We start from the raw sequence: 57017 nt of genomic DNA, 5'->3' as shown, positions 1-57017 counted from the left end.
GGGCTTGCCGGGGCAGGATGGCATGCAGGCGCTGGGCGTGCTGCGCGACAATGGCTACAGCGGCGCCGTGCTGGTCGTCACGGCGCGCGATCAGGTGGGCGAGCGCATCGCCGGGCTCGACGCGGGCGCCGACGACTTCATCGTGAAACCGTTCGACCTCGACGAACTGGCCGCGCGCATGCGCAGCGCCTGCCGGCGCGCCGCGGGCCGCCTGCGCGAGCACCTCGTGCACGGCGACCTCGTGCTCGATATCGCGGACCGGCAGGTGACGCAAGGGGGATTGCCCGTGATGCTCACGATGAAGGAGTTTCGCATCCTGCAATTGCTGCTGGAACACGGTGGCCGGGTGCTGAGCCGGGAACAGCTGGAGAAAAACCTGTACAGCTGGGGCGATGAAGTGGAAAGCAATGCCGTGCAAGTGCATATCCACCACCTGCGCAAGAAGCTGGGGCGGGACTTGATACGCACCGTGCATGCGATCGGCTATTGCATTGATAAAGCGCAAGCGGCCTGATGAAAAAACGGGCTACCCTGAGGCAGCCCGTTGGCATCGATGATGCGGCTGGATTAGCGCATCAGAAATCGACGGTGGCCGACAGCCACAGACGGCGGCCGTCCAGGCTGTTCACATAGCGGTTGGCGTAGGTCAACGTCGGTGCGCGGTAAGGCTGGTAGTCGACGAAGTCCTTGTTGAGCAGGTTGTACACGGCCGCGTTCAGGGTGACGCGCTTGTTCAGCTGGTAGCTGCTGCCCAGGTGCAACATGGTGTAGCCCTTGTAGTCGCCCAGCGCGGCCTTGGCGGCGCGCGTGGAAGCGGAGGTGCCCGGATCGCGGAAGCGCTCGCTGCGGTACTCGGCGCGCAGCCAGCCGTTCCATTCGCGCGAGATATCCCAGCTCAGGCGTGCGTTGACGGCGTGCTTGGGCGTGTCGCTCAGGGGCTTGCCCGCGTTGCTGCCACTCTTCTGTTCGCTTTCCGTGTACGTGTAGTTGGCGCTGGCCGACAAGGTCTTGCCCAGCGGGAAGCGCGTATTCAGCTCGACGCCGCGCGTGACGGCCTCATCCACGTTGACCGACTGGCCAAACGCATCGACGTTGGGCCAGTTGCCGAAGCTGACGCAGCCGGGACGGTTTGGCGACGGACGGTAATCGCAGTTGACGAGGCCTGTGCCCGTCGTGATCTTGTCCTTGAATTGATTGTTGAACAGGGAGCCGCTGGCGGTCCAGCCGGCCAGGTTGTCGAAATACGCGCCGATTTCCGTCGTCGTGCTCGTTTCCGGCTTCAGGTTCGGGCTGCCGACGAGGGGAATCGTGCCCTGGCCGCCGAAACCGTTGATTCCTGGCGACAATTGTTCCACGCGCGGCGTCTTGTAGCCCTTGCTGACGCCGCCCTTGACGGTCCAGATCGGGTTGGCGTTCCACACGGCATACGCACGGGGGTTGGTCTGGCCGCCGAAGATGCTGTGATCGTCATAACGGGCGCCGAAGGTCAGCGCGACATTCTCCAGCACCTGCCATTCGTCTTCCACGAACAGGGCCTTTTGCGTGAATTCGAATTTCTTTGGCGCCACGCCATCCGTCATTTCCGCTTTCCACCATTGCGCGCCGACGGTGGCCATGTGTTTGCCCAACGGCAGGACCAATTTGGTGTCGAACACCTGGCTTTCCACTTCCAGGGTGCGCGCGCTGCCGGCGACGGCGCCTGGCGTGCCTGGCGGAATCGTGCGGCCCAGGGTTTCCGTCTTGTTCACCATGTAGCTGCTGTCCAGGGTGCCGAAGCCGAAGCGGCCCGTGTGCGACAGGGTCCACTGGTCGCGGTTGTATTTCTGCTCGGGACCGTAGCCGCCCTGCAAGCCCAAGGTGCCCAGTTGCTTCTTCGAATTGTCGTAGGTCTGGCGGCCCGCATCCGCGTCGAGGATGACGGTATGGAAACGGTTGGGCGTGAAGGCCAGGCGCGCGCCAAAGTTTTCGATGTCCGCGCGCACGGGGTTGGCGCCCATGCTCGGTACATTTTCCGCACCGGCCGCGTCGTTGTAGCGGATGTTGGCCGCATCGCGGCGCTGCTTGCTGCCGCGCAGGGATAGGCCCAGCAGGTCGGTGGCGATAGGGCCGCTCAGGTAGAAGCGGCCGCTTTTCACGTCGCCGAAATCGGACTCTTCCTGCAGGGTGTAGTCGGCCGAGATGGAACCCATCCACTGCTTGCCCACCTTGCGCGTGATGATGTTGATCACGCCGCCCATGGCGTCCGAGCCGTACAGGGTCGACATGGGGCCGCGGATGATCTCGATGCGTTCGATGGCGGCCAGCGGCGGCATGAAGCTCGTCTGCGTGCCGCCGAAGCCGTTCGGCGTGACGTTGCCGGCCGCGTTCTGGCGGCGTCCGTCGATCAGCACCAGGGTGTAGTCGCTGGGCATGCCGCGGATGCTGATGTTCATGCCACCCGTCTTGTCGCCCGCCGCGCCCACGTCGATGCCTTCCACGCTTTCCAGCGCCTGCGTCAGGTTGCCGAAGCGCTCCTTCGACAGTTCTTCACGCGTCAGCACGGTGATCGAGGCGGGCGCCTGCTTGATATCCTGCTCGAAACCGGAGGCGGAAACCACCACTTCCGGCATGCTGGCAGGCGTGCCCGTCTGGGCGTGAGCCGGCAGGCAGGACAGGGCGGCCAAGGCCAGGGCCAGGGTGGTGGGACGCGGCAGGCGCGCGCGGCGGGGGCTGTTGGACATGCAAACTCCTGAGGGTGAATGAATTATTGGTCTGTATTCTTGGGGTAATGGGAATCATGAAAGCAATAAGAATCATTTACAATTGCAGGCATGGCTTCCCAAAAAATATTTCGCTCCGGATCTTGCGCAGAAGTTCTTAAGAGATTCTTAACGGCTGGCGGCGGCGTGAAAAGCTGGTCGCTGCGGCGCACCCTGCTGGCCGTGCTGCTGGGCCTGACCCTGGCCCTGTGGGTGGGCAGCGCCGCCATCGTCTACGTGGAAGCGCGCCGCGAAAGCCAGGAATTGTTCGACCAGTCGCTGATCGAGACGGGCCATTTGCTGCTGTCGCTGGTGGAAAAGGATGCGCGCGAGCATGGCTTGACGGGGCCCATCGACCTGCCGCTGCGCGGCCATCCGAATCCCCACCAGTATTTGCTGTTCAAGGTGCGCGACGCGCAGCAGCGCGTCCTGTACCGCAACGACGCGGCGTCCGACATCGCCTTGTCGCGCAGCGCGCCGGACGGCCTGTCGTGGACCAGCATCGGCGGCCAGCGCTGGCGTCTGTTTTCGCTGTGGGACCCGCAGCGCAGCCTGCAACTGCTGGTGGCCGAACCGACCAGCCACCGCGACGACATCAGCCGCGGTTTCTTTTACCGCATCGCGCTGTTCGGCCTGCTGCTCGTGGCGCTGGCCACCATCGCCATCTGGTGGAGCATCCACCGCGTGTTTCGCGTGCTGCAGGCGTCCGCCGACGAAGTGTCGGCACGCACGCCCGACGAACTGACGGACGTGCATGTGCACGGCGCGCCCTCGGAGCTGCATCCGCTGCTGCTGGAAATCAACCGCCTGTTCGGCAGGGTGCGGCACAGCCGCGACAATGAACAGCGCTTCACGGCCGATGCGGCGCACGAGCTGCGCACGCCGCTGGCCGCCATCAAGACCAATCTGCAAGTGCTGCAGCGGGCCCGCAGCGCGGACGAACGCGAGGAATTCATCGCCGCCCTGGGCGCCAGCGTGGAGCGCGCCACGCGCCTCGTCAACCAGTTGCTGGCGCTGGCGCAGCTCGATCCGCAGTCGCAGGCAGAGACGGCGCTGGCGCCGGGCGACCTGGCGCACGTGCTGGCAGCGCAGGGGGCGCAGTGGCAGGCGCTGGTCGCGCCGTACCAGTTGTCGCTGGCGGTCAACGTGGCGCCGGCGCCCTGCGCGCTGCATGCGGACAGCCTGCAGGTATTGCTGCGTAACCTGGTCGACAATGCGCTGCGCTATACCCCGGCGCCGGGCGCCATCGAGATCCGCTGCGGCGTGGAGGCGGGGCGCAGCTACCTGCGCGTGGCCGATACGGGGCCGGGTATCGCCGAGCAATGGCACGCGCGCGTGTTCGAACGCTTCGTGCGCCTGGGCGGCAGCCAGGTTCCCGGCAGCGGGCTGGGCCTGTCCATCGTGCGCCGCATCGCCGAGCGGCATGGCGCGCAGATCATCCTCGGCGCCGGACTGCAGGGCCGGGGGCTGGCGGTGACGGTCGTGTTTCCCGCAACGTAGCGGGCGCGATCCGATAGCGATAAAACGCACAAGGCGTGTGCAGAATGCGGTATCTTTCTGTTATGCACAGCCCACACCAGCCCATTCTTTTCGATCCCCCCGCTTTATCGCTGGCCGCCGCGCGCGCGCTGCACCTGGCCGCGCAGGGCTTGCTGCAGGCGCGGCGCAAGAAAGCCGTGAAGGCCGACGTGCTGGCCGCCGTGCGGCAAATGGGCGTGCTGCAGATCGACACCATCCACGTGGTGGCGCGCAGCCCCTACCTGGTGCTGTGGAGCCGCCTGGGCGACTATCCGCAGCCTTGGCTGGAGCAGCTGCTGGCCGAGGGCGCGCTGTTCGAGTACTGGGCGCACGAGGCTTGCTTCGTGCCCATCGAAGACTATGGCCTGTACCGCCACCGCATGCTGGACCCGGCCGCCATGGGCTGGAAATACTCCGTCAAATGGATGGCGGAGCAGGGAGAGGCCGTCGCTTCGGTGCTGGAGCACATCCGCGCCAACGGCGCCGCGCGCTCGGCCGACTTCGAGCGCACGGATGGCCAGGCGGGCGGCTGGTGGAGCTGGAAGCCGGAAAAGCGCTCGCTCGAAGTGCTGTTTACGTCGGGCGTGCTGATGATCGCCAAGCGCCACAATTTCCAGCGCTATTACGACCTGGCCGAACGGGTGCTGCCGGGCTGGCACGACGGCTTGCTGCCGTCCGAGGAGCAGGTGCGCCGCCGGCTGCTGCTGGCCAGCGTGAAGGCGCTGGGGCTGGCGCGGGCCAGCTGGATCAGCGACTACTTCCGCACGAAGCAGTCGCGCGCCAGCCTGGCGCGCGATTTGCAGGCGCTGGTGGACGAGGGCGCGCTGCTGCGCTGCACGGTCGATGGCTGGAGTGATGCCGTGTACGTGCATGCCGAGCATGGGGACTTGTTGCGCGACGCGGCGGCCGGCAAGCTGGCGCCCACCCTGACGACGATACTCTCGCCGTTCGATCCCGTCGTCTGGGACCGGCGCCGTGCCCTGGAATTGTTCGGCTTTGACTACCGGCTCGAATGCTACACGCCGGCCGAAAAGCGCCGCTATGGCTATTTCACCTTGCCGATCTTGCGCCGCGGCGCGCTGGTGGGGCGCCTGGACGCCAAGGCGCACCGCGCGCAGGGGCGCTTCGAGATCAAGTCGCTGGCGCTGGAAGACGGCGTGCGCCTCAGTACCCGTCTGGCGCAGGACGTGGCCGGCGCCGTGCAGCGCCTGGCGCTCTGGCATGCCTGCCCGGATATTGATATTGCGCAGACGCAGCCGGCAACCTTCGGCGCGCTGCTGGCCCAGACCCTGCACGACGGCGGCGCAGCCGCAAGGCGGGCCGCATGATGCTGCCGCCGGCTCCTCCCCAGCTGCTCGACGCCGATGGCGTCCCCTGCTTTGGCCGCTACACGGGCCAATTGAACGCCTTCGACTGGGCCGCGCTGGCGCCACCCCACGCGCGCGGCGCCCTCTGGCGCCTGTTCCACCACAAGCGCTGGCATTACGTGGCCCTGTCCACACCCACGCTGTTCTGCGGCGTGGCCATCGTCGACCTGGGCTGGACCAGCACGGCCTTCGCGTATGCCTTCGACCGCCACAAGGGCAAGATCGTGGCCAGTTTTTCGCAGGATGGCGTGCCGGGCTTGAGCGCCACGGTGGCGCCGCATGCGGGCGCCAGCAGCCGTTTCCGCTTCCTCTCGCAAGTGATCTCCATCGAGGCCCAGCCCCAGCAGCGCTATCGATTGCTGCTCGATTGCGGCCATTTCGGCATCGACGCGGAATTCGGCCCGCCCGTGGCGCCCACCTTGCTGGCCGTGGGGCCCGTGGGCGAGGGCGGCAGCGTGCATGCGACGCAAAAGTCGGGCGGCTTGCCCTTGTGGGGCAGCGTGCGTTGCGGCGCCATGGGCTACAGCTTGGACGACGGCGTGGCCAGCTTCGATTATTCGAATGGCTTGCTGGCGCGCGAAACGGAATGGCGCTGGGCCTCGGCGCACAGCCTGGACCTGGGTTTCAACCTGCAGGCCGGCTATTTCGGCGCGCATGAAAACGCGCTGTGGCTCGATGGCCAGCTGTATCCGCTGGGCCGCGCGCACTTCGACTTCAATCCCGACAACCCGCTGGCGCCGTGGCATGTGTGGACGGACGACGATTTGCTGGACCTGCACTTCAAGCCGGAAGGCGCGCGCCGCGAGGATAAAAACCTGTGGATCGCCGCCAGCCGCTACATCCAGCCCATCGGCACTTTCAGCGGCTGGGTGCGCACCAGCGCGGACTCTCCCAAGCGCATCGTGGCGCAGCTGGCCGGGGTGACGGAAAGCCACCGCTCGCGCTGGTAGGGGCGCGCGGGTTTTTCGTGAAATGCAGCGCAAGATCAAATTTTTTTGGCAACGCATCCCTTACACTGGCGCGTAGTCGCTCCGGCAATCCCGCTTCGGCAATCCATGAGGCCAGAACATGAGTATCCGTAATCTCGACAAGCTGTTCAAGCCGGCCTCGGTGGCCCTGATCGGCGCCACGGCGCGCGAACGCAAGCTGGGCGCCATCGCCCTGTACAACCTGCTCGGTGGCGGCTACCAAGGAGACATTTGGCCCGTCAATCCCAAGTATGACGAGCTGATGGGCCTGAAATGCTACCGCAAGCTGGCGCAACTGCCGAAAGCGCCGGACCTGGCCATCATCTGCACGCCGCCCGCCACCATCACGGCCCTGATCCGCGAACTGGGCGCGCTGGGCACGCGCGCGGCCATCGTCATGACGTCCGGCCTCGACCCCGTGCGCGAGCAGTCGCTGCGCCTGGCCATGCTGAAGGCGGCCAAGCCGCATTTGCTGCGCATCCTCGGCCCCAACAGCATGGGGCTGCTGGTGCCGAAACTGGGCTTGAACGCCAGCTTCGCCCACGTGGGCGCAACCAGCGGCAAGATCGCCTTCGTGTCGCAATCGGGCGCGCTGGTGTCGGGCGTGCTCGACTGGGCCAACGCGCATGGCGTGGGCTTTTCCAAGTTCATTTCGCTGGGTGCCAGCTACGATGTCGATTTCGGCGACTTGCTCGACTACCTGGCCGGCGACATCGACACGGCCGCCATCCTGCTGTACATGGAAGATATCCAGGCGGCGCGCAAATTCATGTCGGCGGCGCGCGCGGCCGCGCGCAGCAAGCCCGTCATCGTCCTGAAAGCGGGGCGCGAGGCGGAAGGCGCGGCCATGGCGGCCTGGCATACGGGCGCGCTGGCCGGTTCCGACGCCGTGTACGACGCGGCCATCCGCCGCGCCGGCATGCTGCGCGTGTATTCGGCCGAAGAGCTCTTCGATGCCGTGGAAACCCTCACGCATATCCGTTCGCAGCGCGGCGAGCGCCTGGCGATCCTGTGCAACGGCGGCGGCCTGGGCGTGATGGCCACCGACGCCCTGGTGGGCAGCGGCGGCAAGCTGGCCGAACTCTCCCCCGATACCGTCATCGCGCTGGAAAAAGCCTTGCCACGGGGCTGGTCGCACGACAACCCCGTGGGCTTGCCCGGCGACGCGGCCGTGCAGCGCTATGCCGACGCCATCAAGCCGCTGCTCGACGAGCCGCAGGCGGACGCCTTGCTGCTGCTGCACGCGCCCACGGCCATGGTCTCGTCGATCGACATCGCCGAAGCCGTCACGCCGCTGATCAAGGCCACCTCGCGCACGGTGCTGTCGTGCCTGCTGGGTGGCACCACCGTGGCGCCCGCGCGCCAGGTCTTCAACCGGGCTGGCATTCCCACCTACGACACGCCGGAAAAGGCCGTGCATGGCTTCATGCAGATCGTGCAGTACCGGCGCAACCAGGAAACCCTGATGCAGGTGCCGGCGCAGCTGCCCATGTCGGCCACGCCGCGGCGCGCCAGGGTGCGCGAAATCGTCGCCGCCGCGCTGGCGGCCGGCCAGACGGTGCTCGGTGAATGCCGCTCGAAGGAAATCCTGGCCGCCTATGGCATTCCCGTCGCCACCACGCGCATGGCGGCCGACGTGGAAGAGGCGCTGGCCGTGGCGGCCGACATCGGCTATCCCGTCGCGTTGAAAATCCACTCGCCCGACATCGCGCACAAGTCCGACGTGGGCGGCGTGGCGCTCGACCTGGACACGCCCGACATCCTGCGCACGGCCGCCGCCGCCATGCTCAAGCGCGTGCGCCGCATGCGTCCCGACGCGCTGATCGACGGTTTTACCGTGCAGCAGATGGCGCGCCGGCCGCAATCGCATGAACTGATCGTCGGCGTGACGACGGACGCCGCCTTCGGTCCCGTGATATTGGTGGGGCAGGGCGGCATCGCCGTGGAAGTGACGGCCGATCACGCCATCGGCCTGCCGCCCCTGAACATGGTGCTGGCGCGCGACATGCTGGCGCGCACGCGCGTGTCGAAGCTGCTTGCCGGCTACCGCAACCAGCCGCCGGCCGACATCGACGCCATCTGCTACACCCTGATCCAGGTGGCCGAACTGGTGGCCGACATCGGCGAGCTGGCCGAACTCGACATCAACCCCCTGGTGGCCGATGCGGATGGCGTGATCGCCCTCGACGCGCGCATCCGCCTGCAGCCGGGCCAGAAGCGCGACCGCCTGGCCATCCGCCCGTATCCGCAGGAGCTGGAAGAGCAGGTGACGTGGATGGACCAATCCATTCTGCTGCGCCCCATCCGCCCCGAGGACGCGCCGCAGCACATGGACCTGTTCCACGCGCTGGACCCGGACGACGTGCGCCTGCGCTTCTTCACGTCCATGCGCGAGCTGCCCGTGTCGCAGCTGGCGCGCCTGACGCAGATCGATTACGACCGCGCCATGGCCTTCATCGCCACGCACACGGGCCCGGACGGCAAGCCGGAAACCCTCGGCGTGGTGCGCGCCGTGGCCGACCCGGACAATATCCACGCCGATTTCGCCATCGCCGTGCGCTCGGCGCTGAAAGGCAAGGGACTGGGACACATCCTGTTCGAGAAGCTGGTCGACTATTTCCGCAGCCGGGGCACGGAAGCGCTGGTGGGCGAGGCTATGGCGCGCAACAAGGGCATGCAGCGGCTGGTGAAAAGCTTTGGCGGAGAAGTCACGCCGTCGGAAGAGCCGGGCGTCGTCAACCTGCATATCGGCTTGCGCGCGCCGTAAAAGAAAGCGCGGCTGGCCAGCCGCGGGTTTGTGCAGGATCAAACCGGCCCCTGTCGGTAGTCTTTACACTTTCACTTCCAGGATGACATATCCAGCGCGTTTTCGGGAGTGAGTGCATGCTTACTGCAACATATATATTGGTTTCCCTGTCGGTGGAACAGGCCAGCATCCGCATGAGCTTGTTGGCTTTTCAGAAATACATGCAGGTGCAGCTGCGCCAGCAAAGCAGGCTCAGTTTGGCGCAACTGCAGTACACGGGCGACTGGCTGAACCGGCTGTACCAGGGGAGCTATTGGCGCAAGGTGGAGATGTACCTGATCCCCGCCATCCGCCAGGCTGCCCCCCATGTGGACGGCTTGCTGGACGAGTTGAACGGCTTGAACCACGCGGCGCTGGAAAGCATCAATGTCGTGCAGCAGCGCGCGGGTGCCGCCATCGACCATTCCGAATTACAGGCCGAGCAGCTATGCGCCGCCATCGACGCCTTTTGCGCGGCCTTGCTGCAGCGCCTGGAAAAGGAAGAGCGCGAACTGTTCGCGCTGGCGCGCAAGGTCATCGTCGGCGAAGCGTGGTTTGCCATCGCCTACCAGTTCCTCGCCCACGATGCGCGCGTGCAGGAAGCGCGCCGTGGCAAGGCGCAAGTACTGCCCTTTGTTTTGCCAGCGCCTTTGCCGGCGCCCTTGCCTGCAGCCGGCGGCGCTGAAACGCTGGCGGATGGTGCCGCGTCCGCGCCGCCCGCGCCGGTACAGCCGCTGCGTGCCCAGGCTTGAACGGGTAGCGAGCGCACACCCCGCCAGGCGGTGTTTGCCGGAGGCGTTTTCGCGAGGGCGGCTGGCACACCGTCATAGGGCAAAAATCCAGGGAAAAGATTCGGGAAAGATTCGGAAAAGATTCGCTTTATTCATTTGATAACTTGTTCAGTCCTGTCCGATGCAATACCCCGGGCTTTGTTATGATGGTGGTTTTGATCCACGCGAAACCCGTCATGTTCGAATTTCTCTTCAAGCGTTCTGCCAGCAAGACTGCCGTACCCGACCCTGTCGTGGCAGAACAGGCCGCCGCCTCGGCGCAGAGCGCATCGCGCCGCGCCGAACAGGTGGCGCGTGCCCATGCCGTGGCTGGCGACGAGGCTGCCGCCTTTGAATTCATCGTGTCCAGCGAATTTGCCGATGCCCGTCTGATCGCGGCCGAACACGTCCACGCCTTGCCCCTGCTGGAAAAAGTCCACCACGCCATGCGCAACACGGACCGCCGCGTGGCCAAGCTGATGCAGGGCCGCATCGACCTGATCCGTCATCAGGCTGCCGAGACGCAACGCGCCCAGGCCAGCATCGACACGGCCCAGCGCCTGTTGAACGATGAAAAGCTCAGCCCGAACCAGGTAGCCGAACTGGACCGCCAATGGCAAGTCATCAAGGCCACGCCGGAACTGGCGACCGCCTTTGCTGCCGCGCGCGCCGCGCTGGCCGCCCGCCTGGAAGCGCAAGTGGTGCTGCAGCGCGCCGTGATCGACGCCGTCGCCGCTGCACGCGCGCTGGCCAGCAATGGCCAGTCCGCCGGCGAGCTGGCGCAGGCGCTGGCTCGTCTGGATGCGGAACATGCGCAGCATGCGCAATCGCCCGAGCGCGCTTCCTTGCCTAAACACCTGGAAAGCGATTTCATCCAGGCGCGCGAGCAGGCGCAGTCCGCCCTGCAAGCCCTGCAGCAACACCAGGCCGTGTTCGACGCGCGCCAGGCCGCGCTGGCCGAATGGCAGGCGCAGGACGCCGCCACGCTCGACGTGGACACCTTGAAGCGCGCATGGCAAGCCCTGCCGCGTCTGCCCGAGTCGCCCTTGTCCGACAGCTTGCAGCAGCAATTTGCGGCCGTGCTGGCCAGCGCGCCGGCGCCGGTGCAGGCGGCAACGCCAGAGGCCGCACCAGCCCATGCGGACCCGGCGCCGCGCAAGCCGCGCGCGGAACACGCGCCCGTGTCGAAAGAAGCGACGGAACAGTTCTTCAAGGTGCTTGACGCCATGGAGGCGGCCCTGCAGGACGGCTTGCTGCACGTGGCTTCCGAGCATGACAAGACCTTGCGCGATAGCAAGCACGGCCGTTTGACGCCCGCGCAAGCGGACCGTCTGGCCCATGTGCGCGGAGAATTCAAGCGCCTGGCCGACTGGGCGCGCTGGGGCGGCAACGTGTCGCGCGAGGAATTGGTCAAGGCGGGCGAGGAATTGCCGGCGCAGGAACTCCCAATGGCCGAGCTGGCCAAGAAAGTGGGCAGCCTGCGCGAGCGCTGGAAGTCGCTCGATACCTTGTCCGGCCCGGCGCCGAAATCCCTGTGGGAACGTTTCGACGCCGCCTGCAGCCTCGCGTATGCGCCGGCGGCCCAGCATTTCAAGCAATTGGCCGAGGAGCGTCACGGCAACGCGGCCAAGGCCCAGGAATTGATCGCGGAAACGGCGGCCCTGGCGGCCGAAGAAAGTACCGACTGGAAACACGTCGCCTCCGCCTCGCAGCGCCTGCGCCAGGCCTGGACGCGCTTGGGCACCATCGACCGCAAGGAAAAGAAACGCCTGGATACGGAATTCGGCGCCGCGCTGGACGCCCTGTCGAAGCCGCTGGACACGCAGCGCCAGATCGAGACGGCGCGCCGCGAGCAATTGATCGTCGAAGTGGGCTTGCTCAAGCCATCGGAGCGCAACACGGTCGACATGCTGAAAGCCTTGCAGGATAAATGGCAGGAACTGGCGAAAGCCCTGCCGCTGGAGCGCCGCGCGGAACAGGCGCTGTGGCAGCGTTTCCGTGCCGCCTGCGACGATATCTTCGCCAAGCGCAAGGAAACGGCCCACGCGGCCGACCACGAGCGCCGCGAACACCTGCATGCGCGCGAAGCGCTGTGCGCCGCGCTGGAAACGGCCGTCGTGCCCGAGGGCGACGACAAGTCCCGCACGGCCTTCATCCATCACTTGCTGCGCGACACGCGCGCCGCCTGGAACGCCACGGGCCCCGTGCCGCGCGCCAGCGAAGCGAAGATCGAGCAGCGCTACCACGCGGCCGTCGCCGGCGTGCAGGCGCAAGCGGACGCCATCGCCGAACGGGCCGGCGCGGCCCAGGCCAACGCCTTGCGCGACAAGCTGCGCCTGGTGCAATCGCTGGAAGCTTCGCTGGCCGAGGGCGGTGCCGATGCCGACGCGCCTGCGTGGAGCGAGCGCTGGAGCGCCTTGCCGCCGCTCGATACGCAATACGAACGCAGCCTGCTGCAGCGCTTTGCCGCCGCCCAGGCCGCGCTGGGCGAGGGCGCTGCCGCCTACGTGCAGCAATTGCAGGCCAACGAGGCCCGCTTGCTCGAAGAGGTCTTGCGCCTGGAAATCGTCGCCGGTGTCGACAGCGGCGCCGAATTTGCCCGCGACCGCCTGAAAATGCAGGTGGAAGTGCTGCAATCGTCGCTGAAATCGGGCCAGAAGCCGCTCACGCAAGTGTCGCAGCTGATGCAGCTGTGCGCGATTGCCGCCGCCACCGATGCGCGCACGGCCAGCCGCATCGAAACCCTGCTGCGCCGTATCGGAGGGCATGCCAAATGAGTACCAGCGTCCGCGTCCAGCAAGCTGATTTTGACTTGAGTCAAGAAATCGCACAATTGCGTGCAGGCAACCCCAAGGTGGGCGCCGTCGTCGGCTTCGTCGGCACGGTGCGCGACATGAACGAGGGGCTGGACGTGGCCGCCATGGAGCTCGAGCATTATCCGGGCATGACGGAAAAGTCCATCGAAGCCATCGTCGAGCAGGCGCGCGTGCGCTGGCCCCTGTCCGGCGCACTGGTGATCCACCGCGTGGGCCCCTTGCTGCCGCAGGAACAGATCGTGCTGGTGGCGGTCTCGTCCGCCCACCGGGGCGAGGCGTTCGCCGCCTGCGAGTTCATCATCGACTACCTGAAGACGGAAGCGCCGTTCTGGAAGAAGGAAGATACGCCGGAAGGTGCGCGCTGGGTCGATGCGCGCGACAGCGACGAGACGGCGCTGGACAAATGGGCGACAAAAGCAAGCACCATTTGAATCGTATCTGCCGCGCACGCTAGCATTTGCCCAAATGCAGCGGTTTTCTGCTTTGTGTATGCTTGAAAAGTACTGCCTCACCCCAATTTGGTTAACAACTAATTAACCGGGAGCGCTTTTCATGCGACAAGACAAACTCACTACCAAATTACAGGAAGCCCTGGCCGATGCGCAAAGCTTGGCCGTGGGCAACGACAATCCCTATATCGAACCAGTCCACCTGCTGACGGCCCTGTTGAACCAGGACGACGGCGGCGCCCGTTCGCTCTTGCAGCGGGCCGGCGTCAACGTGGGCGGCCTGTCCAAGGCCCTGGGCGCGTCCATCGAACGCTTGCCGAAGGTGTCGGGCACGGGCGGCGACGTGCAGGTCAGCCGCGAATTCGTGGCTCTCTTGAACCTGGCCGACAAGGAATCGCAGAAGGCGGGCGACCAGTTCGTGTCCAGCGAAATGGTTTTGCTGGCGATGACGGACGACAAGTCCGACTGCGGCAAGCTGGCGCGCGAAAACGGCCTGACCCGCAAGGCGCTGGAAGCGGCCATCGAGGCTGTGCGCGGCGGCAACAAGGTCGATTCGCAAGAAGCCGAAGGCCAGCGCGAAGCCTTGAAAAAATACACGCTGGACCTGACGGAGCGGGCGCGCAAGGGCAAGCTCGACCCTGTGATCGGCCGCGACGATGAAATTCGCCGCACCATCCAGATCCTGCAGCGCCGCAGCAAGAACAACCCCGTGCTGATCGGCGAACCGGGCGTGGGCAAGACGGCCATCGTCGAAGGCCTGGCGCAGCGCATCGTCAACGGCGAAGTGCCGGAATCGCTGAAAGGCAAGCGCGTACTGTCGCTGGACATGGCGGCCTTGCTGGCCGGCGCGAAATTCCGCGGCGAATTCGAGGAGCGCCTGAAATCCGTGCTGAAGGAACTGGCCATGGATGAAGGGCAAACCATCGTCTTCATCGATGAAATGCACACCATGGTGGGCGCGGGCAAGGCCGAAGGCGCGATGGATGCCGGCAATATGCTGAAACCGGCGCTGGCGCGCGGCGAGCTGCATTGCGTGGGCGCGACCACCCTCGACGAGTACCGCAAGTACATCGAGAAGGATGCCGCGCTGGAACGCCGCTTCCAGAAAGTGCTCGTCGACGAACCGACCGTGGAAGCGACGATCGCCATCCTGCGCGGCTTGCAGGATAAATATGCGCTGCACCACAAGGTGGAAATCACGGACGCGGCCATCATTGCCGCCGCCGAGCTGTCGCACCGCTATATCACGGACCGTTTCCTGCCCGACAAGGCGATCGACCTGATCGATGAAGCGGCGGCGAAGATCAAGATCGAGATCGATTCCAAGCCGGAAGTGATGGACAAGCTGGAACGCCGTTTGATCCAGCTCAAGATCGAGCGCGAAGCTGTCAAGAAGGAAAAGGACGAAGCGTCGTTGCGCCGCCTGGCCTTGATCGAGGAAGAGATCGTCAAGCTGCAGCGCGAATACAATGACTTCGAGGAAATCCTGAAGGCGGAAAAAGCCGTGGTGCAGGGCAGCACGCACATCAAGGAAGAGATCGAGCACGTCAAGCTGCAGATGGAGCAGGCCACGCGCGAGAGCAACTGGCAGAAAGTGTCGGAATTGCAGTATGGCAAGTTGCCGCAGCTGGAAGCCCAGCTCAAGCAGGCTGACAGCGGCATCCCGAAACTCGACCCTGACCAGCCGAAACTGCTGCGCACGGAAGTGGGCGCCGAGGAAATCGCCGAAGTGGTGTCGCGCGCGACGGGCATACCCGTGTCGCGCATGATGCAGGGCGAACGCGACAAGCTGCTGCACATCGAAGAGAAGCTGCATGAGCGCGTCGTGGGCCAGGATGAAGCGATCACGGCCGTGGCTGACGCCATCCGCCGCTCGCGCGCCGGCCTCTCCGACCCGAACCGTCCATATGGTTCCTTCATGTTCCTGGGGCCGACGGGTGTCGGCAAGACCGAGCTGAGCAAGGCGCTGGCGACCTTCCTGTTCGATACGGAAGAATCGATGATCCGCATCGACATGAGCGAGTTCATGGAGAAGCATTCCGTGGCCCGTCTGATCGGCGCGCCGCCGGGCTACGTGGGCTACGACGAGGGCGGCTACCTGACGGAAGCCGTGCGCCGCAAGCCGTACAGCGTGATCCTGCTCGACGAAGTGGAAAAGGCGCATGCCGACGTCTTCAACGTGCTGCTGCAAGTGCTCGACGATGGACGCATGACGGATGGCCAGGGCCGCACGGTGGACTTCAAGAATACCGTCATCATCATGACCTCGAACCTGGGTTCGCATAAAATCCAGGCCATGGAAAGCGATGATCCCGGTGTCGTGAAGCTGGCAGTGATGGCCGAGGTACGTTCGCACTTCCGTCCCGAGTTCGTCAACCGTATCGACGAAATCGTCGTGTTCCACGGCCTCGACGAGAAAAACATCGGCGCGATCGCGAAGATCCAGCTGAAGATCCTCGAAGAACGCCTGGCGCGCATGGACATGGCGCTGAGCTTGACGGACGCGGCCTTGCAGCAAATCGCCGAGGCGGGCTACGACCCGGTGTATGGCGCCCGTCCGCTGAAGCGGGCGATCCAGCAGCAGATCGAAAATCCGCTGTCGAAGCTGATTCTGGAAGGCAAGTTTGGCCCGAAAGACGAAATCCGCATCGACGCCCAGAACGGCAACCTCGTATTTACGGGGGCGCAAGTGGGGCTGGACAAGGTGTAATGTTGCTTGGGGTCTGACCCCGGCAGTGAAAGCAGGGCGGTATCAGGCTAGACCTGATGCCGCCCTTCTTGTTATGATCGGCACTATTTTCTGACTAATTCCGGAGGCGGTACGATGGCACACACATGGCAAGCAGGGCGGCGCATTGGAGTGGGATTGGCCTTGGCGGCGGCCGTATTGGCCTTGCCTGGCCAAGCTCAGGCTCAGGAAGAAAAGGTCCTGAACATCTATAACTGGTCGGACTACATCGGCGACGATACGATCAAGAATTTTGAGAAGGAAACGGGCATCAAGGTACGCTACGACGTTTTCGACAATAACGAAATCCTCAATGCGAAACTGGTGGCGGGCAAGTCCGGCTACGACATCGTCGTGCCGACGGCCCAGTGGGCGCGCCTGCAGATCGATGCGGGCCTGTTGCGCAAGCTCGACAAGAGCAAGCTGACGAATCTGGGCAACTTGGACCAGAATCTGCAGGCCAAGCTGTCGAAGATCGACCCGAACAACGATTACCTGGTCGACTGGCTGTGGGGCTACACGACGGTGGGCATCAACGTCAACAAGGTCAAGGCCGCGCTGGGCGGCATGCCCATGCCTGACAACGCCTGGGACCTGATCTTCGACCCGAAATACGCGGCGAAGCTGAAATCGTGCGGCGTGTCCTTCCTCGACTCGCCGTCGGAAGTGCTGCCGGCCGCCCTGCAATACCTGGGCAAGCCCGCGTACTCGAAAGCGGCCGCCGATTACCAGGAAGCGGGCAAGGTGCTGCAGGCGATCCGTCCCTACGTGACCCTGTTCAGCTCATCCGGCTACATCAACGACATGGCCAACGGTTCCGTCTGCGTCGCGCTGGGCTGGTCGGGCGACATCAATATCGCGCGCCAGCGCGCCATCGATGCGAAAAACGGCAATGTGATCCAGGTGCTGGTGCCGAAGACGGCCGCCCTGATGTTCGACACCATGGCCATCCCCGCCGACGCGCCCCATCCGAGCAACGCGCACCTGTTCATCAACTACATTTTGCGCCCGCAAGTGCATGCCAGCCTGAGCAACAAGGTGTTCTACGCGAATCCGAATCCGGCCAGCATCAAATATGTGCGCAAGGACATCGGTGAAAACAAGGCCATCTTCCTGTCGGACGCCGACAAGCAGCGCATGGCCGCACCGGAAGCGACCACGGCCGATATCCGCCGCTTGATGACGCGTATCTATACGAAGTTCAAGACGGGAGTGTAAAGTACTAGCGCACTACAAAACTGTAGCGAGCGGAAGGGAGTTGTGATCGAGAAGCGGAACTGTGCTGTGCACGGGGCCGCCGAGGCAGTGAGCATCGCAGATTGCAAATCGCGACGCGCAGTAAGTTTTGTGGGGAGATACAAGGATGGCGCGAGGGACGGGCCTGTAGGCCGTCGCTGGCGCCATGCGATATTGCCGAGGCGAACACTACTCGTGGTAGCGATCCATCAGCTTGTGGTGACTGCCGCGCATTTCTTCGATCAGTTCAAAGGCGACGAAGCCGATGATGGCGGCGAAGATGGCGATGAAGAGAAAAACGACGAAGGTTAACATGGTCTTTCAGCCGCCGTTGGACGGCTGTCCGCTGGGTTGCTCAATGTGCCAGAGCAGCGCTCCAACACGTAGTTGATGCAATTAAACTCTAGCAGATCGGCAGCGCTTTACAAGGCCGCCGAGTTGTAATTCCTGCTAGTATTTGTCCCAGCGCACTTTTTGCGCATTTTCTCTATTTCACCACCCTTATTTCACCACCAAGTCATGCGCCATCACGGCCTTCAGATACACACTGATGGGGGCGCCTGGTGCGCGCTGCGAGAACCTGTCCATCCTTGCGCTGGCCTTGCGCAGTTCCCTGCTCGAGCACCGTTATTTCACCACCAGATCATGCGCCATCACGGCTTTCAGATAAACACTGATCGGGTCGCCTGGTTCGCGCTGGGAGAACCACCACGCGCTGGCCTTGCGCAGTTCCCATTCCTGCTCTTCTCCCGTCAATAGCAGGGCGGCGGCCTGGCCCAGGGTGGGCTGGTGGCCGACGATGAGCACGGTTTCCTTGCCGGCGGGCCAGTTGGCCGCTTTCAGGATATCCTCCGCCTCGGCGCCGGGCGCCAGTTCCGGCATCAGCTTGAACTTGCGCCCCAGCGCTTCAGCCGTTTGCAGGGTGCGCAGGGCGGGGCTGACGAGGATGCGGCAATTTTCCGGTAGTTGCGAGGCCAGCCATTCCCCCATGCGGCGCGCCTGTTTCTGGCCTTTGACGGTCAGGGCGCGTTCGAGGTCGGGGACGCCCGGCTCGGCTTCTGCGTGTCGCCACAAGATGAGATCCATGCTGTGCTCCTCTGTGTAGAATTGCCTATTCGCCGACCTCCGCGCCCGGCGTGCCCAGTGAATGCATCAAATACTGCTGGGCACTGAACGGCGTTTGCTTGCCGCGCGGCTTGCGGCGCGCGTAATGGCCCGTCGGCTCCAGTTCCCATGCATTGGTATTATCCTTCAAATACGGATTCAGGCCCTCGGCGATCACGCGCCGCTTCAGCGCCCGGTCCAGCACGGGGAAGGCCACTTCCACCCTGCGGAACAGGTTGCGGCTCATCCAGTCGGCGCTGGCCAGGTAGACATCGTGCGCCAGGTCGTTGCGGAAATAATAGATGCGGCTATGTTCGAGGAAGCGGCCGATCACGGAGCGCACCTTGATGTTTTCCGACAGGCCAGGCACGCCCGGCTTCAGGGTGCAGGCGCCGCGCACGATCAGGTCGATCTTCACGCCATCGGTCGAGGCTGCATACAGGGCGCGGATCACGGATTCATCCACCAGCGCGTTGACTTTCACGATGATGCGCCCGCGCCGGCCCGAACGGGCGATCTTCGCCTCGTTGCGGATGGCCTTGATGATCTCGCTTTGCAGGCCGAACGGCGCCAGCCACAAATGGTTCAGGTTGTGCGGTTTGGTCAGGCTGGTCAGGTGGATGAAGACTTCGTTCACTTCCACTGCCAGGTCCTGGTTGGCCGTCAGCAAGCCGAAGTCCGTGTACAGCTTGGTTGTCGTGGGATGGTAGTTGCCGGTACCCAAGTGGGCGTAGAAGCGCAAGGAGCCTTCTTCGCGGCGGATGACGAGCGCCACCTTGGCATGGGTTTTCAATCCCACGACGCCGTACACGACTTGCGCGCCGGCTTGCTCGAGCTTGTCGGCCCAGTTGATATTGGCTTCTTCGTCGAAACGCGCCATCAATTCCACAATGACGGTCACTTCCTTGCCCATCTTCGCCGCCGTAATGAGCGACTCCATCAGGTCCGAGTTCATGCCCGTGCGGTAAATCGTCTGCTTGATGGCGACGACGGACGGGTCGTAGGCGGCGCTGCGGATGAAGTCGATCACCGTCTGGAACGACTGGTAGGGGTGGTGCAGCAGGATGTCGTGCTTGGTCAGGGCGGCAAAGATGTCGTTGCCGATGGCTTTGTGCGCGAGGCCGGGGAAGAACGGCGGGAAGCGCAGCTCGGGCTGCTTGACGTGGTCGATCATTTCCGACAGGCGCACGAGATTCACGGGGCCGTTGACGCGGTACAGGCGGCTTTGATCCAGATTAAACTGGTCGAGCAGGAACTGCGACAATTCTGGCGGACAATTGCGCGCCACTTCCAGCCGCACGGAGGTGCCGAACTGGCGACCGACCAGCTCGCCTTTCAGGGCCTGGCGCAAATTCTTGACTTCATCCTCGTCCACCCACAGGTCGCTGTCGCGCGTGACCCGGAATTGCGAATAGGCAATCACTTCGCGTCCGGCGAACAAGTCCGAGATATGCGCATGGATGACGGAGGATAATAAACAGAAGGACACGCCGTCGCCTGAAATCTCGTCCGGCAGTTTGATGACGCGTGGCAAGACGCGGGGCGCCTTGACGATGGCGATCGCCGTGCCGCGGCCGAACGCATCCTTGCCGCTCAGCGAGACGATGAAATTGAGACTCTTGTTGACGACTTGCGGGAACGGGTGGGCCGGGTCGAGGCCGATCGGCGTCAGCAGGGGGCGCACTTCGCGGTCGAAATATTCCTTCACCCACGCGCGCTGCGCCTCGTTGCGGTCGCTGTCGCGCAGCAGATGCACGCCCGCTTCGCGCAGGGCCGGCAAGACGTCGTTATTTAATATCTCGTACTGGCGTTCCACCAGCGCATGGCATTCCTTGCCGATGCGCTCCAGGTTGGCCGCCAGGGCAGGGTGGCCGGCCAGCGAACCGCCGATGCTGCCGGCCGCCAGCAGGCTGGCCACGCGCACCTCGAAAAACTCATCCATATTACTGCTGACGATGCACAGGTAGCGCAGGCGCTCGAGCAGCGGAATGTTCGGGTCTTCCGCCTGGGCCATCACGCGCCGGTTGAAAGTCAGTTGCGACAGCTCGCGGTCAAGCAGGATGCCCGATTTGGTCACTTCCGTGTGCAGTTCAGGTTTCATATTCTTTTGTCTTTGCAGATAGTTAATTCTAGCCGTATTTCATCATGTATGACGCGCTGTGAGTGTAATCATGAAATATGACGTAAGCGTGACATAAGCTGTCATAAAGCGTCGCCCGGCCTGTCATTTTTCACGTCGAAAAGGGGTATTCTCGGGGCGTAGCCAATTATTTCAGGATTTTTTACCCATGTCATAAAGCTGTCATATTCGCTTGCTAGACTGCGCAGCATTCAACCGGGACTTTGAGCCCTAACAACCCTGAGGACTTGATATGCAAATGAAGCAAATGTTCAAATTTATCGTCGTGGGTGCTTCGGCAGCGATGGCATTTTCTTCCGCTTCCATCATGGCGGCAGATATGACAGGTGCTGGCGCAACCTTCCCGTACCCTATCTACGCCAAATGGGCTGAGACGTACAAAGCCAACACCGGCAACGGCCTGAACTACCAGTCCGTCGGTTCCGGCGCCGGCATCAAGCAAATCAAGGCCAAGACTGTTGAATTCGGCGCCTCGGACATGCCTTTGAAGGCAGAAGAGCTGGAAGAAGCGGGCCTGATGCAGTTCCCGGCCATCATGGGCGGCGTGGTCACCATCGTCAACCTGGACGGCGTAACCCCAGGCCAGCTGAAAATGACGGGTAAAGTCGTTGGCGACATCTACCTGGGCAAGATCACCAAGTGGAGCGCGCCGGAAATCGCCGCACTGAACACGGGCGTCAAGCTGCCGGACACGGAAATTACCGTGGTACACCGCGCCGACGGTTCGGGCACGTCTTTCCTGTTCACCGACTTCCTGTCGAAAACCAACCCGGAATTCAAATCGAAAATCGGTGCTGGCTCGGCTGTGAAATGGGCCGTGGGCGTGGGCGGCAAGGGTAACGAAGGCGTCGCCGCCAACGTGCAGCGTATCAAGGGTTCGATCGGCTACGTCGAGTGGGCTTACGCCAAGAAAAACAAGATGTCGCACACCCAGCTGCAAAACAAGGATGGCAACTACCTGCAACCTGACGACGAAAACTTCAAGGCAGCAGCCGCTTCGGCACCTTGGACGCAAACCCCAGGCTTCGGCGTGGTCCTGACCGACCAAGCTGGCAAGAACAGCTGGCCGATCACCGGCGTGTCGTTCATCCTGATGCACAAAGTCCAGGCTGACGCAGCCAAGGCCAAGGAAGTCCTGAAATTCTTCGACTGGGCCTATAAAAACGGCGGCCCAGCTGCCGTTGAACTGGACTACGTGCCGATGCCGGCATCGGTCGTGAAACTGGTGCAGGAATCGTGGAAAGCCAACCTGAAAGACGCATCGGGCAAGTCGATCTACTGATCCGATAGTCTGCATGCCTGACTAAGTACCCATCCTTGCCCCCGCCAGCAGCACGGCGGCGGGGCAGGGAGTTAGCCAGGACCGCCCGCAAGCCCTTGCAGACGGTCCTGGCTAAAGAAGCAACAATAAAACAAGAGTTCAAAATAGCGACACCGGCAGTACCACCCACATCTGGCACAATATGAGCGCACAATCTACCTCCTCCACGATCCCCCTGCCAGGCGGCACCATGACCGATTCCATCAGTCACGCGCAAATGCTTTCCACCATGCGCAAGCAGCGCATCCAGGATTTTCTGTTCCACAAGGTGACGATGCTGTTCGCCCTGTCGGTGCTGATCGTCCTGGTCGGCATCATCATTTCGCTGATCATGGAATCGATACCGGCCTTCCAGACCTTCGGCCTGCATTTCATCGTGTCCGCGGAATGGGATCCCGTCAATGACCAGTACGGCGCCCTGATTCCCATCATCGGCACCCTGGTGACGTCCGTCATCGCCTTGCTGATCGCCTTTCCCGTCAGCTTCGGCATCGCCCTGTTCCTCACGGAAATTTGCCCGGCCTGGCTGCGCCGCCCGCTGGGCACGGCTGTCGAGCTGCTGGCCGGCGTGCCATCGATTATCTACGGCATCTGGGGCCTGTTCGTCTTCGCGCCCCTGTTCGCCGACCACGTCCAGCCGCTGCTGAAAGCCACCCTGGGCAACGTCCCCGTCATCGGCCAGCTGTTCAGCGGCCCCATGATGGGCATCGGCTTGCTGACGGCCGGCCTGGTGCTGGCCATCATGATCATCCCCTTCATCGCTTCCGTGATGCGCGACGTGTTCGAGATCGTCCCTGCCGTGCTGAAGGAATCCGCATACGGCCTGGGTTGCACGCGCTGGGAAGTGGTGCGCAAGATTGTCTTGCCATACACCAAGACCGGCGTCGTCGGCGGCGTCATGCTGGGCCTGGGCCGCGCGCTGGGCGAGACCATGGCCGTCACCTTCGTCATCGGTAACGCGAACAAGCTGTCGTGGTCGCTGTTTGCCGCCGGTAACAGCATCACCTCGCTGCTGGCGAACGAATTCGGCGAAGCGCAATCGGCGCTGCACGTGTCCTCGTTGTTCTCGCTGGCCCTGATCCTGTTTGTCATCACCTTTATCGTCTTATCCGCCGCCAAGCTGATGCTGGCTGGCATGTCCCGCAAGGAAGGCACGAAATGAGCCAAGTAAGCACTCTCGACGTTCCGGCCAAGCCGGCCATGAACCCCGTCTACCGCAAGCGCCTGCTGATGCACCGCGTCGGCATCGCCCTGTCGGTGGCCGCCATGGCCCTGGGCCTGGCCGTGCTCGTGTGGATCCTGTTCACCCTGGTGATCAAGGGTTTCGGCGCCTTGTCCGTCGACCTGTTCACGCAAACGACGCCGGCTCCCGGCAGCGAAGGCGGCGGTCTGATCAATGCCATCGTCGGCAGCGCCCTGATGGTGGGCCTGGCAACCGTCGTCAGCACTCCGATCGGCATCCTGGCCGGCATCTACCTGGCCGAATACGGCGAAGAAAACAAGCTGGCGCAAGTGACGCGCTTCGTGACGGACATCATGCTGTCGGCCCCATCGATCGTCATCGGCCTGTTCGTGTATGCGCTGTACGTGGCCCACGTGAAGCACTTCTCCGGTTACGCGGGCGCCATCGCCCTGTCGCTGATCGCCGTGCCGGTGGTGGTGCGCACGACGGACAATATGCTGCGTCTGGTGCCGAACAGCCTGCTGGAAGCCGCGTTTGCCCTGGGTGCGCCGCGCTGGAAGGTCGCCACCCTGGTGCGCTTGCGCGCCGTCAAGGCGGGCGTCATCACCGGCGTACTGCTGGCATTGGCCCGCATCGCCGGCGAAACGGCACCGCTGCTGTTCACGGCCCTGAATAACCAGTTCCAAAGCTTCAACATGAATGCACCGATGGCCAACTTGCCGTCCGTCATCGCATCGTTTGCGATGAGCCCGTACGACAACTGGCGCTCGCTGGCCTGGGGCGGCGCACTGCTGATCACCTTCAGCGTGCTGGCCCTGAATATCCTGTCGCGCACCGTGTTCAGCCAAAAAGTCCCTAATTAAACAGATACCGAGCGAAGCGAACCCATATGAATACGCAAATGAATCCAGCACAAGACCTGGCACCAAAGAAAAAAACCATCGAAATTTCGGGCCTGAACTTTTTTTACGGCAAAACGCAAAGCTTGCATAACGTCAACCTGGACATCCACGAAAAGAAGGTTACCGCTTTCATCGGCCCGTCCGGTTGCGGTAAATCAACCCTGCTGCGTACGCTGAACCGCATGTACGACCTGTATCCGGGTCAGCGCGCGGAAGGCTCGATCCTGTACCGCGGCCGCAACGTGCTCGACGCCGACCAGGACGTCAACATGCTGCGCGCCAAGGTCGGCATGGTGTTCCAGAAGCCGACGCCGTTCCCCATGTCCGTGTACGACAATATCGCCTTCGGCGTGCGCCTGTATGAAGACCTGTCGAAGGGCGAGATGGACGAGCGCGTCGAGTGGGCCCTGAAAAAGGCCGCGCTGTGGGGCGAAGTCAAGGATAAGCTGAGCAAGAGCGGCCTGTCGCTGTCGGGCGGCCAGCAGCAGCGCTTGTGCATCGCGCGCGGCGTGGCCGTCAAGCCGGACGTCTTGCTGCTCGACGAGCCGACCTCGGCGCTGGACCCGATCTCGACCTCGAAAGTGGAAGAGCTGATCAGCGAATTGAAACAGGATTACACGATCGCCATCGTGACGCACAATATGCAGCAGGCGGCGCGCTGCTCCGACTACACGGCCTATATGTACCTGGGCGAGCTGGTGGAATTCGGCGAAACGGACCAGATCTTCATGAATCCGGCCCGCAAGGAAACGCAGGATTACATCACGGGCCGCTTCGGCTGATCCGCCCCGAGCATACACAACAACTGAATACGGAGAGACAGCATGATAGGCGAACATTCATCCAAGCAATACGACAACGAACTCGAAGCGATCCGCTCGAAAGTGCTCCTGATGGGCGGCATCGTTGAAACCCAGTTCCTCGACGCGATGACGTGCTTCCGCATCGGTAATCCGGAACGCGCCGACCGCGTGATGCGCGAAGACGACGTCGTCAACCAGTTGGAAGTGTCGCTGGACGACGCCTGCAGCCATTTGATCGTGCGCCGCCAGCCGGCCGCCAACGACTTGCGCACCATCATGGCCACCATCAAGGTGATTACCGACCTCGAACGCGTAGGCGACGAGGCGACGAAAATCGCCCGCGTGGCGAAGAATCTGCACAAGCGCGGCAACGGCGTCGTCAACCACTACGAGATGGTGCGCGGTATTGCCAACACGGCCACCGACATGCTGCACGATGCGCTGGACGCATTCGCGCGCAACGATGGCAAGCAGGCCTTACAATTAATTGCACAAGATGCCATCATCGACCACGAGTTTCGGTCTATCATGCGCAACTTGATAACCTTTATGATGGAAGACCCGCGCACGATTTCGGCGGCGCTCGATACCCTGTGGGTGGCCAAGGCCATCGAACGGATCGGCGACCATGCGAAAAACATCGCCGAATACGTGATTTACGTGGTTGAAGGCAAGGACATCCGCCACACCAAGGTGGCTGCTCCCGCCATTTCCGAGGAGCTCCCTGAGTAAGCTTTATGGCATCTGATAAAACCACGGTATTGATTGTTGAAGATGAGCCGGCCATCGTTGAACTGGTGACCTATTCGCTGCGCGAATCCGGCTGGAATTGCTGTTCTGTACAAAACGTCGCCGATGCCTGGGAATTCATCCAGCACCGCACGCCGCACCTGATCCTGCTGGACTGGATGCTGCCGGACCAGACGGGCTTGCGCCTGCTGTCGCGCATCCGCGCCGACCGCAATTTCGCCGCCATCCCCGTCATCATGCTCACCGCCAAGAGCATGGAAGAAGACAAGCTGGCCGGCTTGAACAGCGGGGCCGACGATTACGTCACCAAGCCGTTCTCGCCGCGCGAGCTGCTGGCGCGCGCCAAGGCATTGCTGCGACGCAAGAGTCCGGAACACGCGCAGGCGCCCATGCGCGCCGGCAACGTGGCCCTGGACCCCGTCAGCTGCACGGTGATGATGGATGAACAGAAGATCGATATCGGCCACGCCGAATACAAGCTGCTGAAATTCCTGCTGGCCCATCCGGAACGCGTGTTTTCGCGCAGCCAGCTGCTCGACAAGGTGTGGGGCGACCATGTGGTGATCGAAGAACGCACGGTCGATGTCCACGTATTGCGCTTGCGCAAAGCCTTGAAAGAGGCGGAAAGCCTGATCAAGACGGTGCGCAGCGTCGGCTACATGTTGTCTGAAAAGTAAAGTTTGACTCTATGAATCCGAAATTGCTGTTCTGGGTACCGGCCGCCCTGCGCATGGTGCTGGCGCTGCTGGGCGTGGCCGTCGTCTGGTATCTGTTTGGCGCCACGTATGCGCTGGGCATCGCCTTCGTGCTGATGGCCATGATGGTGTTCGTGCAGCTGTCGTATCTGTTCCAGCTGAGTAACTGGCTGGACAATCCGCAAAGCGCCAAGCTGCCCGACGGCTGGGGCGCCTGGACCAGCATTTTCGCGCGCCTGTACCGCATGCGCCGCGACGACGAGAAAAACCAGGCCGAGCTGACGGAGTGGTTGGCACGTTTCCGCCAGGCCATGCACCTGCTGCCCGACGGCGTCGTCATCATGGATGACGTGCTGTTCCTCGAATGGTGCAATCCTGCCGCCGAGAAACATCTGGGTCTCACGCACGAGCGCGACAAGGGCATGCGCGTGACGAACCTGATCCGCAGCCCCGAGTTTATGGATTACATCATCCTGGGCCGCTACGACCAGCCGCTGACGATCACCTTCCGCAACCGCAAGCTGATCGTGCAGATCATTCCATTTGAAAACCGCCGCCAGATTCTCGTCACGCACGATGTGACGGAGACGGAACGCATCGAAATGATGCGCCGCGACTTCATCGCCAACGCCTCGCACGAGCTGCGCACGCCGCTCACCGTCATCGTGGGCTTCCTGGAAATCGCTTCCGCCGAGCTGGACCTGGACGCCGCCACGCGCGCCGCCCACCTCAAGCTGATGACGGAGCAGGGCCACCGCATGCAGCATCTGATCGAGGACATGCTGACCCTGTCGCGCCTGGAATCGGTCGACTATCCGCTGCGCCCCGAGCCCGTGGACGTCAAAAAGCTCATGCAGCAAGTCTTGCGCGACGCCAAGGGTTTGTCTGCCGGCAAGCACGAAGTGACCATGGAGTGCAACGGTCCTGACGTGCTGGGCAGCTACGACGAGCTGTATAGCGCGTTCGGCAACCTGGCGTCGAACGCCGTGCGCTACACGCCGGCCGGCGGCACCATCACGCTGCGCTGGCAGGATGGCCCGGCCGGTCCGCAATTCATCGCGCAAGATACGGGCATCGGCATCAGCCAGGAACATATTTCACGCCTGACGGAACGTTTCTACCGCGTCGACAAGAGCCGTTCGCGCGAAACCCAGGGCACGGGCCTGGGCCTGGCCATCGTCAAGCACGTGTTGCTGCGCCACGGCGGGACCCTGGCCATCCAGTCCGTGGCCGACAAGGGCAGCAGTTTTATTGTCAGCATGCCAAAATCGGTCGTCACGCCGCTGCAGGGCGAGCTGCTGGTCAAGTAGGCCGGGGGGCATGGCCCCCATGTTTCCTGCGCGACTAGTGCAAGGTTGGCATAAGTCGTTACAATCAGGCCATGACTTTAATCAACGCCTCTTTTCGCCACGCCGGCGCGCAGCAACTGGCCCAGTCGCTGCAGGCCGCGCGCCAGGATACGCTTTCCCTGTTCGACTGTTATGTTACTGCCGGCCTGGACGTGGTGGCCGGCTTGCCGCGCCATTCGCGGCTCACGCCGCCCTTGTGGCAACTCGCGCAGATCGCCTGGTTTGCCGAGTGGTTCATCCTGCGCGAAGCCGCTACCAGCCACCCGGCCGACGCTATTTATAACTCCCTGCTGACGCGTGGCGACGACTTGTTCGACGCCAACATGGTGGAGCACCGCGCGCGCTGGAAGCTGGAACTGCCCAGTCCAGGCGCCGTGAAGACGTATTGCCGCGAAGTACTCGACCGGGTGCTGGACAAACTCTCGCGCGAAGCCAATGTCGACAGCGCCCTGACGCCGTACCGGCTGGCCCTGGCGCATGAAGACTTGTGCGGCGAAGAAATGCTGGCAGGTTTGCAATGGCTGGGCCTGGAAGCACCGGAGTTCCTGTCGGCCAGTCCGGCCTTGCCGCCAGGCGCGGGCGAGATCGCGTTTCCTGGGGGCACCATCGAACTGGGCTCGCCGCGCGGGGCCGGTTTTGCCTTCGACAATGAATCGCCGCCCTACAGTTGCTACGTGGCGCCGTTTTCCATCGATGCCTGCGCCGTATCCAACGCCCAGTATGCCGATTTTGTCGCGGACGGCGGCTACCAGAACCGCCAGTTCTGGAGCGCTGCCGGCAGCGCCTGGCTGATGCAGCAGGAGCGCTCATCGCCCCTGTACTGGCTGCGCGAAGCGACACAGTGGCGCACCATGCGTTTCGGCCAGCGCACGACCTTGCCGCCGAACGAAGCCGTGCGCCACATCAACCTGTTTGAAGCGCAGGCGTACTGCGCCTGGGCGGGGCGCCGCCTGGCGACCGAGGCGGAATGGGAGTATGCTGCGCTGTCCGGCCATCCGCGCTTTCACTGGGGCCAGGTGTGGGAGTGGACGGCGACGCCGTTCGAGCCGTATCCGGGCTTTGCGGTGGATGCCTGGCGCGAATATTCCGCGCCGTATTTCATGCAGCACCAGGTGCTGCGCGGCGCCGCCTTCGCCACGCCGCCGCGCCTGCATTCGGCCCGCATGCGCGCCTTCCACGCGCCCGAGCGGGGCGACGTCTTTGCCGGCCTGCGCACCTGCGCCTGGTAAGTCCCGGGACAGCCAGCCGCTACCCTTTTCAGGAATTCTTTTGAGTACAGATAACGCCCCGCAGTTCATTCCCAAACGCATCACGCCTACGCCGGAACAGGTCGCCATCCAGACGGCGCAAAAGAAAGTGGTGCTGATCGACGCCAATGCCGGCGCGGCCAAGACGACGACCCTGGCCCTGCGTCTGGCCGAGGCGCTGCACCGGGGGCGCGCGCCCGAACGTATGCTGGCCCTCGTATTCACCGAGGCGGCACGCGTGGCCCTGCGCCAGCGCCTGCTGGAAGTGGGCGTGCCGCTGGGCGTCGTCAAGCGCCTGACCATCGACACCTTCGACGCCTTTGCCGCCAAGGTGCTGTTGCAGCTGGAAAACATGCAGGTGGCAGCCATGCGCAGCGATGAAGAGTTGCGCCCGGTGGCCTGGGAAGCGCTGGAAGTCGTGTCGGAAAAGTATGCTCACCGTTACCCGCTGGAAATCAATACGACCAACGGGGCGATTGCCGAGTTTTTGAAACTGCAATTGCGCACCAAGGCGCGCCTGGATTTCCAGAATCCCGACTTCGAGAGCAATTCCCTGGATGACAACCTGGAGCTGCTGGGCATGTCGCGCACACATTATTTGTGGCTGCGCGAATACGAAGGCTTGCGCGGCGCCGACACGGGCGATATCCAGTTCCGCGCGCCGTTCGACGCCACCTACGACCTCGTGCGCATGCTCGACGGCGACGAGCCGCTGCGCCAGCAATTGCCCGCCTTCCAGATCATCGTCGCCGATGAATTGCACGATTTGAACGAAGCGTCGTTCCGGCTGCTGACCATGCTGATACGCCGCGGCAACGCGTTTTTCTGCGGCGCCGGCGACAAGGACCAGGTCATCTACACGTGGTCGGGCGCCGACCACCGCTTCCTGCGCCAGCGCTTCGAACAGGAATTTCCGGCCTTGCAGCGCCTGCCGCTGACGGCCTCCTACCGCTATGGCCCGCAGCTGGCGCACGCCGTGGGTGTGCTGAAAAACAAGGCCAGCGTCTCGGCCCTGTCGCGCGCCACCCACATCGAAGTGTTGCAATACGAGCATGCGCAGCCGCAAGCGTGCAGCGCCCAGCTGATCGCCGCGCTCGAGCACGCGCATGCGGGCACGACGGCCATCTTGCTGCGCGACCGCGACCAGGCGATCCGCGTGGAAACGGCGCTTTTCCAGAGCGGCATCGCGTATGGCCTGGTGGACATGAACAGCTATCTGCTGAGCCTGGAGGTGCTGATGCTGCGCGGCATGGTCGCCATCGCCCGCAAGGATTTGCACGCGATCAAGAGCGGCCCGCGCCGCGGCGAAATCCTCGAAGCCCTCGTAGCCTTCGCGGAAATCCCGTTTACGCGCACGGAATTGCAGCAAGCCAAGGCCGACGTGGCCAACTATCCCGACTTGCTGGAAGGTTTCTTGACGAACCAGTTGGCCAAGTCGCAGAACCAGGACAAGGCGGCGCTGACCCTGGCCGCCGTCGACTACCTGCGCGCGCTGCCTCCCGACGCCCTGGCGGGCGACGCCTTGCAGCACATCTTTGACTTGATGCAGCTGGAACAGACGGCGCGCCGCATCTATGTCGACCCGGCGCAGGCGAGAGTGGTGGCCCGTTCCCTGCACGGTTTCATTGCCGTGTGCCGTGAAGCGGGCGTGGCGCTGGGCGGCTTTGCCGGCTGGCTGGGCGAGATGGAAGAAGCCGTGACGGTTTCGACCGGCAAGGCTAAACTCGTCATCGCCTGCATCGACCAGATCAAGGGTCTCGAATACAACCACGTGATTTTGCCCTACCTGGCCGTCGACGAATTCCCGCGCAGCAAGACCGACCCGCTGGAAGAGGAAAACCGTTTCTATGTGGCCGCCACCCGCGCGCGCGACAGGCTCACCTTGCTGACGCCGCAAGACCCTGCTTACCAGAGCCGCTACATCGCCGCCTTGCAGCTCAAACAGAAGATTGTTGCGCCCAAGTCATAGATCTTTTGCCGTGCGGCTGCTTTTTGCGAAGGCGGAAACGGCGCATACTTTGTCGGACTGATCACAATCGATCTGAACTTACAAAGGAGGAACGACGCCTAACAAAACCGTAGCGAGCGGCGATGATTTGTGGCTAAGAAGCGCAACCGTGCTGGAGCACGGTGAGCATCGCAGGCCGCAAAGCGCGACGCGCAGTAGGTTTTGTTTGGCGTCCACGGCATGAAGGTATTTTTGACAGGCGCAGCAGGTTTCATCGGCAGTTCCATCGCGGCGGGCCTCGTGCGCGCCGGCCATCAGGTCACGGGCCTCGTGCGCAAACCGGAGCAGGTGGCCGAACTGGCCAAGATCGGCGTGTTGGGCGTGCAGGGCGAGTTGAACGACCGCACATTGCTCATCGAGCAGGCAAGGGCGGCGGACGCCGTCATCAACGCGGCCAGCAGCGACCACCGGGGCGCCGTCGAGGCGATTCTCGACGCGCTGGCAGGCAGCAACAAGCCTTTCCTCCACACCAGCGGTTCGTCCATCGTGGGCGACGCTTCGGGCGGCGAGGGCACCGAGCAGATCTATTATGAAGACAAGTTGCCGGCGCCCACGGCCGACAAGGCGGCCCGCGTCGCCATCGACGACCTGGTGCTGGCCAGCGCAGGCAAGGGCGTGCGCGCCAGCGTGCTGTGCAACACCCTGATCTACGGCCATGGCGCCTTGCCGCGCGACAGCGTGCAGCTGCCCCGTCTGCTCAAGCAGGCGCGTAAGAGCGGCATCGTGCGTCACGTGGGACCGGGCCGCAATATCTGGTCGAACGTGCATATCGACGACGTCGTCAGCCTGTATTTGCTGGCACTGGAAAAGTCGCCCGCCGGCACCTTTTACTTTGTCGAATCGGGCGAAGCGGCTTTCCGCGACATGACGGCCGCCATCGCCACGGCACTGGACCTGGGACCCGCGCAGGATTGGCCGCTGCCCGAGGCGATAGCCGAATGGGGCTACGAGATGGCGTCCTACGGCCTCGGCTCCAACAGCCGCGTGCGCGGCGAGCGGGCGCGCACGCTGCTGGGCTGGCAGCCGCAGGGACCGTCCGTGCTGGCATGGATCAAGAACGACATGCTGCACCCGCCGCATGCCAGCGCCGTTTGATGCAGCTCAGCAAAACCTCATCAGTGTGCGCTAGCGAACGGTGCTTTGTGGCGATCAGGAGTATGATGGCTTTGCTTGGTTGAGACGCACTGCCGTGAAGTTGGCGGCATGTTCGATCTTCCAGCAGGTCAGCCGGTCGCCTCAAGGATCGGCACCAGATTCTTGCTGCCGGCGCGCGTGCGCCATGCGGCTGTGCACTGCAACTCCAGGTCGCGGTGTGGACTGCGAACCCCTTCAAGGCCGGCTCTAGCCGGTCTTTTTTTTGCCCGTTGTTTCCATCGCCGCGCCATTCACCGCTGTCTTTCCGCCATTCGCCGAAGCGGTGTTTTCCCATCCCCGAATTGCGCGTATCTTTACGATCAACCAACTTCAAGGGGTGACCGTGAAACCTGAACCAGCTTATTGCCGCCGTACCCAGCTGCTGTGGGGCGTGCTGCTGATCGCCACCGGCGCCATCATCCTGCTGGACCGGCTCGATATGATCTATCTCCACGATTACTATGCACTATGGCATTATTGGCCGGTGATACTGGTCGTTTTCGGCTTGAACAAGCTGCTCACGCCAGTGTCCGCCAAGCAGGTATTGAGCGGTCTGTGGCTGATCTTCTTCGCCGCCTGGTGGTATGTATCGTATGAAGAACTGTGGAACTTGAGTTTTTATAACAGCTGGCCCGCCTTGCTGATCGCCTGGGGCGTGGGCCTCGTGCTGGAGCCGCTGTTGAACAAACATTTTATTGCCTACCGGGAGTCCGAGCATGAAAAATAAACCGCCGCTGCACTCGCCATCGCAGATCGTGCTGGGCGTCATCGTCATCGGCCTGGGACTGTTGTTCCTGCTCGATAACCTCGGTTTCATCGATGTGCGCTACACCTTCCGTTTCTGGCCCACGGCGCTGATCGTGTTTGGCCTGCTGAAACTGTCGCAAAGCCGCAGTGCGAACGGTTATTTATTGGGTGGCATGCTGGTGCTGATGGGCGTGGCCTGGACCCTCAAGCACATGGGCATCTTCTACATGAACTGGGACTTGCTGTGGCCGCTGCTGATCATCGGCCTGGGCGTGGCCGTGGTGTCGAAGTCCCTGCCCGGCGCGCAGCAGCGCCAGCGCCGCCGGCGCTTTGCTGCACAACAAGATGGAAGCGCTGCGCCCGACTCGTTCGGCCAGGCCAGGAATGGCGCCGTGTCGCTGGACAAGGATGCCGCCGATGCCACTGCGGCGCCCGGTGCCGGCGGGCAGGCGGACGATGACAGCATCATCGAGGTGACGGCCATCCTCGGCGGCTATGTGCGGCGCGTGTCGTCGCAGCGCTTCAAGGGCGGCGATATCAATGTCATCATGGCCGGCTGCGAAATCGACTTGCGCCAGGCGTCGATCGAAGGCGAGGCCGTGCTCAACGTATTTGCCCTGTGCGGCGGCGTCACCATCAAGATTCCGCCCGACTGGAGCGTCGTGTTGCAGGGAACGCCCATCCTCGGCGGCTTCGAAGAAAAGACCATCGTGCCGCCGAACCAGAACAAGCGTCTGTACGTGACGGGCTACGCCATCATGGGCGGCCTGGAAATCCGCAACTAGGCGCGCATGTCGGGGCCCTTGTCGAAGCGGCGCGGCGCCGTGGTGGTGTTCCTGGTCTGCATCGCGCTGGGCCTGGCCCTGGCCTCTATTCTGGCCAGGGTGGCGCACGCGCCCTGGCTCAATGCCGTCGTGCTGGTGGTACCCGCCACGCTCGTGTATGCGATCGGTTCGGGTTTTTCCGCGTTTTACCTGTGCCGCGCCTACCCCTTGCACGCCCGCCATCCGCTCGCCATCGCCGGCGTGGTGGGCGTGGCGGCCCTGTTCGCGGGCTTGCTGTGGGCCACCCTGCTGCAATTTTTGAATAGCGTCAGCCTGTTGCTGGAGCTGCACTGGCTGGGCGTGAACCTGACGCAATCGCTGCTGGCCCTGTTCTTCGGCCTGGGCGTGCTGCTGTATTGCCTCGCTGCCGCAGTGCATTATCTGTTGCTGGAATTCGTGCGCGCCAGGATGGCCGAGCAGCGGGGGCTGGAAGCGCAGCTGACGGCGCAGGAAGCGCAATTGCGCATGCTGCGCACGCAAATCGATCCGCATTTCCTGTTCAACAGCTTGAACTCCATCAGCGCCTTGACGTCTATCGATGTGGCGGGCGCGCGCCAGATGACGGTGCAACTGGCCAGTTTCTTTCGCCAGAGCCTGAGTCTGGAAGCGCACAAGCACATCACCGTGGAACAGGAACTGGTGTTGATCCGCCATTTTCTTGCCATCGAGCACGTGCGTTTTGGCGAACGCCTGCAAGTGGCGGAAAGCATCGACACTGCCGCGCTGGCGTGTCTGTTGCCGCCCATGCTGATACAGCCGCTGGTGGAAAATGCCGTCAAGCATGGTATCTGCGGCTTGACGGAGGGCGGCCTGATCGCTATCGAGGCCCGGCGCGCAGGCAGCCTGCTGCAGATCGCCGTGCGCAATCCCGTTGATGCAGATCAAAGGCCTGCCCGCGGCAATGGCGTGGGCCTGGAGAATGTGCGCCAGCGCCTGGCCGGCGCGTATGGCCACGAAGCCAGCGTGCACTGGGGCGGGCGCGACGGCCAGTTCGAAGTGATGATTTCCATGCCGGCGCAGACCGGCGACACGGAGGAAGCATGATGCAGGCAAGAATGCGGGTCGCCATCGTTGACGATGAGCTGCTGGCGCGCAGCGTGTTGCGCGAATACCTGGAGCGCCACGACGATATCGACATCGTGGCCGAGTGCGCCAACGGCTTCGAGGCTGTCAAGGCCATCGCGGAGCTGGAACCGGAACTGGTGTTTCTCGACATCCAGATGCCGCGCCTGGACGGTTTTGAAGTGGCGGAGCTGATCGGCACAAAGACGCGCTTGATCTTTGTCACGGCCTACGACCAGTACGCCTTGAAGGCATTCGAATGCCATGCGCTGGATTACCTGCTGAAACCGTTCAGCGAACAGCGCTTCGACCAGGCGCTGGCCCATGCGCGCGCCAGCCGCAGCACGCCCGAGACTGTCCTGACGGTGGCGCGCGAAGCGGCCACGCGCGCCGCGCCACTGGACCGCGTGCTGATACGCGACGGCGCCAAGGTCCACGTCATCGCCAGCGCGCGCATCGATTACATCGAGGCGCAGGATGACTACATCAGCATCCGCTCCGAGGGCAAGTCCTACCTGAAAAGCCAGCGCCTGAGCGAGCTGGAAACACAGCTGGACCCCGCCAAGTTCCTGCGCGTGCACCGGTCATACCTGCTCAATATCGACGGCATCCGCCGCATCGAGGCGGCCACCAAGGACAGCCACGTGGCCATCCTGCGCGACGATACGAGGATACCCGTGAGCAAGGCGGGGTATCAGAAGCTGAGGTTACTGGTTGGCTAGCTGCACATCCCACCACGTTGGCAGCAGCTGGCGAATTTCCGGGCGGGAAAAGCGGTCGTCGATCAGGTAGACGACGCCCTTGTCCGATTGCGTGCGGATGACCCTGCCTGCCGCCTGCACCACCTTTTGCATGCCCGGATACAGATACGTGTAGTCGTAGCCGGCGCCGAAGATGTCGCCCATACGCTGGCGGATCTGTTCGTTGACGGGATTGATCTGCGGCAAACCCAGGGTGGCGATGAAGGCGCCGATCAGGCGCGCGCCGGGCAAGTCGATGCCTTCGCCGAACGCGCCGCCGAGCACGGCAAAGCCGATGCCGCGCGTGTCCAGGCCGAAACGGCCCAGGAATTGTGCGCGGGCAGCGTCGTCCATGCGGCGCGGCTGTTGCCAGAGTGGCACGTCCGGGTAATGCTGGGCAAACAAGTGGGCCGTCTTTTCCATGTAGTCGAAGCTGCTGAAGAAGGCCAGGTAATTGCCCGGCGTTTCTGTGTATTGCTTCGCCATCAGCTGGGCGATGGGCAGCAGCGAGGCGGCGCGGTGCTGGTAGCGCGTGGAAATGCTGTCGGCCACGCGCACGGACAATTGCTCCGCCTGGAAAGGCGATTCCACGTCGACCCAGGCCGTATTTTCCGGCATGCCCAGAGTGTCGCTGTAGTAATTCCACGGACTCAGGGTGGCGGAAAACAGGGCCGTGCTGTGGCTGGCCGCGAAGCGTTCCTTGAGAAACGGTGCCGGGACGATGTTGCGGAGGCAGACGGTGGAGCCGGTATCCGTTTTGCTGACGTCGAACAGCGAATGCTCGCCAAAGCTTTCCGCCAGGCGGTTGATCAGCAGCACGTCAAAGTAAAAGCGCTGCAAGTCCTCGTCCAGCGCGGCGGCATGTTCGGCCAGGTAGTCGCCGATGGCCGTGGCCACCCCTTGCAGGGCGCCAAAGAATTTGTCCGGCAACGCCGCATGCACGTGGTAATCGCCATCCTGCTCTTTCAACAAGGCCGTCCACTGGCGCGAGAGGCGGTCCAGCGGCTTTTTCAAGCCCTCCGGCGCGAACTTGCGCAGCATTTTCAGGTCGATCTGCGCCAGCTCGGCCGAATACATGCTGCGCGCGCGCGACACCATATTGTGCGCTTCGTCGACCAGCACATTGACTTTCCAGTCGTGGGCCAGGGTCATGCTGTACAGCATCGCGCTGAGGTCGAAGTAATAATTGTAGTCGCCGATGACGACGTCGCTCCAGCGGGCCAGCTCCATGCCCAGGTAATACGGGCAAATACCTTGCTGCAAGGCGATGGCGCGCACGGCTTCCTTGTCCAGGATCAAACCGCTGGCCAGCGCCACCTCGCGCGCCAGCGGCAAGCGGTCGTAAAAACCCTTGGCCAGCGGACACGATTGGCCATGACAGGCTTTGTCAGGATGTTCGCAGGCGCTGCTCTTGGCGCTCAGTTCCAGCACGCGCAGCGGCAACAGGGGCGCGCTATCCTTGAGGATGGCGCAGGCGTCGAGCGCCATCTGGCGTCCCGGCACCTTGGCGGCGAGGAAAAACAGTTTATCCAGGCCATGCGCGGCCGTCGCCTTGAGCATGGGAAACAGGCTGCCCACCGTCTTGCCGATGCCCGTCGGCGCCTGCGCCAGCAAGCCGCAGCCACGGCTGCTGGCCTTGTACATGGCTTCGGCCAGCTGGCGCTGCCCCGGGCGGAAGTCGGCATGGGGAAACGCCATGCTGGTCAGCTGTGCATCGCGGCTGGCGCGGTGCGCCAGTTCCTGCTCGGCCCAGTCGAGGAACAGCGCGCAATGCTGTTCGAAAAAAAGGCGCAACGCCTCGGCCGTGCATTCCTCGTGCATGACCGTTTCCTTCTGGCTTGCGATATCGAAATACACGAGCGCCACGCGCAGCATGGGCAGGTTCAGCTGCTGGCACAGCAAATGGCCGTAGATGCGTGCCTGCGCCCAGTGCAACTGGCGGTGGTTGGCGGGCATCGTGTCCAGCTCGCCCCGGTAAGTCTTGATTTCTTCCAGCTGGCGCCGCGCCGGGTCGTAGCCGTCGGCGCGGCCCCGCACGTGCAGGGGGCCGAAGTCGCCGGACAGGCTGATTTCGCGCTGGTAATCGTCGTCGCGCCGGGAAGTGACGGTGGCGTGCCCGGCCATGCCTTCCTGCGCCGTGGGGGACGGGGTGAAGCGCAAGTCCAGGTCGCCTGCCTTGGCCGTGAATTCGCACAGGGCGCGCACGGCGATCGTGTACTTCCTGACGCTCATGCGGCCGCCTCCCACTGCAGGTAGCACACGCTGACGGGCATGGCGTGTTCGGCGCAATACGCGATCCAGCGCAACTGGTTGTCTTGCAGGCGGTCGCCCGGACCCTTGACTTCGATCATGCGGTAGCGCCGTTCGGCCGGCCAGAACTGGATTAAATCGGGAAAGCCGCTGCGGTTGCTTTTGATGTCGAGCAAGATGCGCTCGAATGCCTTCTTCAGGTGGATGGCCGGGATGCAGGCCAGCGCCAGGTCCAGCAAGCCGTCGTCCAGCACGTCCCAGCTGACGAAGGGCGAGACGATGCCGTGCTTGGCGGCAAGCGTGGCGCGGATGGCGGCGTGGTAGCTGCCGTCGTCCAGTTGCGCCAGGCAAGCGGCGAAGTCCAGGCTGCGGCGCTGGTAAAAATCGGCGCTGTGCAAGTCGGCCGGGCCACGGTGAAACGGGTGGAAGAAGGCGCCCGGCATGGCCTTGAAGATGGCGGGCCAGCACAGCAGGCCGAACAGCGAGTTGATCAGGGTGTTTTCCACGTAGTACACGGGCGCGTCATCCCGCATCAGGTGTTGCTGCACCACGCCTTCCACGTAGCACGCTTGTTCAGGGCAGGGCAGCAGCAGGTCGATGCGCTCCACGCTTGCCGCCGCGCTGGCCGCCTGCTTCGCATGGCCCAGCTTGCGCCGCAAACGGGGCGCCATGCGCAGCAGCAATTGCTGTTCCGCTTCGCTTTCCGGCGCGGCCAGGGCGATCGTCAGGCGCTCGTAGGCTGCTTGCGGCTGCTCATCTTTTTCCAGCACGCGGATGGCGCGGCCACGCGCGCCCGGATAGCGGCAATCGGCGTAGGCGCGGTAGGCGGCCGGCCAGTCCTGGCATTTTTCCAGGTGCTGGGCGATCTGGTAACGCAGCTTGTCGCGCCGGCTGGCCAGCCAGGTATTGTCCTGCGACAAGGGCAGCGCCGCCAGTTCCTGCAGCACTTCGTCCGCGGGCGCGCTGTCGTTGTAGCGTTCGCGGCACTGGTGCAGCACTTCATAGTGCTCGATATCCTGGCGCGTGCGAAAACCGCGCGAAGCGGGCGAGAATTCCACTTTTTCATACTGGTACACGCCCAGGTCGGACAGCACGAATTCCGACCAGTCCTGGTGATAGTTGCCAAAGTAAATCAGGCGCAAACGGTCGCACAGGGCTTGCAGGCCGAGGCGGTACAGCACGTCGCCGGAAGCGGGATGCCAGGCGGAGAACGCCTTCTCATTCACATGCTGTTCGCGCAAGGCTTCCAATTGTTCCGCCTTGCGCGCCGCCTTCAGGGGCGCGGCGAGGTCGAAGGCCTGGGCGATTTCCGCTTTCAGCAGCAGTTCGAACAGCTCATCGAGCGAAATGACCGGATCGGCTGCCACCCAGCCGGTGGCCAGCAGGGGCAGGGCGGCCGCGCGCGTGTCGCCGATTTCCGGGTAATTGAGCTTGCTGGCGCGAAACAAGCAACCCTTGCGCATGACGAGGCGCACGAACAGGGCGCGCGACGGCTGCGGCAGTGCGCCGAATGCGGCGATGAACTGCGTTTCCTCAACACTCAGCAGATCGGCGTAACGCGCGCTGATCCAGTTCAGCACGTCCTGGAAATTATCCAGATAGTACAGGGGATTTTCCAGGACTCTCAACATGGGTGTAATAGGGCAAGGTGATCGGTTTTACTGTGTTTATATACAGTTTAAACCTTCAGCCGCCGCTTGCACAGCGATTTTATGTTCAGCCAGCCGTGCTGTAGGCAAAACAGCTGTCGAACTTTTCGTAGGGAATCAGTTCCGCGCGCAGGCCAGCCAGTTCGATATCGCTCAGCAAGCCCCGGTGCGCTTCCTTGCGTCCCTTCGGCAACAGCACGTCGTAATCGATGATGTCCCTGGCCAGCAGCGCTTGCATCACTTCGGCCTGGCGCGCCGTCAGGTAGCGCGCATGCGTGCCGAGGGTGTTTGCCAGTTGTTCCTTGAATTCCCCGTCGCTGACGTCGTTGTACGTGTCCTGGTCGGCCATGCTGTTCAACAACATGTGAAACAGGAAATCCTGCAGGTTCTTTGCCAGGTATTGAGCTTCATCCTGGTCATGCCACAGCAGCACGACGGGCATCTCGCCGTCTTGCTGGCCGGACGCGAAAAAGCAGTAGTGGTCGCCCGCGCCCGTTTGCGCGAACGGGATGAAGCGGAAGGCGGGATCGATCTGCCGGTAATCGTCGGGATCGGCCAGTTCTTCCATGGCTGCCGCTGCGGCCTTGACGCTCAGCAACTCGAAATCGTCCGCATGCAGCAGCAGGGTGGGCCGCTCGGTCAAAGTGGGATAGACCAGCTTGTACCAGTCGGGGCCGTATTCGCCCACGGCCAGCATGCCGTCGCGGTCCAGCTGCCGGTACAGCGCAGGATAAGTGAAGCCGTGTTGCTGTTCAATTTCTGCCAGTGTCATGTTTTCCCTGTTCAACGTGAGTCATGCGGCAATGATAGCCGAGGCGATGGCGCGCACGGCTGGCCCCACGGCGACAATGATGCGCATAATTAATAAACATTTTAGTTTACTTATGTGGCGTGCTCACGTAGTCTGGCCAGACCATCTCCATCGAGCCCGCATGAAAAACATCATCCTGATTTCCGCCGCCTGTTTGCTGGCGCTGCTGTCGACCATCGGCGCCTCCCTGCCGTACCCGATCCTGCCGCCCCTGTTCGCGGCCGAGGCGCCGAATGCCTTCAACAATTTCCTCGGCTTGCCATCGAAACTGCTGTTCGGCCTGGCGCTGACCATCAACCCGCTGGGCTTGCTGATCGGCTCGGCCTTGCTTGGGCCGCTGTCCGACCGCTATGGCCGCCGTCCCTTGCTGATGCGCACGGCCGTGGGCGCCGCCATCGGCCACGCCTTCACGGCCTGGGCGCTGGTGATCCAGTCCTATCCCCTGTTCATCGTCGCTCGTTTCATCACCGGTTTGCTGGAAGGTAACGGCGCCGTGGCGCGCGCCATGCTGGCCGACCAGCTGACGGGACCGCTGCGCCTGCGCGCCATGTCCTGGCTGAATGGCGCGTTTTACCTGGGCTGGCTGGTGGGGCCCATCCTGGCGGGCGCCACCCTGCATTGGGGCGTGACGGTGCCGTTCTGGATCGCCGCCGCCGCCCTGATGCTGGTCGCCGTGCTGGTGGCCGCAGGCTTGCCGCGCGAAACGCCGTCCCTGCTGACGACGTCGTGGTGGCAAGTGGCGCGCGACCGCCATTCCCTCAACTTGCTGCGTCATGACGAGCTGCGCACCCTGTTCATCGTGCAACTGGCGCTGACTTGCGGCGTGGCCAGCTTTTACGAGTTCTATCCGCTGTGGCTGGTCGAGACGGCCAATTACCATGCGCAAGAGATTGCCTGGGTGAATGTGGGCCTGTGCGGCACGATGACCATCACCTCGCTGCTGGCGGGCGGTCCCAGCCGCCATGCGCCGCTGCTGCGCGCCAGCTGGTATGCGTGCGGCGTGGCGCTGGCCGTGGGTATCTTGGCGCTTGGCAATATCTGGGTGGGCATCGCCGCCATCGTGCTGTTCGGCATTCCGAATGCGCTGTACAACACGGTGATCCAGGGCTGGTGCGCCGAGCGCTTCAGCGCGCACGGGCAGGGCGCCGTGATGGGCTTGCTGGCCACCACCTTTTGCATCGCCAACATCGTCGTCGCCCTCAGCGGCTCCGTGCTGACCCTGATCGATACGCGGCTGATCCTCGTCGCGGGCGCCTGTTCTGCCGCCTGGGCCGCGTGGCGCATGGCCGCCTGGCGCCGCCAGCTGGCCGGCGCCGTCGATGCCGAGGCGGTGGCATGAATACGTCCGAGCAGACGCTGTTCTTGCTGAAGATGCGCGGGCCGCAGACGGCGCAGCAACTGGCGGCCTTGCTCGATATCACCTCCATGGGCGCGCGGCGCCAGCTGGAAGCGGCGCAGGACAAGGGCCTGGTGGCTTGCGGGGACGTGGCCGACAAGGTGGGGCGCCCGTCGCGGCGCTGGCAGCTGACGCCAGCGGGCCACGCGCGCTTTCCCGACCGCCATGCCGACCTGACCCTGGAATTGATCGCGCAAGTGAAAACCCTGTTCGGCGACGAGGGGCTGGATAGACTGATCGGCGCGCGCGAGCGCAGCAGCGAAGCCGCCTACGGCAAGCTGGTCGACCCTGGGCTTGATCTGGCGCAACGGGTGGACAGCCTGGCGCGGGCGCGCGATGGCGAAGGTTACATGGCCCATGCGGAACCGCAGGACGATGGCAGTGTCTTGCTGGTGGAAAACCATTGCCCGATCTGTGCGGCCGCCAAGGCGTGCCAGAATTTCTGCCGCGCCGAGCTGGCCATCTTTCAGCGGGTATTGGGGGACGATTGCACGGTGGAACGCAGCGAATATCTGCTGGAGGGGGGGAGGCGCTGCGTGTACCGGATCATACCTATCGGGACCTGAAGAATCAGGCCCCGATAGCTGCAAACGGACTTCTTGTCAAATTACTTCTTGGCAGCCTTCGGCTTGGCGGCAGGTGCCGCTTTTTCAGCCGCGGCGGTGGCGCCGCCCGTCGCTTTTTCCGTGGCTTGCGCCACTTGCGCGCTGGCCTTGGCGATCTGCTCTTCCACCGTTTTCACGGCCTGTTTCGTGGCCTTGGTCACTTGTTCGTAGCCGAGGAAGGCGTTGTCGATGGCGGCCTTGACGATGGCGACGGCGTTTTCCGAGCCTGGCGGCACGTTTTTCGTCACGTCGTAGATCAGGGCGCTCAGATTGCTTTTCGCTTCGGCCACATGGGCTTCGGCGGCCGTCGTGAATTCCGTGTGGATTTCCTTGATGATGTCGTCGAGTTGCTGTTTATACGCTTTCGCGCCGGCCACGCCCGGTTGCAGCTGGGCGGCGGCGGCGGCCATGGCGGCCTTCGGATCCTTGGCCTGACTGATTTCCTTGCTGGCGGCCAGGCCATCCTCGATGCCGGACTTGGCGGTGGCCATGTTCAGCGCCAAGACCTGTTCCACGCCTTGCACGGCCTTGGAGGTGAGGGTGTTGAAGGTCATCAGCTGGAATTCAAACAGGGCCTTGGTGGCCGTTGCGAATTGTTCGGGATTCGTAAACATGTGGTCTCCTCGGTTTGAATAGATACGTTCTTATCGTTCCATACTCTTTCGACGCCGCATTGCCATCGCTTGCTCTCAAGCCGGTGCCCCGTGTGGTCATGGCCCCATTATTTAACAAGCGCCGGTTTTTCGCAACGGCTATCTTTGTACGGTCCCGAGGCCAGTTCCCAGCCAAATCCCAGGGTCGATTGGGCGCACGACAGGGTGCCGTCGATCTTGCTGCGCCATTTGTACCAGGGGGCAGGTCCGGCCATTGCGCCAGCGCAAACTGCCAGCAGGGCAGTGGCGATAAGGTATTTCATGGGTGCTCCGAAAGAAATGCTTGCTGGCATTGTAGCGCGCTTGCCCGTCAGGGGGCGGGCGCTTGCGGCGCGGCGGCGGGCAGCTGCAGGGTGAACGTGGTGCCGCTGCCGTCGCCGGTGCTGCTGGCAACATGGATATGGCCGCCCAGCACGCCCGTGACGATGTTGTGCGCCACGTGCAGGCCCAGGCCCGACCCGCCGGAACCGAGCTTGGTCGTGAAGAAGGGGTCGTAGACATGCACGAGGTCATCGGCGGCGATGCCCACGCCCGTGTCGGCGATGGACAGGGTGATCGTCTGCCCGTCGTCGCTGCCGCGCGCGGTGATGGCGATGGTGCCGCCGCTGCGGCCCTCGAAGGCATGGCGCAGGCAGTTTTCCAGCAGGTTGCTCAGGACCTGGCCCAGCGGACCCGGATAGCTGTCCATGGCCAGGCCCTCGGGCACGTCCTGCGTCAGGCTCAGGCCGGCGGCCTTGAGCGGCGTCGACATGGGCAGCATCAGTTCGGCGATGAACTGGCGCAGCAGGAAGTGGCGGCGCTGCGAGCTGGCGCGGTCGACGGCGATCTGCTTGAAGCTCGACACGAGGTCGGCGGCGCGCTGCAGGTTGCGCAGCATGATGGCGTCCGCCTCGCTGGCCTGGGTCAGGTAGGCACCCAGTTCGGAGCGGCGCAAGCCGTCGAGGAAGCTGGCCTGGATTTCGCGCGTGCGCTCGGCCATGGTGGTGGCCACCACCAGGCCGTTGCCGATCGGCGTATTGAGTTCGTGTGCGATGCCGGCCACCAGCGCGCCCAGCGCGGCCAGCTTGTCGCGGCGCACCAGTTCTTCTTGCGTGATGGACAGGTTTTCCAGCGCGGCGGCCAATTCGAGGTTCATCTGCTCCGAGTGTTCCTTGGCCTGCGTCAAGGCAGCCGTGCGTTCGGCCACCAGCTCTTCCAGGTGGGCGCGGTGGCGCTGCAGCTCGCGTTCGTGGCGCATGCGGCCAATCGCGATGCCGGCCAGGTCGGTGGCCGTGTCGATCAGCTCCAGGTCGCGCGCGTCGGGCTGGCGCACTTCGCGGTAGTACATGGCGAAGGAGCCGAGCACGGTGCCATCCTGGCCGAAGATGGGGCGCGACCAGCAGGCGCGCAAGCCGAATGGCGCCGCCAGCTCGCGGTAGGGCGCCCACAGCGGATCGCGCATGATGTCGGTGACGACCACCGGTTCGCGCAGGAACATGGCCGTGCCGCAGGAACCCACGCCGGGGCCGATGGCCACGCCTTCGAGCAGGGCCATGTACTCGGCCGGCAGGCTGGGGCCGGCCGCGCTATGCATGTGAATGCCGTCGTCGTCGAGCAGCATGATGGAGCAGAGCACGCCGCGCGACTGGCCTTCGATCAGCAGCAGCAAGTGGTTCAGCGTGGGGATCAGCGGCGCGCCCTTGGCGACCATTTCCAGCAGGGCGCTCTGGCCCGAGCGCATCGCTTCGGCGAGGTTGCGTTCGGTCAAGTCGATGATGCGCGCATGCACCAGCTGGCGGCCGGGCACGGACAGGCGCATCAGGCGGATTTCGCAGGCGATCGGGTGGCTGTCGCGGTGGCAGCAGCTGGCGCGGAAGACGACGATCTTGCCTTGCAAGGTATCGCGGATCTTTTCTTCCAGTAGTTGCGGCGAGGCGCGGCCATCGCCCTGGTGCCTGGGGAACAGCGGCTCCATGCCGCCTTGCAACAGCTCGGCCAGCGGCATGCCGAACAATTCTTCGGCCAGGTGGTTGGCGTCGATCAGCAGGCGGTTGTCGATATCGAACAGCAGCACAGCGTCGGGCGAACCGGCCAGGATGGAGTGGTAATTGACTTCCAGCGTTTGCGGATGCAGGGGGCGCGGCGGCGTGGCGGCGCGCGGCGCGGGCGCCTCGGCCTTGTGCAGCGCCAGTTCCATGAGGATTTTTTCCGCCACGTCGCGCGCATTGAAGGGCATCTTGATGTAGTCGGAAGCGCCGGCGCCCACGCTGCGGCCTTGCTCTTCGGCGCTGGGGGTGGCCGACATCAGCAGCAGGGGTACGCCGTGGCGCCCGCCCGCATTGCGCAGGCGCATGCAGGTGGCGCCGATATTCGTGCCCGCCAGGGCCGCGTCGAGCAGGATCAGGTCCGTGCCGCCGGCCGCCAGTTCCACGCCTTCGTCGATATCGCCCGCCAGCCCCGTACCCAGGTTATGCCGGTCCAGCACATACAGCAGTTCGCGCACATCGTTCGGCGAATTGCTGACCAGCAGCACATTGGCCCGGTCAGTGATGGAAGAAATCAACTGGTTCATGGTGTCGCGCCCTTACGCGTTTCATGGGCCTAGTATTACATCAAGGCAAGTAGGAGTAAACGATAATTCTTGATGACTAAAAGCAATGCGGACGGCCCTCGTTCACGCGGCGTTTTGCACGGCAGGCGCCGTGGCCAGGTCGGCGCGCGCCTGTTCGATGCGCGGATAATTATCCTCGATCCAGTCGACCAGCACGGCCAGGCGTTCGGCCGCCTCGCGTCCCAGCGGCGTGAGGCTGTATTCCACCTTGGGCGGGATCACCAGGTACGCCTGGCGCAGCACGAAGCCGTCGCCCGCCAGCGCTTCCAGGGTTTGCGCCAGCATTTTTTCGCTGACGCCGCCCACTTCGCGGCGCAGTTCGCTGAAGCGCCGCGTGCCGCTCAGCAGCAGTACCAGCACCAGCACGGCCCAGCGGCTGGTCAGGTGGCTGAGCACGGCGCGCGACGGGCAGGCCGCCGCCAGCAGGTGCGCGCCCTGGTTTTGGCGGGCGAGGGCGGCGCGCAGGCTGGCGCCGGGAGTGTCTGTGGACATGATAGTTGGCCTCGTTAATGAGATTTTATTTATACTTACCAAAAGGTACGTACTTACAATAAGTAAGTAATAGTCCTATTATAGGGTTTTACCACCCACGTACCAAGGAGAAATCATGATCGTCATCACCGGCGCCACAGGCAACCTGGGCCAGCACGTCATTGCCAGCCTGCTCAAATCCGTCCCTGCAGCCAACATCATCGCCGCCGTGCGCAACCCGGCCAAGGCCGCCAGCCTGGCCGCGCTGGGCGTGCAAGTGCGCCAGGCCGATTACAACGATGGCGCCAGCCTCGATGCGGCGTTCAAGGGTGCAACGAAAATCCTGCTGATCTCGTCGAGCGAAGTGGGTCAGCGCGCGCAGCAGCACCAGAACGTCATCGATGCGGCCAAGCGCGCCGACGTAGCCTTGCTGGCCTATACCAGCGTCTTGCGCGCCGACACGTCGCCGCTGGGCCTGGCCGCCGAGCACGTCGTCACGGAAGCGGCCATCCGCGCATCCGGCTTGCCATACACTTTCCTGCGCAACGGCTGGTACCTGGAAAACCATACGGAACACCTGGCGCCCGTGCTCGAGCATGGCGTCGTGCTGGGCGCGGCGCAAAACGGGCGTTTCTCGTCGGCCGCGCGTCTCGACTATGCGGCGGCCGCCGCTGCCGTGCTGACGGCGGCCCAGCCGCAAGCCATCTATGAACTGGCGGGCGACCAGGGCTTTACCCTGGCGGAATATGCGGCCGAAGTGGCGCGCCAGTCGGGCAAGGCGATCGCGTACAAGGATATGCCGCAGGCGGACTTCAAGGCGGCGCTGGTGGGCGTGGGCGTGCCGGAAGGCTTTGCCGATCTGCTGGCCGATTCCGATGCGGGCGCGGCCAAGGGCGGCCTGGAAGACCATGGCAAGCAATTGAGCGCGCTGATTGGCCGTCCGACGACGAGCCTGCATGACGCCGTGAAGGCGGCGCTGGCCAAATAAGGGGAGGGTGCCGCAGGGATGCGGCATTCTGGAATCATTCTGGAATGAAAAAAGCCGCAAACTCGTGAAAGTTTGCGGCTTTTTTGCGAATTAGGTAATGGTGCCCACGAAGGGACTCGAACCCCTACACCCGAAGGCACATGGACCTGAACCATGCGCGTCTACCAATTCCGCCACGTGGGCACTGATGCTGCTACTGCTATATCTCACTACTGTACTGCGGATTACAACGAAAACGACTCGTTGCTGGTGGTGCCCACGAAGGGACTCGAACCCCTACACCCGAAGGCACATGGACCTGAACCATGCGCGTCTACCAATTCCGCCACGTGGGCACTGATGCTGCTACTGCTATATCTCACTACTGTACTGCGGATTACAACGAAAACGACTCGTTGCTGGTGGTGCCCACGAAGGGACTCGAACCCCTACACCCGAAGGCACATGGACCTGAACCATGCGCGTCTACCAATTCCGCCACGTGGGCATTGTTACTGCTTGCTGCTTGTCGCTGCATGTTCTGCAGCGAGGACAAAATCATAAGGGCTGGCGCGCATTCGGTCAATCAACATTTTGCACTTTTCTGCAAGAAACATGTTTTTTCGCCTGAAAAGGGCTTTTCCCTATGAAAAAAGGCTGAACCTGCCTATTTTTTCAGCGTTTTTGATGACGCATGGCGTTCGCTGGAGTGCGGGGAGTGAATGTCATCGCCTGGCAGGTGCGTGGCGATTGCGGGGAGGGGCAATGGATTTTCGTTTCGGAAATGAAAAAAGCCGCAAACTCGTGAAAGTTTGCGGCTTTTTTGCGAATTAGGTAATGGTGCCCACGAAGGGACTCGAACCCCTACACCCGAAGGCACATGGACCTGAACCATGCGCGTCTACCAATTCCGCCACGTGGGCACTGATGCTGCTGTGACTTATTACTTTTACTGCTCGAGTACTTGTTGAAAAATAACTTCACAACAATTCTGCTATTATAGCGACTTGAAGAGTTTTGCGCCAGATGAGCTTTCGCTCCATACTGCACATCAACCCTGTACCGCTTTCCTGCAACTGCATCCCCGTGAAGGTTTGTCGCTGCAAGAGACCGAGATTATAGAGCAATATTTGCCGAAGTCAAATGCATTGCGCAGCTTTTCTCCTTTTTTTCATCGGCGGGGCACTTGTTCGGTTTCCGCTACGCTGTCCGTTAGGCAAACCAAGGCGTCCTCCGGTACACTACCGGACATCACCGTGTCAATATTGACGGTGATGTCATCGGTCTTTGTCTTCCGTTTGATCACTGTCAATAACAACTATAGAAATACTTTTGAGCCAAAATACCCACACCATCCCCAGCCGGGAGGACATTCTCGGCATATTCCGCAGCGTCAGCGCGCCTCTCGACCCGCAGTCTCTCGGGAAAACGCTGCAAGTGCATGCCGATTCCATGGATGTCCTGGTCCGTCGCCTGAAGGCGATGGAGCGCGACGGCCAGCTCAAGTCTGACGCCAGCGGTGTTTTCAGCCTGGCCGACCAGAGCGCGCTTGTCGCCGGTCGCGTCACCAGCCACCGCGACGGCTTCGGCTTTGTCATTCCCGACGACGCCAGCGCCGACCTGTTCCTGCCTGAGAAAGAAATGCAGAAAGTACTGCATGGCGACAAGGTCATGGCCCGCATCGTCGGCACGGACCGCCGCGGCCGTCCGGAAGGCACGATCGTCGAAGTCACCTACCGCGCCAATACCCACGTCATCGGCCGCCTGATCCAGGAAAACGGTACCTGGGTCGTGGCGCCGGAAGACCAGCGCATCGGCCAGGACATTTTGGTCACCGGTTCGGTGGGCAAGGCGAAGGCCGGCCAGATCGTCAGCGTCGAGCTGACGGAGCAACCGATGCGCTTCAAGCAGCCGGTCGGCAAGATCGTCGAAGTGCTCGGTGCGCTCGACGATCCCGGCATGGAAATCGAGATTGCCGTACGTAAATTCAACGTGCCGCACGTCTTTTCCGCCGCCGCCTTGAAGCAAGCTGAAAAGCTGCCCTTCGAAGTGCGCGCCGCCGACCTGAAAGACCGTGTCGACCTGCGCGACGTGCCTTTGGTAACCATCGATGGCGAAGACGCGCGCGATTTCGACGATGCCGTGTATTGCGAACCCGTCAAGATCGGCCGCGCCAACTGCTTCCGCCTGATCGTGGCGATTGCCGACGTCAGCCATTACGTGAAACCGAACGACGCGCTCGATATCGATGCGTTGGAGCGCAGCACGTCCGTCTACTTCCCGCGCCGCGTAATCCCGATGCTGCCGGAAAAGCTGTCGAATGGCCTGTGCTCGCTGAACCCGGCCGTCGACCGCCTGACCCTCGTCTGCGACGCCGTCGTCAGCGACAAGGGCGAGCTGAAGGCTTACCAGTTCTACCCGGCCGTCATCCATTCGGCCGCGCGCCTGACCTACGACGAAGTCGCTGCCGTGCTGGGCAACACCAAGGGACCCGAAGCGGCACGCCGCGCGGACATCCTGCCGCACCTGCAGAACCTGGAAGCCGTCTACCGCGCCTTGCTGAAAGCACGCACGGAGCGGGGCGCCATCGATTTCGAGACGACGGAAACGTATATCGTCTGCAATAGCGCGGGCAAGATCGAAAAGATCATCCCCCGCACGCGCAACGAAGCGCACAAGATCATCGAAGAGTGCATGCTCGCGGCCAACGTCTGCGCGGCCGATTTGTTGCTGCGCAACAAGCATCCCGGCACCTACCGCATCCATGCCAGCCCGACCAAGGAAAAGCTCACGCAAGTGCGCACCTTCCTCAAGCAGGTGGGCCTGAACCTGACGGGCGGCGACACGCCATCGGCATCCGATTACCAGACCCTGATGCAGCAGATCAAGGCGCGTCCCGACGCTGCCCTGCTGCAAACGATGCTGCTGCGCTCGATGCAGCAAGCCGTCTACAGCCCGGACAATATCGGCCACTTCGGCCTGGCCTACGAGGCGTATGCCCACTTCACCAGCCCGATCCGCCGCTATCCCGATCTGCTGACGCACCGCGCCATCAAGGCCATTCTGCAAGGCAAGAAATACGAGCCGAAGCTGTCCGAAAAGACCGTGCTGAACACGAACGTGTCGAACGCCACGCGCAAGCAGCAGGCGAAGGACAAGGCCGACGGCAAGCCGAAGAAGACGGATTTGACGATCTGGGACGCGCTGGGCGTGCATTGCTCGGCCAACGAGCGCCGCGCCGACGAAGCGTCGCGCGACGTGGAAGCCTGGCTGAAGTGCTACTTCATGCAGGACAAGCTGGGCGAAGAGTTCACCGGCACCATCACGGGCGTGACGACGTTCGGCGTCTTCGTGCAATTGGATACCCTGTTTGTCGAAGGCCTGGTGCACGTCACCGAGCTGGGCACCGATTACTTCCAGTACGACGACGCGCGCCATGAATTGCGTGGCGAGCGCACGGGCAAGCGTTATCAATTGACCGACCGTTTGACGGTGCAAGTGGCGCGTGTCGACCTGGAAACGCGCAAGATCGACCTGCGCCTGGTCACCGATGCGGAACTGGCGGGCGAAGAAGCGCCAGCCAAGCCGAACGGCAGCGGTAAGCGCAAGGGCGAAAAGAAATCGATGGTCAAGCCCGGTCCAGCGACCGAGCAGCGTCATGAGATCAAAACCAGCGTCAACAACGGTGGCAAACCCGGCAATGGTTCCGGCGGCCGTGCCAACGGCGCCAAGGCGCAAGCCAAGCCTGCAGCCAAGGCCGCGCTGAAGGAAGCCCCGAAGGCGGCAGCGCCCAAGGCCGCCGCGCCGAAACGCAGCAAGAAACCAGCCGCGGCACCCGCTGCGGCGGCACCACGAGCAGCAAAAACTGTATCTGTATCAAAAACAAGCAAGAAGAAACGATAAATAATGAAGAATAAAATGATTTTCGGCTTCCACGCCGTCACCTCGCGTCTGCGTCATGAAGCGTCGTCCGTGGAAGAAATTTTTGTCGATGCCAGCCGCGTCGACGGCCGCATGAAGGACATGATCGCCGCAGCCAAGGCTGCCAACGTGCGCGTCATGCCTGTCGACTCGTCGCGTCTGGACAAGATCGTCGGCACGCGCCGCCACCAGGGCGTGATCGCGTTTGCCTCGCAACTGTCGCTGGCGCGCAATCTCGATGAGTTGCTGGACGCCATCGACGGCCCGCCGCTGCTGTTGATTCTCGACGGCATCACCGACCCGCACAACCTGGGCGCCTGCCTGCGCGTGGCCGACGGTGTCGGCGCACATGCCGTCATCGTGCCGAAGGACCGTGCCGTGGGCCTCAACGCCACGGCCGCCAAGGTTGCCAGCGGCGCCGCCGAAACCGTCCCGTACATCACCGTGACGAATCTGGCGCGCACCATGCGTGAACTCAAGGAACGCGGCATCTGGCTGATCGGTACCTCGGACGACGGCGAAAAAGGCTTGTACGAAGCCGATTTCACGGGCCCGACGGCCCTCGTCATGGGTTCCGAAGGCGAAGGCATGCGCCGTTTGACGCGCGACACCTGCGATATCCTCGTCAGCATCCCGATGTTCGGCTCCGTCGAGAGCTTGAACGTGTCGGTCGCTTCCGGCGTCTGTCTGTACGAAGCCCGCCGCCAGCGGATTGCTTTGGAAGCTTAAGAACGTCCTGAACGTTTTGTAGCGCTTCCATGATCGGCCGCCGCCCTGGTGCTGGCGGCCGATTTGCTTTCCCCTCCAGCATTCCCCCGCCGAATACGCTACCATTTGCGTTCCACCTTATTCATTGTCATTATGTTCCACCACCTGCGCGAAGATATCAACAGCATCATTGAACGTGACCCCGCCGCCCGCAATGGCTGGGAGGTGCTGACCTGTTATCCGGGCTTGCACGCCATCGTCATGCACGGCTGGGCGCACTGGTGCTGGACGCGGCACATGAAGTGGGTAGGGCGCTTCATTTCGTATATCGGCCGCATCATCACGGGCATCGAGATCCATCCGGGCGCCGTCATCGGCCGGCGCGTCTTCATCGACCATGGTTTCGGCGTGGTGATCGGCGAGACGGCCGTCGTCGGCGACGACTGCACGATCTACCAGGGAGTCACTTTGGGCGGCACCTCGCTGCACAGCGGCAGCAAACGCCATCCGACCCTGGAACGGGGCGTCATCGTCGGCGCCGGCGCGCAGGTGCTGGGCAGCTTCACGGTGGGCGAGTACGCCAAGGTGGGCTCGAACGCCGTGCTGCTGAAACCCGTGCCGTCCGGCGCCACGGCCGTCGGCAATCCCGCGCACATCGTGCAAAAGGATGTCAGCGCCCTGCGCGAGGGCAGCACGGCCCATTTGTTCGCCGCGTATGGCGTCACGCCCAACGGCGACGATCCCCTGTCGAAAGCCCTGCAAGGCTTGATCACGCACGCCGTGGCGCAGGAACAGCGCATCGAGACCATCCTCGCCACCCTGAAGGCGGCGGGCATCTGCTGCCAGGGCGTGCCCGAGTGTGATAAATTTGATTCCGAGCAAATGAACAAGCTGGTTGATTAAGGATACAGGCATGACTACAGACGCAAACGCAGCAGAGAAAAGCAGTGACAATCCGAATCTGCTCGACCCCTTCGAGATCCGCGTGCTGGCCGTGCTGGCCGAAAAGGAAGCGCTGACGCCGGACAGCTATCCGCTGTCGCTGAACGCGCTGACTAACGGCTGCAACCAGCTATCGAGCCGCGACCCCGTCATGGCCCTGTCCGAAGAAACCGTCTACGACGTGCTGCAGCGTTTGATGCAGCGCAAATTCGTCAACGGCATCACGCAGGCGGGTGCGCGTGTCGCCAAGTACGAACACCGCATGCGCATCAAGTGGTCGCTGGAACAGGACAAGCTGGCCATCCTGACGATCCTGATGCTGCGCGGCTTGCAGACGGCGGGCGAGATCCGCAGCCGCAGCGGCAGGGTGCATGAATTCAAGTCCGTGGCGGAAGTGGAAGCCGGTCTGCAATTCTTGATCGACAAATACCCGCCGCTGGTGGCCAAGCTGGCCGTCGCTCCCGGCGCCAAGGAGCCGCGCTACGGCCATCTGCTGGGCGGCGAAGAGGCGCTGGCGCAGATCGAGACGGCGGCCGGTTTTGCTGGCGCCGTCAGCGCGCCGCAGCAGGGCAGCAGGGTCGCCCAGCTGGAACAGGAAGTGCTGCAATTGCGCAGCGACTTCGATGGCCTGGCGGCGCAGTTCGAGGCGTTCCGCAAGCAGTTCGAATAGTTTTCAGGGCACGCCTATTGGGCCTGCGGGTCGAAATAGGCGGTCCAGGTCAGGCTGGAAGCGGCAAGACCCTGCGCCTTGCCAAATTGCGCGATGGCCTTGCGCGGCTTTGCCAGTCCCGCCAAGGCCACCCCCAGGTTGTAATGGGTATGGCTGTCCGTCGAGCCCAGCTTGAGCGCTGTTTCCAGTACGTTGACGGCGTCCCTGTACTTGCCCTGGTCGCACAGCACGGCGCCCAGGCAAGTGATCAGGGCCGTGTCTTGCCGGGCCGCTTGCAAGGCGCTGCGCAACACGGCTTCAGCTGCCGCCATGTGCGTGTCCCAGTGCCCGGCATCGCCTTCGGCCAGCTGGATATGCGCCCTGCTTGCGGCGATGGCGTCCATTGCCGCCCTAACCAGGCCAGGCGGCGGAATTGCTTCCGGTTTCATAGTCGACGCTGGCGGTAAAATCCCAGTCATCGGTGTCACGCCCTGTCTTCTCGGACCAGGCCTCGGGAGCGACGCTCAACAGTTCCTCCAGCCACTCGTCCGTTTGATCGGGCATCAGTGTGGGGTTGGCCAGAACGCTGTCGTACGTGGCCTTGCCCGAGCCGACGACGAAACAGCGCGCATACAGGAAACTGTCATCCGACTTCCCTGAATCACCGGCCTGCTCCGCAAACACCTTGCCATCGAGCTGGTACAGTGCCTGCGCCAGGCACTCTTCGAAGCCCTTGATGTCCTTGACCGGCAACTCGGCGAGGGCTTCCGTCAATGGTTCCACCGCGGCATCGGCGTCGCCGTCTTGCAGGGCTTCACGGTCGATTTTCTCTATCAGCTGCCAAAATTTTTCTTCGTTCATTGTTCATTCCAGGTAAATGGTCCATCGATACTGAAAGAGGCCAGGCATGCAATGCCCGTGGCGCGATGCGTCCCGTCTGTGCATCTTGGGCTTGTTTAGAATATCATCTTGCCCGAATGCCAAGCGCACAGTTTCCCCAAGTAACTTTTTGCATGCAATACCGCAAACAATTCGAATAAGCAGCCTTCCCATATGACTTTTTCCTTCCAGTGCCGCTCCTGCGGCGAGACCCACACGGGCATGCCCAGCTTCGGCGCCGATGCGCCGTGGCTGTACGAGCAGATGGCGCCCGCCGAACGCGAAGCACGCTGCCAGCTCGACAGCGACGCCTGCATCGTCGACGAAGCGCACTGCTTCGTGCGCGCCACCATCGACATCCCCGTGCACGGCGCGGATGAGCCGTTCAGCTGGGGCGTGTGGGTGTCGCTGAGCGGCGACAGCTTCGATGCCTGGGACGCCTGCTTCAACGATGCCAAACGGGCGCACATCGGCCCTTTCTTCGGCTGGCTCAGCACGCAGCTTCCCGTGTATCCGGACACCCTGAACCTGAAAACCCGCGTGCACCTGCGCGACGATGGCCTGCGTCCGGCCATCGAGCTGGAACCGACGGATCACCCGCTGGCCGTGGAACAGCGCGACGGCATCACGGCAGAGCGGGTGGCCGAGCTGTATGCGCGACTGATGCATGGCGCGTGACAGGCCCGGCGTTGCAGCCGCTCCCTGTCGGACCGCTCATGTTTCCGGTATCATTCGGCATGAATACTATTTCCTTCCAACCGTTTGTTATTGGTGTCGCTGGCGGAAGCGGCAGTGGCAAGTCCACCGTATCCCAACAAGTGCTGGCGTCGTTCGGCGCCGACATGGTCTCGGTCGTGATGCAGGACGATTACTACTGCGACCAAACCCACCTCTCCCCTGAAGTGCGTCGGCAGCAGAATTACGACCATCCGCAGGCGTTCGAGTGGCCATTGCTGGTGCAGCACATCCAGGCCTTGCGCAATGGCGAATCGATCGAGATGCCCGAGTACGACTTCACGCTGCACAACCGCTCAGACAGGACCATCTTGGTCAAGCCGGCGCCGGTGATCGTCATCGAAGGCCTGTTTGCCCTGTATGACGAAGACTTGCGCGACATGATGTCGCTGAAGATATTTGTCGACACGGCCTCCGACGTGCGCTTCATCCGCCGCATGCAACGCGATATCACGGAACGTGGCCGTTCGGTGGAAAGCGTCATCGAGCAATACCTGGAAACCGTGCGCCCGATGCACAAGCAATTCATCGAACCGACCAAGCGCAATGCCGACGTCATTTTGCCGCATGGCGCCAATGGCCCCGCGGTCGACATGATTACGGCCAAGGTGGCCAGCGTCATCGGTCAATTGAAGCCGGCCGTTTGAAGCCTGCCGGTGACGCAGCCCGCTGCGTCACCGCTCTCCCATCGACTCCGAGAATGTCTTGGTGATCGGTTTCGTCAGGTAGCGCAACACCGTCTTGCGGCCCGTGTTGATTTCCACGGTGGCCGTCATGCCGGGCTGGATCAGGATAGGCTCGCCATTCTTGCCCATCAGGTTGCGCCCGCTGGTCTTGATCTGCACGCGGTAGTACGGCTGCTCGTTGCCCTTGTTGTCTTCGCTTAAGGTGTCCGCGCTGATGTAGCTGACGGTGCCGCGCAGGCGGCCGTAGATGCCGTAGTCATAGGCGTCCAGTTTCACAGCCGTGGGCAGGCCGGGCTTGATGAAGGCGATGTCGGCCGGTTTGACCTTCGCTTCGATGATCAGGTCATCGTCCGTGGGCACGATCTGCAGGATTTCCTCGCCCGGCTTGGCCACGCCGCCCAGTGTGGTGAGGCGCACGTTGCGCACGATGCCGTCGGTGGGCGCGTAAATGTCCGTCGAACCCAGCTGCTCCTTGCGCTGGGTCACGGTCTGCAGCACGCCGGCCAGGTCTTCCTGGGCTTTCACCAGGTCCGTCTGGCTGTCTTGCAGGTACTTGTTGCGCCGGTTGGTGATCTGCGCCTGGATGTCGACCACCTGCCGCCGCAGTTTCAGCACTTCGGCGCGGCTGACGTCTCCCGTTTCCAGCAGCGGCAGATTCATTTCCAGCTCTTCCTTGATCAGTTTCATGGCGCTTTCCAGCGAACTCACTTCCGCCTGCACGGCGCCCTGGCGCTTGCTGAACAGGGCCAGCTGGTTGGCGCGAAATTCCGGAAACGCCTGCAGTTCGGGCGGGAACTTCGGCGCGCCGCCAAACACTTCCGCCTGCAGGCGCGCCACGGCCGCCTTCAGCCCCGCTGCCTTGGCCGTGCTTTCCAGGTAGCTCGTCTCGGCCCGCGTGCGGTCGAAACGAGCCAGCAATTCGCCCTTTTTCACGATGCTGCCTTCATGCACGCGCAACTCGGCCAGCACGCCGCCATCGGCCACCTGGATGATCTGGTTGCGCGAGCTGGCGATCACCTGGCCGTTGGCGCGCGTGACCTGGTCCAGCTCCGCCCACGAAGCCCAGGCGATGACACCCGCCAGCGCCGCCGTGCAGCTCCAGATCAGCACCCGGCCCCGTTTCGCTTCTTCCCTCGTTTCGACCTTGGCCAGTTTCATGCGACGGCTCCTTGCGCTGCCGCAGCCTGGACCACCGGCGCGGGAGCGGAAGCGGGAACGGCTTGCGGTTTGCCCGACAGCTTGGCCAGTACGGCATCGCGCGGGCCGTCCAGCAGCACCCGTCCCGCCTGCAGCACCACCAGGCGGTCGAGCAGGGGCAGGAGGGCGTTCTTGTGCGTGGTGGCGACCATGGTCACGCCTTCGGCTGCCAGTTCGCCCAATAGCCCGACGATGCGCGCTTCCGTCTTTGCATCCATGGCGCCCGTCGGCTCGTCGAGCAGCCAGATGCGCGGCTTGGCCAGCAGCAGGCGCGTGACGGCGATCAACTGGCGCTGGCCGCCCGACACGCCCCGTCCGCCTTCGGTGATGCCCAGCGCCAGTCCCCGTGGCTGGCCCAGTATCAGCTCGATCAAGCCCGTGCGTTTGGCGGCGGCCAGGATGGCTTCCTCGCCCGGGTCGGCCAGTCCCAATAACAGGTTGTCGCGCAGGGTGCCGCTGAACAGCCGCGTTTCCTGCGGCAGGTAGCCGACCATTTCGCGTACCACGGCCGGCGCCAGCAGGGC

General features: G+C 63.2%; 49 protein-coding genes and 4 tRNA genes (2 of these 53 only partly in view). 34 read left to right on the top strand and 19 right to left on the bottom strand.

What is annotated here, in order from left to right; translation table 11 throughout:
• On the top strand, nt 1-514 hold the 3' portion of the coding sequence (locus tag O3298_RS17980; protein ID WP_305060162.1) for a response regulator. It extends 155 nt beyond the left edge of the window; only the last 514 of its 669 coding nucleotides appear in the window; its start codon lies beyond the left edge, outside the window; the stop codon is at nt 512-514.
• Nucleotides 515-575: 61 nt separating this feature from the next.
• Here O3298_RS17980 and O3298_RS17975 read toward each other — a convergent pair whose 3' ends face one another.
• Nucleotides 576-2720 carry a TonB-dependent receptor domain-containing protein gene (locus tag O3298_RS17975; protein WP_305060161.1) on the bottom strand — a complete coding sequence of 715 codons (2145 nt, stop codon included), beginning with the start codon at nt 2718-2720 and terminating at the stop codon, nt 576-578.
• A gap of 165 nt (nt 2721-2885) precedes the next feature.
• Between O3298_RS17975 and O3298_RS17970 the strand changes: the two genes are divergently transcribed.
• The 9 genes from O3298_RS17970 to O3298_RS17930 all read left to right on the top strand — a co-directional run bounded on the left by O3298_RS17970 (nt 2886) and on the right by O3298_RS17930 (nt 17357).
• The gene (locus tag O3298_RS17970) at nt 2886-4238 is read left to right on the top strand and encodes an ATP-binding protein (RefSeq protein ID WP_305060160.1); all 1353 of its coding nucleotides are present in this window, start codon (nt 2886-2888) and stop codon (nt 4236-4238) included.
• A 62-nt stretch (nt 4239-4300) separates the two neighbouring features.
• A complete protein-coding gene (locus tag O3298_RS17965; RefSeq protein ID WP_305060159.1) occupies nt 4301-5584 on the top strand; it encodes a winged helix-turn-helix domain-containing protein in 1284 nt (427 codons plus the stop codon).
• Nucleotides 5581-6573: a DUF2804 domain-containing protein gene (locus tag O3298_RS17960; RefSeq protein ID WP_305053367.1), complete on the top strand. Its 993-nt coding sequence runs from the start codon at nt 5581-5583 to the stop codon at nt 6571-6573. The genes O3298_RS17965 and O3298_RS17960 overlap by 4 nt, the downstream gene beginning before the upstream one ends.
• A gap of 118 nt (nt 6574-6691) precedes the next feature.
• Nucleotides 6692-9358: a bifunctional acetate--CoA ligase family protein/GNAT family N-acetyltransferase gene (locus O3298_RS17955; protein ID WP_305060158.1), complete on the top strand. Its 2667-nt coding sequence runs from the start codon at nt 6692-6694 to the stop codon at nt 9356-9358.
• A gap of 116 nt (nt 9359-9474) precedes the next feature.
• Nucleotides 9475-10128, top strand: a complete 654-nt coding sequence (locus O3298_RS17950) for a hypothetical protein (RefSeq protein WP_305060157.1) — start codon at nt 9475-9477, stop codon at nt 10126-10128.
• A 182-nt stretch (nt 10129-10310) separates the two neighbouring features.
• Complete coding sequence (locus O3298_RS17945) at nt 10311-12923, top strand: DUF349 domain-containing protein (RefSeq protein WP_305060156.1); 2613 nt, start codon at nt 10311-10313, stop codon at nt 12921-12923.
• Nucleotides 12920-13393, top strand: a complete 474-nt coding sequence (gene moaE, locus O3298_RS17940) for a molybdopterin synthase catalytic subunit MoaE (protein ID WP_305060155.1) — start codon at nt 12920-12922, stop codon at nt 13391-13393. The genes O3298_RS17945 and moaE overlap by 4 nt, the downstream gene beginning before the upstream one ends.
• Before the next feature lie 121 nt (nt 13394-13514).
• Nucleotides 13515-16121 (top strand): ATP-dependent chaperone ClpB, encoded by a 2607-nt coding sequence (clpB, locus tag O3298_RS17935; protein WP_099664713.1) that lies wholly within the window; start codon nt 13515-13517, stop codon nt 16119-16121.
• A gap of 114 nt (nt 16122-16235) precedes the next feature.
• Entirely contained in the window at nt 16236-17357 is a 1122-nt protein-coding gene (locus O3298_RS17930; protein ID WP_305060154.1) for a polyamine ABC transporter substrate-binding protein, read from the top strand.
• A gap of 207 nt (nt 17358-17564) precedes the next feature.
• On the opposite strand, the gene O3298_RS17925 is transcribed toward O3298_RS17930, so the two are convergent.
• The 3 genes from O3298_RS17925 to ppk1 all read right to left on the bottom strand — a co-directional run bounded on the left by O3298_RS17925 (nt 17565) and on the right by ppk1 (nt 20580).
• Nucleotides 17565-17690, bottom strand: a complete 126-nt coding sequence (locus tag O3298_RS17925) for a hypothetical protein (RefSeq protein WP_257218666.1) — start codon at nt 17688-17690, stop codon at nt 17565-17567.
• Nucleotides 17691-18002: 312 nt separating this feature from the next.
• A complete protein-coding gene (sixA, locus tag O3298_RS17920) occupies nt 18003-18461 on the bottom strand; it encodes a phosphohistidine phosphatase SixA (protein WP_305060153.1) in 459 nt (152 codons plus the stop codon).
• Between the two features lie 25 nt (nt 18462-18486).
• Nucleotides 18487-20580, bottom strand: coding sequence for a polyphosphate kinase 1 (gene ppk1, locus O3298_RS17915; RefSeq protein ID WP_099664711.1), 2094 nt, complete (start codon nt 20578-20580; stop codon nt 18487-18489).
• Between the two features lie 271 nt (nt 20581-20851).
• Here ppk1 and pstS point away from each other — a divergent pair, with 271 nt between their 5' ends.
• The 14 genes from pstS to O3298_RS17845 all read left to right on the top strand — a co-directional run bounded on the left by pstS (nt 20852) and on the right by O3298_RS17845 (nt 35366).
• Nucleotides 20852-21901 carry a phosphate ABC transporter substrate-binding protein PstS gene (gene pstS / locus O3298_RS17910; protein WP_305060152.1) on the top strand — a complete coding sequence of 350 codons (1050 nt, stop codon included), beginning with the start codon at nt 20852-20854 and terminating at the stop codon, nt 21899-21901.
• A 229-nt stretch (nt 21902-22130) separates the two neighbouring features.
• Entirely contained in the window at nt 22131-23102 is a 972-nt protein-coding gene (gene pstC / locus O3298_RS17905; protein WP_099664709.1) for a phosphate ABC transporter permease subunit PstC, read from the top strand.
• Nucleotides 23099-23986 (top strand): phosphate ABC transporter permease PstA, encoded by an 888-nt coding sequence (pstA, locus tag O3298_RS17900; RefSeq protein ID WP_077402151.1) that lies wholly within the window; start codon nt 23099-23101, stop codon nt 23984-23986. Before pstC ends, pstA begins: the two co-directional genes overlap by 4 nt.
• A 38-nt stretch (nt 23987-24024) precedes the next feature.
• Nucleotides 24025-24807, top strand: coding sequence for a phosphate ABC transporter ATP-binding protein PstB (gene pstB, locus O3298_RS17895; protein ID WP_010396817.1), 783 nt, complete (start codon nt 24025-24027; stop codon nt 24805-24807).
• A 42-nt stretch (nt 24808-24849) separates the two neighbouring features.
• Nucleotides 24850-25560, top strand: coding sequence for a phosphate signaling complex protein PhoU (phoU, locus tag O3298_RS17890; RefSeq protein ID WP_034778131.1), 711 nt, complete (start codon nt 24850-24852; stop codon nt 25558-25560).
• A gap of 5 nt (nt 25561-25565) precedes the next feature.
• Nucleotides 25566-26255, top strand: a complete 690-nt coding sequence (locus O3298_RS17885) for a response regulator (protein WP_034755074.1) — start codon at nt 25566-25568, stop codon at nt 26253-26255.
• An 11-nt stretch (nt 26256-26266) separates the two neighbouring features.
• Nucleotides 26267-27583: a phosphate regulon sensor histidine kinase PhoR gene (gene phoR, locus O3298_RS17880; RefSeq protein ID WP_289899113.1), complete on the top strand. Its 1317-nt coding sequence runs from the start codon at nt 26267-26269 to the stop codon at nt 27581-27583.
• Nucleotides 27584-27654: 71 nt separating this feature from the next.
• The gene (gene senA, locus O3298_RS17875) at nt 27655-28851 is read left to right on the top strand and encodes a selenoneine synthase SenA (RefSeq protein WP_305060151.1); all 1197 of its coding nucleotides are present in this window, start codon (nt 27655-27657) and stop codon (nt 28849-28851) included.
• A gap of 40 nt (nt 28852-28891) precedes the next feature.
• Entirely contained in the window at nt 28892-30838 is a 1947-nt protein-coding gene (locus O3298_RS17870) for a UvrD-helicase domain-containing protein (protein ID WP_305060150.1), read from the top strand.
• Nucleotides 30839-31057: 219 nt separating this feature from the next.
• Entirely contained in the window at nt 31058-31972 is a 915-nt protein-coding gene (locus tag O3298_RS17865; RefSeq protein ID WP_305060149.1) for an NAD-dependent epimerase/dehydratase family protein, read from the top strand.
• A 382-nt stretch (nt 31973-32354) separates the two neighbouring features.
• Complete coding sequence (locus tag O3298_RS17860) at nt 32355-32738, top strand: LiaI-LiaF-like domain-containing protein (protein ID WP_289911795.1); 384 nt, start codon at nt 32355-32357, stop codon at nt 32736-32738.
• The gene (locus tag O3298_RS17855; RefSeq protein WP_305060148.1) at nt 32728-33543 is read left to right on the top strand and encodes a LiaI-LiaF-like domain-containing protein; all 816 of its coding nucleotides are present in this window, start codon (nt 32728-32730) and stop codon (nt 33541-33543) included. The genes O3298_RS17860 and O3298_RS17855 overlap by 11 nt, the downstream gene beginning before the upstream one ends.
• A gap of 6 nt (nt 33544-33549) precedes the next feature.
• On the top strand, nt 33550-34626 hold the full coding sequence (locus tag O3298_RS17850) for a sensor histidine kinase (protein WP_305060147.1): 1077 nt from the start codon (nt 33550-33552) through the stop codon (nt 34624-34626).
• A gap of 11 nt (nt 34627-34637) precedes the next feature.
• On the top strand, nt 34638-35366 hold the full coding sequence (locus O3298_RS17845; RefSeq protein WP_305060397.1) for a LytTR family DNA-binding domain-containing protein: 729 nt from the start codon (nt 34638-34640) through the stop codon (nt 35364-35366).
• Here the strand turns inward: O3298_RS17845 and O3298_RS17840 are convergent.
• The 3 genes from O3298_RS17840 to O3298_RS17830 form a co-directional block, all read right to left on the bottom strand.
• Nucleotides 35352-37616, bottom strand: coding sequence for an ATP-dependent DNA helicase (locus tag O3298_RS17840; RefSeq protein WP_305060146.1), 2265 nt, complete (start codon nt 37614-37616; stop codon nt 35352-35354). The genes O3298_RS17845 and O3298_RS17840 overlap by 15 nt on opposite strands.
• Nucleotides 37613-39265: a VRR-NUC domain-containing protein gene (locus tag O3298_RS17835; protein WP_305060145.1), complete on the bottom strand. Its 1653-nt coding sequence runs from the start codon at nt 39263-39265 to the stop codon at nt 37613-37615. Before O3298_RS17835 ends, O3298_RS17840 begins: the two co-directional genes overlap by 4 nt.
• Nucleotides 39266-39350: 85 nt before the next feature.
• Nucleotides 39351-40055 (bottom strand): SMI1/KNR4 family protein, encoded by a 705-nt coding sequence (locus O3298_RS17830; RefSeq protein ID WP_305060144.1) that lies wholly within the window; start codon nt 40053-40055, stop codon nt 39351-39353.
• Nucleotides 40056-40215: 160 nt separating this feature from the next.
• On the opposite strand from O3298_RS17830, the gene O3298_RS17825 reads away from it, so the two are divergent.
• Nucleotides 40216-41433: an MFS transporter gene (locus O3298_RS17825; RefSeq protein ID WP_289899103.1), complete on the top strand. Its 1218-nt coding sequence runs from the start codon at nt 40216-40218 to the stop codon at nt 41431-41433.
• A complete protein-coding gene (locus O3298_RS17820; RefSeq protein ID WP_289906636.1) occupies nt 41430-42056 on the top strand; it encodes a metalloregulator ArsR/SmtB family transcription factor in 627 nt (208 codons plus the stop codon). Before O3298_RS17825 ends, O3298_RS17820 begins: the two co-directional genes overlap by 4 nt.
• Before the next feature lie 41 nt (nt 42057-42097).
• Here O3298_RS17820 and phaP read toward each other — a convergent pair whose 3' ends face one another.
• From phaP to O3298_RS17800, 4 genes are all read right to left on the bottom strand, one after another.
• The gene (phaP, locus tag O3298_RS17815; RefSeq protein WP_077402186.1) at nt 42098-42709 is read right to left on the bottom strand and encodes a TIGR01841 family phasin; all 612 of its coding nucleotides are present in this window, start codon (nt 42707-42709) and stop codon (nt 42098-42100) included.
• A gap of 107 nt (nt 42710-42816) precedes the next feature.
• Entirely contained in the window at nt 42817-43011 is a 195-nt protein-coding gene (locus O3298_RS17810; RefSeq protein ID WP_099664698.1) for a hypothetical protein, read from the bottom strand.
• Nucleotides 43012-43058: 47 nt separating this feature from the next.
• The gene (locus O3298_RS17805; protein ID WP_305060143.1) at nt 43059-45299 is read right to left on the bottom strand and encodes an ATP-binding protein; all 2241 of its coding nucleotides are present in this window, start codon (nt 45297-45299) and stop codon (nt 43059-43061) included.
• 102 nt (nt 45300-45401) lie between these two features.
• The gene (locus tag O3298_RS17800; RefSeq protein ID WP_289911789.1) at nt 45402-45830 is read right to left on the bottom strand and encodes a helix-turn-helix domain-containing protein; all 429 of its coding nucleotides are present in this window, start codon (nt 45828-45830) and stop codon (nt 45402-45404) included.
• Between the two features lie 115 nt (nt 45831-45945).
• Here O3298_RS17800 and O3298_RS17795 point away from each other — a divergent pair, with 115 nt between their 5' ends.
• Nucleotides 45946-46797, top strand: coding sequence for an SDR family oxidoreductase (locus O3298_RS17795; RefSeq protein ID WP_305060142.1), 852 nt, complete (start codon nt 45946-45948; stop codon nt 46795-46797).
• 98 nt (nt 46798-46895) lie between these two features.
• On the opposite strand, the gene O3298_RS17790 is transcribed toward O3298_RS17795, so the two are convergent.
• The 3 genes from O3298_RS17790 to O3298_RS17780 all read right to left on the bottom strand — a co-directional run bounded on the left by O3298_RS17790 (nt 46896) and on the right by O3298_RS17780 (nt 47284).
• Nucleotides 46896-46980 (bottom strand) — tRNA-Leu (locus O3298_RS17790).
• A 67-nt stretch (nt 46981-47047) separates the two neighbouring features.
• Nucleotides 47048-47132: transfer RNA gene (locus O3298_RS17785), tRNA-Leu, on the bottom strand.
• Between the two features lie 67 nt (nt 47133-47199).
• A tRNA-Leu gene (locus O3298_RS17780) sits at nt 47200-47284 on the bottom strand.
• A 107-nt stretch (nt 47285-47391) separates the two neighbouring features.
• Between O3298_RS17780 and O3298_RS17775 the strand changes: the two genes are divergently transcribed.
• Nucleotides 47392-47610: a hypothetical protein gene (locus tag O3298_RS17775; RefSeq protein WP_305060141.1), complete on the top strand. Its 219-nt coding sequence runs from the start codon at nt 47392-47394 to the stop codon at nt 47608-47610.
• Between the two features lie 4 nt (nt 47611-47614).
• Here O3298_RS17775 and O3298_RS17770 read toward each other — a convergent pair.
• Nucleotides 47615-47699: transfer RNA gene (locus O3298_RS17770), tRNA-Leu, on the bottom strand.
• Between the two features lie 409 nt (nt 47700-48108).
• On the opposite strand from O3298_RS17770, the gene rnr reads away from it, so the two are divergent.
• The 4 genes from rnr to O3298_RS17750 all read left to right on the top strand — a co-directional run bounded on the left by rnr (nt 48109) and on the right by O3298_RS17750 (nt 53017).
• Complete coding sequence (gene rnr / locus O3298_RS17765) at nt 48109-50679, top strand: ribonuclease R (RefSeq protein ID WP_289906640.1); 2571 nt, start codon at nt 48109-48111, stop codon at nt 50677-50679.
• 3 nt (nt 50680-50682) lie between these two features.
• Complete coding sequence (gene rlmB, locus O3298_RS17760; protein ID WP_034756912.1) at nt 50683-51426, top strand: 23S rRNA (guanosine(2251)-2'-O)-methyltransferase RlmB; 744 nt, start codon at nt 50683-50685, stop codon at nt 51424-51426.
• Nucleotides 51427-51558: 132 nt separating this feature from the next.
• A complete protein-coding gene (gene cysE / locus O3298_RS17755; RefSeq protein WP_099664693.1) occupies nt 51559-52308 on the top strand; it encodes a serine O-acetyltransferase in 750 nt (249 codons plus the stop codon).
• A 10-nt stretch (nt 52309-52318) separates the two neighbouring features.
• Entirely contained in the window at nt 52319-53017 is a 699-nt protein-coding gene (locus tag O3298_RS17750) for a YceH family protein (RefSeq protein WP_070260269.1), read from the top strand.
• A 14-nt stretch (nt 53018-53031) separates the two neighbouring features.
• Here O3298_RS17750 and O3298_RS17745 read toward each other — a convergent pair whose 3' ends face one another.
• Nucleotides 53032-53400, bottom strand: coding sequence for a tetratricopeptide repeat protein (locus tag O3298_RS17745; RefSeq protein WP_305060140.1), 369 nt, complete (start codon nt 53398-53400; stop codon nt 53032-53034).
• Nucleotides 53401-53407: 7 nt separating this feature from the next.
• Nucleotides 53408-53857, bottom strand: coding sequence for a DUF4240 domain-containing protein (locus tag O3298_RS17740; RefSeq protein ID WP_305060139.1), 450 nt, complete (start codon nt 53855-53857; stop codon nt 53408-53410).
• Between the two features lie 192 nt (nt 53858-54049).
• On the opposite strand from O3298_RS17740, the gene O3298_RS17735 reads away from it, so the two are divergent.
• Nucleotides 54050-54553, top strand: a complete 504-nt coding sequence (locus O3298_RS17735; protein ID WP_305060138.1) for a DUF2199 domain-containing protein — start codon at nt 54050-54052, stop codon at nt 54551-54553.
• A gap of 59 nt (nt 54554-54612) precedes the next feature.
• Nucleotides 54613-55257: a uridine kinase gene (gene udk, locus O3298_RS17730; RefSeq protein WP_289906644.1), complete on the top strand. Its 645-nt coding sequence runs from the start codon at nt 54613-54615 to the stop codon at nt 55255-55257.
• 27 nt (nt 55258-55284) lie between these two features.
• On the opposite strand, the gene O3298_RS17725 is transcribed toward udk, so the two are convergent.
• Complete coding sequence (locus tag O3298_RS17725; RefSeq protein ID WP_099664688.1) at nt 55285-56454, bottom strand: HlyD family type I secretion periplasmic adaptor subunit; 1170 nt, start codon at nt 56452-56454, stop codon at nt 55285-55287.
• Nucleotides 56451-57017, bottom strand: the 3' portion of a protein-coding gene (locus O3298_RS17720) for an ATP-binding cassette domain-containing protein (RefSeq protein ID WP_305060137.1). Its footprint extends 1581 nt past the window's final position; only the last 567 of its 2148 coding nucleotides appear in the window; its start codon lies beyond the right edge, outside the window; its stop codon occupies nt 56451-56453. The genes O3298_RS17725 and O3298_RS17720 overlap by 4 nt, the downstream gene beginning before the upstream one ends.

The sequence above is a fragment of the Janthinobacterium sp. SUN137 genome (assembly GCF_030587265.1).
Taxonomy (GTDB): domain Bacteria; phylum Pseudomonadota; class Gammaproteobacteria; order Burkholderiales; family Burkholderiaceae_D; genus Janthinobacterium; species Janthinobacterium kumbetense.
The sequence above is the reverse complement of the archived record's forward strand: the minus strand, read 5'-3'. Positions and strand labels throughout refer to the sequence as shown.

What these genes read in the sequence shown, in the direction of transcription:
- O3298_RS17975 (WP_305060161.1), bottom strand. Translation starts at nt 2,720, where the DNA reads ATGTCCAACAGCCCCCGCCGCGCGCGCCTGCCGCGTCCCACCACCCTG.
- O3298_RS17965 (WP_305060159.1), top strand. Translation starts at nt 4,301, where the DNA reads ATGCACAGCCCACACCAGCCCATTCTTTTCGATCCCCCCGCTTTATCG.
- O3298_RS17960 (WP_305053367.1), top strand. Translation starts at nt 5,581, where the DNA reads ATGATGCTGCCGCCGGCTCCTCCCCAGCTGCTCGACGCCGATGGCGTC.
- O3298_RS17955 (WP_305060158.1), top strand. Translation starts at nt 6,692, where the DNA reads ATGAGTATCCGTAATCTCGACAAGCTGTTCAAGCCGGCCTCGGTGGCC.
- O3298_RS17950 (WP_305060157.1), top strand. Translation starts at nt 9,475, where the DNA reads ATGCTTACTGCAACATATATATTGGTTTCCCTGTCGGTGGAACAGGCC.
- O3298_RS17945 (WP_305060156.1), top strand. Translation starts at nt 10,311, where the DNA reads ATGATGGTGGTTTTGATCCACGCGAAACCCGTCATGTTCGAATTTCTC.
- moaE (WP_305060155.1), top strand. Translation starts at nt 12,920, where the DNA reads ATGAGTACCAGCGTCCGCGTCCAGCAAGCTGATTTTGACTTGAGTCAA.
- clpB (WP_099664713.1), top strand. Translation starts at nt 13,515, where the DNA reads ATGCGACAAGACAAACTCACTACCAAATTACAGGAAGCCCTGGCCGAT.
- O3298_RS17930 (WP_305060154.1), top strand. Translation starts at nt 16,236, where the DNA reads ATGGCACACACATGGCAAGCAGGGCGGCGCATTGGAGTGGGATTGGCC.
- O3298_RS17925 (WP_257218666.1), bottom strand. Translation starts at nt 17,690, where the DNA reads ATGTTAACCTTCGTCGTTTTTCTCTTCATCGCCATCTTCGCCGCCATC.
- sixA (WP_305060153.1), bottom strand. Translation starts at nt 18,461, where the DNA reads ATGGATCTCATCTTGTGGCGACACGCAGAAGCCGAGCCGGGCGTCCCC.
- ppk1 (WP_099664711.1), bottom strand. Translation starts at nt 20,580, where the DNA reads ATGAAACCTGAACTGCACACGGAAGTGACCAAATCGGGCATCCTGCTT.
- pstS (WP_305060152.1), top strand. Translation starts at nt 20,852, where the DNA reads ATGCAAATGAAGCAAATGTTCAAATTTATCGTCGTGGGTGCTTCGGCA.
- pstC (WP_099664709.1), top strand. Translation starts at nt 22,131, where the DNA reads ATGACCGATTCCATCAGTCACGCGCAAATGCTTTCCACCATGCGCAAG.
- pstA (WP_077402151.1), top strand. Translation starts at nt 23,099, where the DNA reads ATGAGCCAAGTAAGCACTCTCGACGTTCCGGCCAAGCCGGCCATGAAC.
- pstB (WP_010396817.1), top strand. Translation starts at nt 24,025, where the DNA reads ATGAATCCAGCACAAGACCTGGCACCAAAGAAAAAAACCATCGAAATT.
- phoU (WP_034778131.1), top strand. Translation starts at nt 24,850, where the DNA reads ATGATAGGCGAACATTCATCCAAGCAATACGACAACGAACTCGAAGCG.
- O3298_RS17885 (WP_034755074.1), top strand. Translation starts at nt 25,566, where the DNA reads ATGGCATCTGATAAAACCACGGTATTGATTGTTGAAGATGAGCCGGCC.
- phoR (WP_289899113.1), top strand. Translation starts at nt 26,267, where the DNA reads ATGAATCCGAAATTGCTGTTCTGGGTACCGGCCGCCCTGCGCATGGTG.
- senA (WP_305060151.1), top strand. Translation starts at nt 27,655, where the DNA reads ATGACTTTAATCAACGCCTCTTTTCGCCACGCCGGCGCGCAGCAACTG.
- O3298_RS17865 (WP_305060149.1), top strand. Translation starts at nt 31,058, where the DNA reads ATGAAGGTATTTTTGACAGGCGCAGCAGGTTTCATCGGCAGTTCCATC.
- O3298_RS17855 (WP_305060148.1), top strand. Translation starts at nt 32,728, where the DNA reads ATGAAAAATAAACCGCCGCTGCACTCGCCATCGCAGATCGTGCTGGGC.
- O3298_RS17850 (WP_305060147.1), top strand. Translation starts at nt 33,550, where the DNA reads ATGTCGGGGCCCTTGTCGAAGCGGCGCGGCGCCGTGGTGGTGTTCCTG.
- O3298_RS17845 (WP_305060397.1), top strand. Translation starts at nt 34,638, where the DNA reads ATGCGGGTCGCCATCGTTGACGATGAGCTGCTGGCGCGCAGCGTGTTG.
- O3298_RS17840 (WP_305060146.1), bottom strand. Translation starts at nt 37,616, where the DNA reads ATGAGCGTCAGGAAGTACACGATCGCCGTGCGCGCCCTGTGCGAATTC.
- O3298_RS17835 (WP_305060145.1), bottom strand. Translation starts at nt 39,265, where the DNA reads ATGTTGAGAGTCCTGGAAAATCCCCTGTACTATCTGGATAATTTCCAG.
- O3298_RS17830 (WP_305060144.1), bottom strand. Translation starts at nt 40,055, where the DNA reads ATGACACTGGCAGAAATTGAACAGCAACACGGCTTCACTTATCCTGCG.
- O3298_RS17825 (WP_289899103.1), top strand. Translation starts at nt 40,216, where the DNA reads ATGAAAAACATCATCCTGATTTCCGCCGCCTGTTTGCTGGCGCTGCTG.
- O3298_RS17820 (WP_289906636.1), top strand. Translation starts at nt 41,430, where the DNA reads ATGAATACGTCCGAGCAGACGCTGTTCTTGCTGAAGATGCGCGGGCCG.
- phaP (WP_077402186.1), bottom strand. Translation starts at nt 42,709, where the DNA reads ATGTTTACGAATCCCGAACAATTCGCAACGGCCACCAAGGCCCTGTTT.
- O3298_RS17810 (WP_099664698.1), bottom strand. Translation starts at nt 43,011, where the DNA reads ATGAAATACCTTATCGCCACTGCCCTGCTGGCAGTTTGCGCTGGCGCA.
- O3298_RS17805 (WP_305060143.1), bottom strand. Translation starts at nt 45,299, where the DNA reads ATGAACCAGTTGATTTCTTCCATCACTGACCGGGCCAATGTGCTGCTG.
- O3298_RS17800 (WP_289911789.1), bottom strand. Translation starts at nt 45,830, where the DNA reads ATGTCCACAGACACTCCCGGCGCCAGCCTGCGCGCCGCCCTCGCCCGC.
- O3298_RS17795 (WP_305060142.1), top strand. Translation starts at nt 45,946, where the DNA reads ATGATCGTCATCACCGGCGCCACAGGCAACCTGGGCCAGCACGTCATT.
- O3298_RS17775 (WP_305060141.1), top strand. Translation starts at nt 47,392, where the DNA reads ATGTTTTTTCGCCTGAAAAGGGCTTTTCCCTATGAAAAAAGGCTGAAC.
- rlmB (WP_034756912.1), top strand. Translation starts at nt 50,683, where the DNA reads ATGAAGAATAAAATGATTTTCGGCTTCCACGCCGTCACCTCGCGTCTG.
- cysE (WP_099664693.1), top strand. Translation starts at nt 51,559, where the DNA reads ATGTTCCACCACCTGCGCGAAGATATCAACAGCATCATTGAACGTGAC.
- O3298_RS17750 (WP_070260269.1), top strand. Translation starts at nt 52,319, where the DNA reads ATGACTACAGACGCAAACGCAGCAGAGAAAAGCAGTGACAATCCGAAT.
- O3298_RS17745 (WP_305060140.1), bottom strand. Translation starts at nt 53,400, where the DNA reads ATGGACGCCATCGCCGCAAGCAGGGCGCATATCCAGCTGGCCGAAGGC.
- O3298_RS17740 (WP_305060139.1), bottom strand. Translation starts at nt 53,857, where the DNA reads ATGAACGAAGAAAAATTTTGGCAGCTGATAGAGAAAATCGACCGTGAA.
- O3298_RS17735 (WP_305060138.1), top strand. Translation starts at nt 54,050, where the DNA reads ATGACTTTTTCCTTCCAGTGCCGCTCCTGCGGCGAGACCCACACGGGC.
- udk (WP_289906644.1), top strand. Translation starts at nt 54,613, where the DNA reads ATGAATACTATTTCCTTCCAACCGTTTGTTATTGGTGTCGCTGGCGGA.
- O3298_RS17725 (WP_099664688.1), bottom strand. Translation starts at nt 56,454, where the DNA reads ATGAAACTGGCCAAGGTCGAAACGAGGGAAGAAGCGAAACGGGGCCGG.